Consider the following 41,060-nt stretch of genomic DNA (forward strand, 5'->3'; position numbering starts at 1 on the left):
TCGGGGGCGGTGTGCGCGTCGCCCCCCCCCCCCGCCACATTGGGTGCGTCTGACGCACCCAATGCCACATTGGGGCGCTGGGCACTCGCGCCGTCACCAGGCGATGCGCAGCAGCGAAGGTCCGCGCACGATCACGCCGTACTCCCACTTCACGCCCTCGCGCCCGTCCGCGAACCGCAGGTCCGGGAACCGCGCCAGGATCGCCTTCAACGCTTCCTGCAGCTCGAGCCGGGCCAGCTGCGCGCCGATGCAGTGGTGCGGGCCGTGGCCGAACGCGACGTGCGGGTTCGGCTTGCGCGTCAGATCGATGCGGTCCGGGTCGGCGAACACCTCCGGGTCGCGGTTGGCCGCGTGCAGCGCCGGGAGCACCGGGTCGCCCGCGCGCACCACGACGTCGCCGAAGCGGATGTCCTCGGTGGCGTACCGGGCGAACATCGCCGCGGTGTTGATCGGCACGTACCGCAGCAGCTCCTCGATCGCCGTCGGCATCAGGTCCGGGTCCGCGCGCAGCTGGGCCAGCAGCTCGGGCTGCGTCAGCAACGTGAAGACGAAGCTGGGCAACGCCGTCGACACCGTCTCGACACCGCCGGTCAGCAACCCCGCGCCGGCGATCGAGATCAGCTCGTTCTCGGTCAGCTTGTCCCCCGCGTCGCGGGCGTAGACCAACGCGCCGAGCAGGTCGTCGGTCGGCTCCTCGCGGCGCTGGGCCACCAGCCCGGCCACGTAGTCGTCGAGCTGGTCGCCGTAGACGTCCAGCACGTCACCCTTGGCCGTGGCGTCGCTGACCAGCGCCTGGGTCCACTCGCGGAAGATCTTGTGGTCCTCCTGCGGCACGCCGAGCAGGTCGCAGATCACGGTGACCGGCAACGGCCGCGCGAGCTCTTCGACGAGGTCCGCGCTGTCGCCGTGCGCCTGCATGTCGTCGAGCAGGCGGTTGACCAGCTCCTTGACGCCGTCGCGCATCTGCTCCAGACGGCGCGCGGTGAACGCCTTGCTCACCAGGCGGCGCAGCCGGGAGTGGTCGGGCGGGTCCATCCCCATGATGCCGTCGCCCATCTGCTGGCGGCGCATCCGCGGCTGGTCGAGGCCCTGCGCGAGCTCCCGGCTGAACCGCGGATCGGTCGTCACCAGCTTGACGTCGGCGTACTTCGTCGCCAGCCAGGCCGGTTCGCCGAAGGGCATCTGCACCCGGCTCATCGGCTCTTCGCGCTGCAGGACGTGGTACTGCTCGGAAACGGAGATCTCGTGCATGTCGAACGGATACGCACGGACTGTCCGGCGTGAACTCGTCACGACTCGCCCCCAATCGCTCTCATCGGTTGTTCCAGCGCCTCGGCGTCGTAGGCGTTCTGGACGTGGGAAAGCGCCGACATCAACGTCGACGAAGTGATCCGGTCGGCGTGGTGGCGCTCCACCACGCGGTGCAGCGGCAGCGACCCGAGCTCCGACCAGCCGAGCCGGCCCGTCGCGTCGAGGTAGCTGCGTGCCTGCCCGGCGTTGTCCGGGTGCAGGCAGTACGGGACGTCGAGCAGGCCGCGCTTGAACGCGACGACGATCGCGCGGCCGAGGTCGGCGTGGCTGTTCAGCACGGCGTCGACCAGCGCATACGCCTCGCGGTAGACCTGGTTGTCGTCCTCGACGACGACCCGTCCGGTGACCGACCGCGCCACCGCACCGGCGTGGTCCAGGGCCGCGACGTTCTCCGCCACGGTCGGGATCCGGTGCGCCTCGGCGGTGGTCTTGACGATCAGCCGTTCCGACCCGGTCGTCACGGCCAGCTCGGCCGCCGTCCCGAGCAGGCCCCGCGCGCCGTCGGACGTCCGCGGGAACAGGCCCATGTAGGCGTAGATGACGACGTGCCAGGTGGCCTCGGGCAGCAGCTCGGCGCACAGCCGGCGCAGCGCGGAGACCGCCTCCTGGTCCTGCGTCATGTTCGTCTGCTGGGCGTAGCTCACCGAAATGCTGCGCACGCCCTTCCGGTAGAAGAACAGCGCCTCCAGCACGGACAGCGCCACCAGCTCGCTCGGCGGGCAGAGCTGGCCCATCATGCAGCCGCCGAACGTCTCCAGGTGCGGCCGGCCGGCCGGGTGCTCGGCGTCGAGCAGCAGGTCGCAGCAGTGCGCCCAGTTCCGCACGGACTCGTCGAGTGGGGTGCGGCTGTAGGGCAGGCAGTAGGAGACCGGGCCGCCCTCGGTGGCGTGCAGGCCGGCGGCGATCATCGCGCGGAAGATGTCCGCGGGCCGCGCCGAACCGTGGCGCACCTGCACCGGGAAGTCCGGGCCTTCGAGGCCGTCGAGCATCCCGCGCGTGACCTCGGCCGGGTGGTTGACGATCGGGTAGCCGTTGAGGGCGATCCCGTTGCGCAGCGCGTGCGCCACGGACGCGGTGTCGCAGACGCGGGTGTAGCTGTCGAGCGTGACGGTGCCGACGGTCGCGGCGGCCGCGTTCCTGGTCGCGGCCAGCCCGGCGCGCATGGCCGCCGGGTCCGCGAACCCCATGCGGGGCTGCACGACGAGTTCGCCGGCGGCGTGTCGTCGCGCGACGAACTCTTCGAAGCTCATGCCGCCTCCGCGGGAAGAAGCACGTCGGCGGGGCTCACGCCTCCACCTGGCTCGCACCGGCCGACAGCGTCGCGGCGAACCGGCGGAACGAGGCCGCGCCCTGCTGGTCGTCGAACACCGCGTCGAACCCGGCGAGCAGCAGCTGCGCGGTCTCCTCCGCGGTCAGCGCGCCGCCGACGCCGAGCTTGCCGCCGATCACCACCGGCATGGTGCGCAGCCCGGGCAAGGCCCGCAGCCGCTGGATCACCCGCAGGCCGTCCTGGTGGCCGTGGCCGTTGACGCTGCTCAGCACGAGCATCGCCGGGCGGCGGCTCAGGCACTCCGACTCCAGCAGCTCGTCGGGCACGCACGCGCCGAGGTTCACCACCTCGAAGCCGAGCTCGCCGACGAGCAGCTCGAGGTAGACCAGGTTCCACGTGTGCGAGTCCGAGGCCATGCTGCTGACGATCACCGTCCGCCGGGAGGGCCCGGTGGCGACCCCGCCGCCGTAGGCGTGCAGTTCTTCCGTCATGGGGACACCTCATAGACGCGCTGGTAGTCCAATCGCGACACCGAGACGACCTCATCGCCGCGTACCACGACCTCTGTCGGCGCGGGCCGGCCGAGGAAGCTGATCAGGCTCGCGGTGACGCCGTAGGCGCCGACGTTCGGCACGGTGACGACGTCGCCGGGAGCCAGCTCGGGCAGCTTCGCCGCCTTGGCCAGCGAGTCGCCGGGAGTACACAGTGGACCGACGAGGCTGCCGGTCGCTTCGCCGGTTTCCTCGATCCCGACGGCCGCGGGAAGCAGCCGGCCGATCCCGGACAACCCGCCGACGACGTTGATCCCCGCGTCGAGCACGACGAACCGGCTGCCGCGGCTCTCCTTGACGTTCACCACGCCGGCCAGCAGCGATCCGCAGCTGCCGGACAGGTAGCGGCCCGACTCGCAGGCCAGCTCGATCCCGCCGTCGCGCCACTCGGGCAGGTGCAGGTCGAGCAGCGTCTCGAGGCCCGCACGCAGCTTCGGGTAGTCGGTGCGCGGGCCGGGGACGGCGTACGGCGAGGAGAACCCGCCGCCGATGTCCAGGACCTCGAGGGGCAGTCCGACCTCGTCACGCAGCCGCGCGGCCGTGGTGAGCACGAACTCGTACTCACCCAGCAGGGCGTCCTCGTCCTGGGCGTTGCTCATGGTGAAGAAGTGCGCGCCGACGACGCGGGCGCCGGGCACTGTCTTGAGGGCGGGCATGATCTCGGGCAGCGTCTCGGCGTCGATGCCGAACTGCGACGGGCGGCCCATCATCCGGATGCCGGTGCCGCCGCTGCTCGCGGCGGTGTTCACGCGCAGCAGCGCGGACGCGGTGACGCCGTGCTTCTCCGCGGCGGCCCCGACGTGCTGCAGGTCGGTCAGCGACTCGACGGAGAACAGCCGGACACCGGCCGCGATCGCGTGCTCCAGCTCGGTGTCCGTCTTGCCGGGTCCGGTGTAGAGGATCCCGGCCGGGGCGAACCCCGCCTGCAGCGCGTTGGCCAGCTCACCGGTGGAGCTGATCTCCGCGCGGCAGCCGCCACTGCGCAGCTCGCGGGCGATTTCGGGGTGGGGGTTGGACTTCAGCGCGTAGAAGAGCTGGAAGCCTTCGGGCAGCAGGCCGAAGAGCTGGTCGCGTGACTCGGCGACGACGTCGAGGTCGTAGACGTAGGTGGGCGTGCCGAACTTTCCGGCGAGATCACGGCTCATCGGCGAGCACCTTCCACGAGCAGGGCGAGTTCCTTCGTGGCGTTCTTGCCGTGCGCCGTGAGCGGGAACTCCTCGACGACGTGGCACAGGGACGGGACCTTCTGCGGCTCCAGCCGTTTGGCGAGTTCGCGCAGCACCGTCGTGGGCGCCAGGTCGGTCTCGACGCAGAGGGCCAGGTCCCGCGTGTCGCTCGGCGGGATCGCGCCCGCCGCGCGGACGCCGGGGATGTCCATCGCGGCGGCTTCGATCTCCAAAGTGGACATCCGGATGCCCTTGCGCTTGAACATGTCGTCGCGGCGGCCCTCGAAGTAGAGGTAGCCGTCGGCGTCGAGGCGGCCGTAGTCGCCGGTGTGCAGGCGCAGCTCGCCGGTGGTCTCGTCGCGGCGGAAGGCGTGGGCGGAGATCTCGGGGGCCCGCCAGTAGCCGGGCATGACGTGCGGCCCGGCGGCGACGATCTCGCCGATGTCCCCGGCCGGCAGCTCGGTCCCGTCGGCGGCGAGGATCAGCACGGACGTGCCCGGCAGCGGCAGCCCGGAGGAACCGGGGCGCTCGGTGTCCTCTTCCGGGGGCATGATCGTGATCCGCTTGCACTCGGTCTGGCCGAACTGGCGGACGACCTTCGCGCCGGGGAACGCTTCCCGCAGCTGGGCGATGGTGGCGTCGGGCAGGGCGGCGCCGGTGTTGGTGAACAGCCGCACCGGCGCGGCCGGCTCGGTGTCGCGCGCGGCGAGCGTGGCGATCATGGTGGCGAGCGACGGGACGATCGGCACGACGGTCGCGCCGACCTCGCGCATCCGCTGCAGCAGCCGCAGGTCCGACTCGGCGTCGGCGAGGACGATCTCGCTGCGGCCGAGCGTGGCCAGCAGTACCTTGTAGAGGCCGTAGTCCCAGGACATCGGGAACCGGCAGAACACGACGTCGTCCTGGCGGTAGCCGAGGACTTCCTGGATCGCGCCGGTGGCGAAGGTGACCTGGCGGTGCGGGCCGATCACGCCCTTCGGCGCGGCGGTGCTGCCGGAGGTGTAGACGAGGACGGCGATGTCGTCCTCGCTCACCTCGGCCGCTTCCGCGCGTTGTCCGTGGGCTTCCTCGACCTCGGTCCACAACGGACCGAACTCCTCGGGGGTGAGCACCAGCACGGGTTCGGCGTTGGCCACGACGGAGTCGAAGTGGAACCGCTTCATCGCCGGGTTGATCGGCACGAACACGGCCCCGCGGCGCGAAGTGCCGTAGAAGAGGGCGACGAGCGCGCGATCGGTGGGCAGCTGCACGACGACGCGGTCGCCGTGCCCCACCCCGCGGCGCGCGAGCACCACGGCGACGGCGTGGCTCCACGCGTCGAGTTCCGCGTAGGTCCAGGCACCGGCGCGGTCGCGGACCGCGGACGCCCCGGCCGCGTCGGCCACCGCGGCGTCGAGCAGAGAATGGACCAAGGAATCGTTCACGACTGCCACTCCGTAAGGACTCGAAGGATCACCGTGCCGGCGTGGAAGACACACACCTGGAGACGCTTCGAAAAGCTAGCCGTGCCGACCTGCGGATCCCCACCCCTAACGGCCCCTAAGCCCGGCCGGGCGGGGTGCGCGCGAAAGCCGTGAAGGCCTCCTTACCGGCTCTCATGGCCGATGAGGAGGCCTTCACGGCTTGGGGTTCAGGCGGGAACGGGAGCCAGGAAGTCGGCCGCGCGGGCGGCCAGGGTCTTGCGGTCGATCTTGCGGTTCGAGTTCAGCGGGAACTCCTCCACGTGCCGGTAGTGGCGCGGGATGACGCCCTCCGGCAGCACCTCCCGCAACGCGCGGACCAGCTCCAGCACCGGCCGTTCGCCGCCCGTGTAGAACACGAACAGCTCGGTCCCCGCGTCGCCCGCGACGCCCAGCACCACCGCGTCCTGGACACCGCAGTCGCGTAGCGCGTGCTCGACCTCCGTCAGCTCGACGCGCCAGCCCAGCACCTGCACCTGGGAATCCAGCCGGCCGAGATACGCCAGGCCGTCGGCAAGGCGGCGGCAGCGGTCGCCCGTGCGGTAGAAGCGCTTGCCGTCGCGGTCCAGGAACCGGCCCTGCTCGTCGGCCGGATCCAGGTAGCCCGGGGTCATCTGCGGCCCCGCGATGCACAGTTCGCCCTCGTCGGGGTCGTCACCCAGCAGCACGTAGTCGTGACCCGCGTGCACCTCGCCGATCGGCACCACACCGTTCACCGCGATCTCCGGGGTCGTGACGTCGTCCCAGCGGTACCCCGAAACCGTCACCGTCAGCTCGGTGGGGCCGTACAGGTTCTCCACGATCGACGACGACGCCGCGGCGCGCCAGTCGGCCGTGTCGCGGACCGTCAGGGCCTCGCCCGCGAAGAAGCTCCACCGCAGCCCGGGCAGCGCACCCGGGGTCAGCCCGCCGGTGCGGCGGACAAGGTCGATCGCGCTCGGCGTGGAGAACCACACCGTGAGGCCGCGCTCAGCCGCGAACCGCGGCAGGTTCCGGTACGCCCCGCCCGGCAGGACCACCGCCGGCGCGCCGGCGCCCCACGCGCAGAACAGGTCGAACATCGCGCAGTCGAAGTTCAGGTCGAACGTCTGTGAGAAGACGTCGTCCGGGGTGAAGTCGTAGCGGGCGTCCAGCAGGCCGAAGTAGTGGTCAAGCGCCGCCCGCCCGATCCGCACGCCCTTGGGACGCCCGGTCGAGCCCGAGGTAAACAGCACGTACGCGGTCTCCGACACCGGAGCCAGCGGCGCCGACAACGCCTGCGACGCCCGCGGCTCGCCGAGCACCGGGACTCCCTCGGGAGCCACCGCGCGGCCTCGCTCGTCCGCCACGATGACGTCGATCCCGGCGGCCTCGACCATCTGGGCGGTCCGCGCGGCCGGGAAGTCCGGGCGCAGCGGGACGATGGTCGCGCCGGCGTACAGCCCGGCCAGGATCCCCGCGTACGCCGTGACCCCCTTGCCGGCGAGGACCCCTACGGTGCGGGCGCCGGTCTCGGCCAGCGCGCCGCCCCAGAGCAGTGCCAGCTCGTGCAGCCGGTCGTAGGTGAGTGCCTGGTCACCGACGTGGACGGCCACGCCACCACCGGAGCGTTCGAGACCGCGCAGGAACCGTGCCTGCGGCCCGCCGGTAAGACTCGTTTCCATCGTCGTCCTCCACTTGATGACTGTGTCGTCGTTTGCCAATCCGGCCACAGTGACGGCCGAAGACTTTCGCGGCAACGGTCGCCTGCCGCTCAGGGGTCGGCCTGCTTTTTGGCCGGATTGGCAAATAGGGGTGCCGATGCGTCGATCCGGGAGGGTGACGCGCGGTAGAGTCCAAAACCGAACCGGGCGGTCGGTTTCCTCTCGGTAGATCCCAACCTAGCGATCCGGAGTAGCCATGTGGGACAGCACTTTCGACGAGACGCTGCGCTCGTACCTCCCCTTCCTGCCCGCCGAGGAGGCGTTGACCGCCGAGACGCCGCTGCGGGAGTACGGGCTGGACTCGCTCGCCACCGTGGAGCTGCTCTCCGTGCTGGAGCAGAGCTACAACGTGCGGTTCGAGGACGACGCCCTGAACCTGGAGACGTTCGAGAACCCCGGCCGGCTGTGGACCACGCTGGCCGCCCTGCAGCCCGCTAGCTGACGCGCGAGGGTCCTGCGCCCCGGCGGCGGGGCTGCAGGGCCATGCGCGGGTTGACCGTGACGACCTCGAAGCGGCTGGTGGTGACGCGGACGCGCCCGAACAGCGTGTCCGGTCCCGCGACCCACAGCTTGCGCACGCCGTTGTCCGCCAGCGTGTGCACGACGTCCGGCCAGCGCAGCGGTTTGACGATGCTGTCGAGCAGCATCGTGCGCACCTGCTCGCCACTGCGCAGGATCTCGCCGTCCTGGTCGGCGACGATCGGCAGCAGCGGGTCGTGGAAGTCGAGACCGCCGAGCACCTCGTCCTCCGCCTTGCGGCGCAGCGCGCCGAACGCACGCGAGTGCAACGGCGGCCGCATCGTGTAGAGGGAGAGCCCGCCCATGCTCCGGACCGTCTGCTTGAGCCAGTCGAGGTTCCGTTCGCGCAGCGAGACCATGTAGAAGTCATGGTCGATGTAGCACGAGATGTCGAACCACTCCCCCTTGTCCTCCAGCTGCGACAGGGCGTCCGTCAGCTTTTCCTCCGGGGTGCGGACGAACGAGTGCGTCACGACGTCGGTGTACTCGGTCGCGAAGAACTCGGTGAGGCAGCGGGCGAGCTCCGCCGTCATCCACACCGCGTCCGGGAAGGTCAGCGACCCGGCGTACACGCTGGCCGGTTTCTCCCCGAAGCTCGGGCCGGCGCAGTAGTCCGGGCTCATCCCCTGCTCCTCCTCGGCCCACTGGGCCAGAGCGACGCAGGTGAGCATGAACCCGACCTGGGCGTAGGCCGAGTAGTCGCCCTCGGTCTCGCGGAAGCGGTCGACCAGCGAATAGCCGAGCCGGTCGTTCGCCTGGGAGATCAGCTTGCGGGCGAAGGGGTTGATGAGCAGGAACTTGCCGAAGTCGGCGAAGCGGCACGGGCTCATCCCGGGGAAGACGACCGCCGATCCCGGCCGGGTGGCCTCATCCATGGCTGGCGACCTCTCGTTCGGCGACCCGGCTCGCGGGTGCGGTGGGGTGGATGTCCCGCAGGAAACCCAGCAGGACTTCGCGGAACCGTTCGGGCTCCTCGAGGTGCGGGACGTGGCTGGAGTCTTCGAAGACCTCCCAGCGCACGTCGTGGATCCGGTCGAAGAACGGCTGGACCGTGACAGGGGTGGCTTCGTCGTGCCGCCCGGACACGAGCAGCGTCGGCACCTCGATGTCGTCGAGGTACTCGATGACCGAGTAGTCCTTGAGCGTGCCGGTGACGGTGAACTCGCTCGGGCCGTTCATGGTGGCGTAGACGGTGTTGTCGTCGGCCATTTCCATGAACGACGCCAGGTAGTCGGCCGGCCACGGCAGCACGCGGCAGACGTGCCGGTCGTAGAACGCGCGCATCAGCTCGAAGTACTCCGGCGCGCCGGTGGTGCCGGCGGCTTCGTGCGCCCGCAGCTGGTCGTCGACACCCGGCGGGAGCTGGGCGCGCAGCACGTCCATCTCCTGGCGCCACAGCGGGTACGACGCCGGCGAGTCGGCGATCACCAGGCCGCGCAGGCCGTCCGGGCGCTGCGCGGCGTGCCGCGCGACGACCAGGCCGCCCCAGGACTGTCCGAAGAGGACGTAGTTGTCCTCGATGCCCAGGTGCTGCACCAGGTTGTCCAGCTCGTCACCGAACAGCTCCGGCGTCCAGAACTCCGGGTCCTGGCCCGGCAGCCGGGTCGAACCGCCGCTGCCCAGCTGGTCGTAGTGCACGATCGGGAACCCGTGCTCGGCGAGCGAGCAGAGGTTCAGCAGGTAGTCGTGCGTGCTCCCCGGCCCGCCGTGCACCACGACGACGGCGGGCAGCTCGCCCCCGGCGGTGCCGGTGACCCGGTACCAGGTGCGGTACCCGCCGAAGGGCACCCAGCCCTTCGCGATCGGTGCCACGGCCATGCTCATCACCTCTTCGTTTCCCTCACCCGGCGCACACGGCCGGACCCACGTTCATGTCTAGCCGTCGCGGCCCCGGCGGAACCAGCCCCTAAGGGGCGTCTAAAGCCGTTCTAAGTCTGCTCGACCTGCCTAGCGCACGACGGTCCGCCGTGGAAGGAATCCGCGCCGGAACAGGGGTTCGCGACCCCTACCGCCGCGTTGCCGGGTCGGCCCGGCGGCGCGCCGGCACTACCGTTTCCCTTGTAGCGGTGTTTCGCCCCCGAGCTCGGAGAGTGCGTCGATGCGCGTCATGATGATGGTGTTCCCGACGAGGACGCACGTCTACAGCATGGCCCCGGTGGGCTGGGCGCTCGCCGCGGCCGGGCACGAGGTGCGCTTCGTCGGCCAGTGCAACCCGCGCGAGGTGGCGTCGTTCGCCGAAACCGGCCTCGACGCGATGTGGTTCGGCGACGAGCTCGACATCGCCCGCCACCGGCAGCTGCAGATGGACGGCGACAACGCCATGCAGGGCGGCTTCCGCATCTCCGAGAGCCGGCCGGAGCGCTACACCGAGGAGTACGTCCGCACGGTTTACGAGCACTGGGTCGAGGTCTTCCGCTGGACCACCCCGGATTCGCTGCTCGACGAGCTGGTGCGCTTCGCGAAGGGCTGGCAGCCCGACCTCGTCGTCTGGGACCCGATGATCTACGCCGCTCCGATCGTCGCGCACGCCCTCGGCGTCCCGCACCTGCGGATGATGTACGCCGCCGACCAGACCGCGCGGATCGCCGCGCAGTACCGGGACCTGCGCGCGAACCACCCCGAGAACGCTGCAGTCACGACGCCGGATCCCTTCGTCGAATGGATGTCCGCCGCCGTGGGCCGGTTCGGCGCCTCCTACGACGAATCCCTGCGCCACGGTGTCAAGACCCTCGACTGCCACCCGTCCTACCTGCGCTACGACGGCGTCGACGTCGACTACGTGCCGGCGCGGTTCGTGCCGCAGAACAAGCCGATGGCCATCCCCCGGTGGGTGCTGGAAAAGCCGGAGCGCCGGCGGGTCATGCTGACGCTGGGCATCTCGAACCGGCAGGTGCTCGGCGTCGAGGAGACGTCGGTGGCCGACCTGCTCGACGGCCTCGCGGACCTCGACGTCGAGGTGATCGCGACGCTCAACGCGACCCAGCTCGCGTCGGTGAAAAAGATCCCGGACAACGTGCGCGCGGTGGACTTCGTGCCGATGAACGAGCTCCTCGCGAGCTGCTCGGCCATCATCCACCAGGGCGGCGGCGCGACGATCGGCAACGCGGTCGTCAACGGCGTCCCGCAGCTGGTCATCCCGGGCACCACCTGGAGCGAGCGGGTCTCGGCGGTCGCCCAGGAGAAACGCGGCAACGGCCTGGTGCTCGACCTCGAGGACGTCACGCCGCAGTCCGTCCGGAGTGGACTGAACCGGCTGCTGGAGGAACCGTCCTTCCGCGACTGCGCGCTCGAGGTCCGCGACGAGATGCTGGCCACGCCGACGCTGGACGACCTCGTACCGGAGCTGGAACGGATCGCGCGATGGCAGTGACATCTGGGGCTCCGCCCCAGGTCAGGGGCTCCGCCACCCGAACCCCCGAAAAGATGACAGTGACCGCCCGGCCGAAGGTGGTGCGCACCATCGGGTTCCTGATCGGGAGCCTGCCGCTGCGGATCGCCGCCTTCGTGGTCGTCCTGGTCACCATGCTGCTCGGCATCGCCACCACCATGCTGTGGGTCGGCATCCCGATCCTCATCACCGCCACCTCGCTCGTCCAGAGCTTCGCCCGCCTGGAACGCCGCTGGGTCCACACGATGCTCGGCGTCGACGTGCCGCCGCCGCGGCGCCGGGAACACGGGCCGGGGCTGCTGCAGACGTGGCAGGTCCGGCTGGTGGACCAGGCCACCTGGCGCGAGGTGAACTACGTGCTGCTCGCGTTCCCGCTGGGCATCGTGGAGTTCGTCGCCGGGATCGTGTCGGTCGCCGTGCCGCCGTTCGGGATCTTCGTCGCGCCGCGGATCGGCGCCCTGCACGCCGCGCTGACGGCGTCGATGCTCGGACCGGGCCGCACGGCGCAGCTGGAGGCCCGCACCCGGCAGCTGAGCGACTCGCGCGCCCGCGGCGTCGACGCCGTGGAAGCCGAGCGGCGGCGCATCGAACGCGACCTGCACGACGGCGCCCAGCAGCGGCTGGTGTCCGTCGCGATGAGCCTGGGCCGGGCCCAGCTGAAGCTGGACCTGGATGACCCGGCGGCCGTGCGCGAGCTGATCGGCGCCGCGCACGCGGACGCCAAGCTCGCGGTGTCCGAGCTGCGCGACCTCGCCCGCGGGATCTACCCGCCGGTGCTGCAGGACCGCGGCCTGGACGCGGCGCTGTCCTCGCTCACCGCGCGGATGCCGATCCCGGTCGACGTCGAGGTGACCGTCGACCCGCGCCCGCCCGCGCCGGTGGAGACCACGACGTACTTCATCGTCAGCGAGACGCTGACCAACATCGCCAAGCACGCCGGCGCCGACCGCGCGTCGGTGCGCGTGACCCGTGACGACGAGACCGTGGTCGTCGAGATCCTCGACAACGGTCACGGCGGCGCTTCCGTCCGTCCCGGCGGCGGCCTGGCCGGCCTCGCCGACCGGGCCGCGACCATCGACGGCGTGCTCACCGTGGTCAGCCCGGTGGGCGGGCCGACCGTGGTGCGCGCCGACCTGCCCGTCCGCTGGTGAACCCCCGGGAGTGCGCAATGCGTGTCGTCATCGCCGAAGACTCGGTCCTGCTGCGGGCCGGCGTGCAGAGCCTGCTCGCCGACGTCGGCATCGAGACGGTGGCCGCGGTGGACAACGGCGACGACCTGCTCGTCGCCGTCCGCGAACACCGGCCGGACCTGGTCATCGCCGACGTCCGGATGCCCCCGACGTTCACCGACGAGGGCCTGCGCGCCGCCATCGCGGCCCGTAAGGAGGTCCCCGGCCTGCCGGTGCTGGTGGTCTCGCAGTACGTCGAGGGCAGCTACGCGGTCGACCTGATCGCCGAGGGCACCGCCGGCGTCGGCTACCTGCTGAAGGAACGCGTCGCCGACGTCGCCGACTTCCTCGAGGCGGTCCGGCGCGTGGCCGGCGGCGGCTCGGCGATCGACCCCGACGTCGTCGCCCAGATGCTCTCGCGCAACCGCGACCCGCTCGAACGCCTGACGGCTCGCGAGATGGAGGTCCTCGGGCTGATGGCGCAGGGCCTGTCGAACGCGGCCATCGCGAAGGACCTGGTCGTGACCCAGGGGGCGGTGGAGAACCACATCAGCAACATCTTCGCGAAGCTCGGCCTGGAAGCCAGCCGCGACCAGAACCGCCGCATCCGCGCGGTCCTGACCTATTTGGACAGTACGACCGTCCGGAGCTGATCAGCGGCGCCAGCTCGTCGCCGGCTGGAAGCGCGGCAGGCGGCGCGGGCGCGGGGCCGGCGCTTCGGGTTCGGCCGGCTTCGGGGCGCCGACCGCGGCCAGGACCGCGACCAGCGCCGCCAGTTCGGTCTCGTCGGGCGCGCCGCGCAGGAACCGCACCACCGGTTCGCCCATCAGACCGGCGGGTTCCCGTGCTTGCGCGCCGGAAGGTCGGCGTGCTTGGTGCGGAGCATCGCGAGCGAACGGATCAGCAGCTCGCGCGTCTCCCCCGGCTCGATCACGTCGTCCACGAGACCGCGCTCGGCCGCGTAGTACGGGTGCATCAGCTCGGAGCGGTACTCCTTGATCTTCAGCGCCCGTACGGCGTCCGGGTCGTCGGCCGCCTTGATCTCGCGGCGGAAGATCACGTTCGCGGCGCCCTCGGCACCCATCACGGCGATCTCGTTCGTCGGCCACGCCAGCGAGACGTCGGTGCCGATCGACCGCGAGTCCATCACGATGTACGCCCCGCCGTACGCCTTGCGCAGGATCACCTGCACCCGCGGCACGGTGGCGTTGCAGTAGGCGTAGAGCAGCTTCGCGCCGTGCCGGATGATCCCGCCGTGTTCCTGGTCGACGCCGGGCAGGAACCCGGGGACGTCCACCAGCGTGACGAGCGGGATGTTGAACGCGTCGCAGGTCTGCACGAACCGGGCGGCCTTCTCGCTCGCCTCGATGTCGAGCACCCCGGCGAGGACGGCGGGCTGGTTCGCGACGATGCCGACGACGTGGCCGTCCAGCCGGGCGAGCGCGCACACGACGTTGGCCGCCCAGCCGGCGTGCACCTGCAGGAACTCGCCGTCGTCGACGATCTCCGCGATGACGTCGCAGATGTCGTAGGCGCGGGCCGGGTCGGTGGGCACGACGTCGAGCAGCCGGTCGGTGCGGCGATCGGGCGCGTCGGCGGCCGGCACGTGCGGCGGCGTCTCGTTGTTGTTGGCCGGCAGCAGGGAAAGCAGGTACCGGACGTCGGCGAGGCAGCTCACCTCGTCGTCGTAGGCGAACGCGGCGACGCCGGAGGTCTCGGCGTGCACGTCGGCGCCGCCGAGGCCGTTCTGCGTGATCTCCTCGCCGGTCACCGCCTGCACGACGTCGGGTCCGGTGATGAACATCTGCGAGGTCTCGCGGATCATGAACACGAAGTCGGTCAGCGCGGGCGAGTACGCCGCGCCGCCCGCGCAGGGGCCGAGCATCACGGAGATCTGCGGGATGACCCCGGAACAGCGGGTGTTGCGCCGGAAGATGCCGCCGTAGCCGGCGAGCGCCGTGACGCCCTCCTGGATCCGGGCGCCGGCGCCGTCGTTGAGCGACACCAGCGGCGCGCCCGCGGCCTCGGCGAGGTCCATCACCTTGTGGATCTTCTGCGCGTGCGCCTCGCCGAGCGCGCCGCCGAAGACGCGGAAGTCGTGGGCGTAGACGAAGACCGTCCGGCCGTCGACGGTGCCCCAGCCGCAGACGACGCCGTCGGAGTGCGGGCGGCGCTGCTCGAGGCCGAAGCCGGTGGCCCGGTGCCGGCGCAGGGCTTCGAGCTCGGTGAACGAGCCCGGGTCGAGGAGCAGCTCGATCCGTTCGTGCGCGGTCAGCTTGCCGCGCTCGTGCTGGCGGACGGTGGCGGCGTCGTCGGGCCCGCGGCGCGCCGCTTCCTTGATCTCGCGCAGTTCGTCGAGCCGGTTGGCGAACGTTGTCTCAGACACGGACGCCTCCCAGTTCGTCGGCCAGCCGCCGGAGGATGACGCCCTGGTGGCGGGTGAGGAAGAAGTGGCCACCGGACAGCTCGACCAGCTCGAAGCCGCCGGCGGTGTGGTCTGCCCAGGACGCGACCTCGTCGACGGTGGCCATCGGGTCGTCGGTACCGGTGAAGGCCACGATCGGCGCGGTCAGCGGGTCGCCCGGGGTGTACCGGTAGGTCTCGACGGCCCGGTAGTCGTTGCGCACGACCGGCAGGATCATGCGGACGACGTCGTCGTCGCCGAGCAGGTCCGCCTCGGTGCCGCTGAGCCGCCGCAGTTCGGCGATGACGCCGTCATCGGTCCGGGTGTGCACGCTCTCGTCGCGGGTTCGCGAGGGAGCACGCCGCCCGGAGACGAACAGCGCGGCGACGTCTTGGCCGGCCCGCTCGAGCCGCCGGGCGGTCTCGTAGGCGACCATGGCGCCCATGCTGTGCCCGAACAGCGCGAGCGGCCGGTCGGTGTGGTTCCGCAGCAGGTCCGCAACCCGCTCGGCCATGGCGTCGATGCTGGTCAGGAAGGGTTCGTGCCGCCGGTCCTGCCGCCCGGGATACTGGACGGCGAGCACCTCGACGTCCGGGGCGAGCGCCTTGGCGACGGGGAAGTAGAAAGGTGCCGACCCACCGGCGTGCGGCAGGCAGACGAGCCGCGCTTTCGCCTCGGGTGACGCGGCGAACCGGCGGAACCAGCTGTCCTCGGCGTGGCCGGCGTAGTCAACGGGGGCGACCATGTCGTCCACCGCCCTTCGGTGTCGGAGGCTCCTCCCGGCCAAGCTAGCCAGCGGAAGAGAAGGCCGACGACCCCTAAGTCCCCCTAACGCGACGGGTAGCGTCGGCCGATCCGGGTACCCGCCCGCGTATGCGGGTGAGCTGGAGCGGAGCCGACCGGGCGGGCTGGCAGGTGCTGGACGTCACCGGCACCGACCGGCCCGGCCTGACCGCGGCCCGCCGCTGGGCCGAGGTCAAGCTGGGCACGCTCCGCGAGACGGACCTGATCGACACGCTGATCATCGTCGGAGAGCTGCTGGAAAACGCTTACCTCCACAGCGGAGGACCGAAGCAGCTGCGCATCCACCACGCGCACGACCCGTGCGAGGTGACGGTGGCGGTGGCCGACACCGGGGGCGGCGAACCGAAGCTGCGAGTGCCTGATCACGGGGGCGGGCGGGGGTTGCTGCTGGTGGACCAGCTTTGCCTGGCCTGGGGGGTCAGCCTGCATGACGACGGGAAGCTGGTTTGGGCTCGGATGGAGTGCGCGGACGATTAGCCCGCTGTTGCCGCTTCGGAACCCTTTGGAGTCGCGCGAACCAGCCTCGACCCGGCCGGACGGGTCGGGCTTGCAGGCCGGACACCTGCCGGGCGCGGATGTCGTTGATTGACCAGACTGCCGGCGACTGGCTTTGTCGTCTCCGGGGCGTGGGTGTAGGCCCGTAGCCGGTTGGCTGCGGGCCTTTCCCGTTGTTCACGCCGCGAATGGCAGTGGTTGGTGGAGGTTGTTGCGCCGGGGTTTTCGGCGTTTGTCCAGGATGCCGGGGGCAGGAACTCCGGTAGACCGTCGGTGGCGATGCGGACTTGCCAACCCGAGCGGTGGAGGAGCCGGTGGTGGTGGGCGCACAGGAGGACCAGGTTGCCCAGCTCGGTCGGGCCGCCATCAGCCCAGTGCCGGACGTGGTGCCCCTGGCAGTGTCGGGGTGGGCGATGACAGCCCGGGAAGGCGCAGCCGCGGTCGCGCAGGTAGAGCGCGCGGCGGAGTGGGGTGGAGACAAGGCGGTGGCGGCGGCCCAGGTCGAGGGGCTCGCTCTTGGCGCCGAGGACTACGGGGATGAGTGTGCAGTCGCAGGCGTGGATTCGGGCTTCGGCCGCGGACATGGTGCCGAAGTCGCCGAGGGTGGCTCGGCCGACGCTGACCTTCGGTGTGGTGTCGAGGCTGGCTTGACCGGCGGCGGGCGTAAGGGCGGTTCCGGCGTCGCCGAGCATGGCCTGGCCGATGCTCGACTTCAGGTCCGCCAACGACACCGCCACCATCACGTGGGCTCGCTCACCGGCCTGCATCGGCAGGGCCGGGGAGTTGTAAGCCAGGTCGATCGCGTCGGAGAAGGCGTCGCCGTAGCGTTCCAACGGCGAGCGTAAGTCCGGGCCCTCGTCGGTGCTGTGGCGTTGCGCCAGAGAGTCGAACAGGGCGCTGGCTCGGGCGCCGGTCTCGTCGTCGAAACGGCCGTTCAGCTCCCAGAACCCGGTTCTCTTGCGACGCAACGACAACTCGCGACTCGGCGTGGCCGGTTCGGTCTCGTCGGGTGCAGCGCCATCAGGGTCGAGGTGGGCGAGGATGCGTGCGCCGAGGGCGGCGACTTGTTTGTGTCCGGCGTTGGAGGCGAACGTGAGCAGGTGCTGCTCGGCGCCGTCGCGGTGCTCGGGCGGGATCTGGGTCATCACCCCGACGATCGTGTCGATCATCGGGTTGCTCAACCGACCCTCCGACGCGGCAGCGCCGGTGGCGGGAGCGATAGCGGGAATGGAAGTGCCATCGAGGGTGCGGCTCGGGGTGAGGGCGCGAGCTCGCTTGACCACGGTCTCGGCAGCAGCCTTGGGAACGTCGGCGAGATGCTCGAAGAGCCGTGCAACAGAACGGTATCCGAAGAGTTCCATGACTCCGCGCGACTCGATTTCCGCGAGCAGAGTACCGATTTCGGCCTCGGCAGACCGCACGACGGTGAGCAGCGCGGAGACACGATCGGCCAAGGCCACCGCGTCCGCTTGCCACACCGTTTCCCGGTCCATACAACAAGATTACCGAAGATCGAACGCATGTCATCACTCGATCAGGTGCGAACAAAGACCTCGGCAGGGACACCACTGCGTGGGGAATCGGCGCTCCGGCACCGAGCACCAAGCAACCACACGAAGCGCCGATTTCCCACGCCCCGGCGAAGCCGCATCTTCGAAACTGCGGGCAAGAACCCCGATAACGCAAGTGAACAACCTCAAGACAACCGAGGCACCAAGTTCAACCAAGCCAAAGCTTCCTCGACACTCCAATGCACCGGAAGCAACGACGCCAACCCGAGCACAGCGATCGGCCGAAGCAAAGCCCGGCACCGGCCCGCCACGGCGAACGGCACCCCGGCCGACGCGGTGTCCAAAAGGATCGTCAGCACACGAGCACTGCAGAACGTCACCGCCGACGCGTCGAAAACCAGTGCGGGAGACGACCGCCGGACCTCGAGCAGGGCGGCCATCCGGCCCGTGACCGCGAGGTCGAGGTCGCCGGCCGCGGTGACGACGGTCGCTTCCGCCGTCGTGGTCACTTCGAAGGTCGGGCAGGTGCGGGGAGCGGGGATGAGCATCGCGAGGGCCTCCCTGGCGAAGACGCGTGAGACCGGTCCGGCCGCACAGCAGCCCGGGTGGGGCTGCGTAATCGAGGCACGACGGCTGCAGGTTGAACCGCTGACTCGCACCCTACAACCGATGCACAAACGATGCACGGCGGAACCGAGCCGGCGTCGTTCCCAGCTCGGCCCGGAACGCGCGGGTGAACGCCGATTCCGACTGGTAGCCGACCCGGTTGGCGACAAAAGCCACCGTCGCCTCGGACGTGGACAGGAGCTGGGCCGCCGTCATCATCCGGGCCCAGGTGAGGAACGCCCCCACCGTCATCCCCGTCTCCCGGACGAACCGTCGCAGGAACGTCGCGCGGGACATCGCCACCTGACGGCTGAGCCGCTCGATCGTCCAGTCCGCCCCGGGCTCCTCCAGGACACTGGACACCGCCGACGCGATCCCCGGGTCGGCCACCGCCGTCCACAGCGCGTCCGCCGTGGCCGCGCCCCGGGCCGTCCGCAGCACCATCGCCAGCAGCACCGTGCTCAGCGCCGAGAGGATCGCCGCCGTTCCGGAGCCCTCGCGAAGAGCCTCACCGCGCATCAGGAAACTCAGCCCACGCAGGACCTCGTCCGTCTCGGGGGACTGCCCGAACGACACGTGGATCGCGCCGGGCAGGCTCCGGAACAGCAGCGCGCCCGCCCCCGCGTTGACGGTGAAGTGGCCGCAGAACAGGTCGATGACCGGGTCACCGCCCCGCTCACTGCGCTTGGTGGCGAACGCCGCACCCTCGGTCTCGACAGTGCCGCGCGGCCGGCCCGGCCCGGCGGTGACGACCCGGTGCCCGGCGCCGCTCGGGATCAGCACGACGTCGCCGGGGCGCAGGTCGAACACCGCGCGGCCGACGTGCAGCCGGCACTCCCCCTCGAGCAGGACGTGGAACGGCACCGTCAGCGCCCGGGACCGCGGAACGTCCATCCGCGTACCCGCCCCAAGCAGGCAGTGCTTTTCGAGCACCGCCTCCAGGCCGGCCCCGCGAAGCAAGCGGCTGACAGTGTCCATGGTGATACTTTCGAGCAGAAAACTGATACTGGCAAGCCTGTTCGTATCACCAGCACGATCGCACACTCGACCGCATGGAAAAGCTCACCGCGGACGTCCTGGTCATCGGCTTCGGCAAGGGCGGGAAGACCGCCGCCCACGCGCTCAGCGACGCGGGCAAGCGCGTCGTCCTCGTCGAACAGTCCGAGAACATGTACGGCGGCACCTGCCCGAACGTCGGCTGCGTGCCGACCAAGATGCTCGTCCACTATTCGAACGGCCGCCGCCTCGAGGACGACGCGCAGGAGTTCTTCGCCCACTCCATCGCCGGTGTCCGCGCCCTCACCAGCGCCTTCCGCGCGGGCAACTTCGCCTCGCTCGACGGCAAGGACACCGCGACCGTCATCACCGGCACCGCCCGGTTCGCCGACCCGCACACCGTCACCGTCGGCGAAGGCGACGACCGCATCACCGTCACCGCGCCGACGATCATCCTCAGCACCGGCTCCGCGCCGGTCATCGCACCGATCCCGGGCCTGGCCACCAGCAAGCACCTGGTCAGCAGCACCGAGCTCACGCGGGCGGCGACCCTGCCGGAACGCCTGATCGTCGTCGGCGGCGGCTACCTCGGGCTCGAGTTCGCGTCGATCTACCGGCACTTCGGCACGCACGTCACCGTCCTCGAAGGCGCGGACCGGCTGCTGCCCCGCGAGGACGAGGACATCGCCGACACGGCGAGGGAAATCCTCGAGGGTGACGGCATCGAGATCATCACCGGCGCGAAGATCACGAAGGTCGAAGACAGCGGCGCCGTCGCGAAGGTCATTTATGAGAAGGGCGGCGAGACGCACGAGGTAGAAGCGAGCGCTGTCCTTCCGGCCACCGGCCGCCGTCCGGTCACCGACGGCCTGCGGCTCGACGCGGCCGGCGTCCGGACCACCCCGCACGGCGCCGTCGAGGTCGACGAGTACCTGCGCACGAGCCAGCCGCACATCTACGCCGTCGGCGACGTCAACGGCGGCCCGCAGTTCACCTACGTGGCCCTCGACGACGCCCGGATCGTGCTGGACCAGCTGCTCGGCGAGGGCAAGCGCACCACGGCCGACCGGGTCGCCGTGCCGCACACGCTCTTCATCACCCCGCCGCTCGCGACGGTCGGCCTGACCGAGCGCGAAGCCCGCGACCAGGGCCTGAACATCAAGGTGGCGCGCGAAAAGGTCGCCGACATCGTCGCCATGCCCCGCGCCTACACGGTCGAGGAGACGCGCGGAGTCATGAAGTTCCTCATCGACGCCGACACCGACCTGATCCTCGGCGCCGCGTTGCTCAGCATCGACGCGCAGGAGGTCATCAACACCGTCGCGCTGGCCATCCGCCAGCACGTCACCGCGACCGAGCTGCGCACCGCGATCTACACGCACCCGAGCTCGACCGAAGCCTTCAACGAGGTCCTCGGCAAGGTGGTCGGCGGGTAGAACCCACACCCGCGGCCGCGTCCGGTGGGGACTTTCCCCATGGCCAGACGGGCGCCGCGGCCCTAGCGTGGGAACCCGGTGACGAGGAGGTTCCCGCGGATGCTGATCGACGACCTGGCCGCCCGGCTGCCGGCGGACCGGCTGGTCCGTGACCCGGACGTCGTGGCGGGCTTCGCCCACGACGAGGCCGAGTGGGCCCCCTACGCGCAGCCCGCGGTGGTCGTCCGGCCGCACACCGCCGAAGAGGTCCAGGCCGTGGTCAAAGCCTGCCTGGAGCACCGGACCCCGCTCGTCGCGCGCGGGGCCGGCACCGGCCTCTCCGGCGGGGCGAACGCCGTCGGCGGGTGCGTCGTGCTCGTCACCGACCGGCTCACCGCCATCAAGGAGATCGATGAGCGGGAGCGGTACGCCGTCGTCGAGCCCGGGGTCGTCAACGACGACCTGCGCGCCGCCTGCGCCGAGCGCGGGCTCTGGTACCCGCCCGACCCGGCCAGCTCGCCGTGGTCGACCCTCGGCGGCAACGTCGCCACCAACGCCGGCGGCGTCTGCTGCGTCAAGTACGGCGTCACCCGCGACTACGTCCTGGGCCTGCAGGTCGTCACCGGCACCGGGGAGCTCGTCCGGCTCGGGCGCCGCACCGCCAAGGGCGTCGCCGGCTACGACCTGACCGGGCTGATGGTCGGGTCGGAGGGCACGCTCGGCGTGATCACCGAGGTCACCGTCCGCCTTCGGCCCGCGCGCGCCGCGGAGCGCACGGTCGCCGGGTACTTCGACACCACCGTGGCCGCCGGGCAGGCCGCCGCGGCGGTCGCGGCCCGGGGCGTGCTGCCCTCGGCGCTGGAGCTGGTCGACCGGCACTGCCTCGCCGCGGTCGACCAGTGGAAGAACATGGGCCTGAGCGCCGACGCGAACGTCGTGCTGCTCGCCCGCACCGACTCCCCCGGCGCCCTCGGCGAGCACGAGGCCGCGGAGATCCTGGACTGCTTCGAGCGGGCCGGGGCGACGTGGGCCGCGCAGTCGACCGACCAGGCCGAGGCCGACGCGCTGTTCGCCGCCCGCCGCCTCGCCTACCCCGCCCTGGAACGGCTCGGCCCGCTGCTCACCGAGGACGTCTGCGTCCCGACGCAGGCCGTGCCCGAGATGCTCGCGCGCATCGACGCGGCGGGGCAGCGGCACGGCGTCCACATCGCCAACATCGCGCACATCGGCGACGGCAACCTGCACCCGCTGCTGGTCACCCCGGCCGGCGACGAGACCGCCCGGAAGAACGCCCAGGCGGCCTTCGACGACATCATCTCCGACGCCCTCGACCTCGGCGGCACCGTCACCGGCGAACACGGCGTCGGCCTGCTCAAGCAGCCCGGCCTCGCGCGAGAACTCGGCGAGGGCGTCCTCGAAATGCACCGCGCGGTCAAGCACGCCCTCGACCCGCACCACATCCTCAACCCCGGCAAGGTCTTCCCCGAAGGGACACCCGCATGATCGTCCGCACCACCGCCGGTGAGGTCCGCGGCGAGCCGATCGCCACCGGCGTCCGGTTCCGCGGCATCCCCTACGCCGCCGCGCCCGTAGGCGAGCTGCGGTTCGCCGCGCCGGTTCCGGCCCCGTCGTGGGAGGGCGTGCGCGACGCCCGCGAGGCCGGGCCCACCGCGCCCCAACGGCGTCGGGAAATCCCGGGCCTCGACCTGTCCGCCCTGGTCGGCGCCGGCTGGCGGCCCGGCCCGGACTACCTGACGGCCGACGTCTGGACGCCGGACCCGGCCGCGGAAGCACTCCCGGTGCTGGTGTTCGTGCACGGCGGCGCGTTCGTCGGCGGCACCGGCTCCGCCCCGGTCTACGACGGCACGGCGTTCACCCGCGGCGGCGCCGTGCTGGTGACGCTGCAGTACCGGCTCGGCATCGACGGCTTCCTGCCGCTCGACGGCGGCGCGACCAACCTCGGCCTGCGCGACCAGCTCGCCGCGTTGCGCTGGGTGCGGGAGAACATCGCCGCGTTCGGCGGTGACCCCGCCAACATCACGCTCTTCGGCGAGTCCGCGGGCGCGATCAGCGTTGCCTGCCTGCTCGGTTCGCCGCTGTCGGCCGGGCTCTTCCGCCGTGCCATCGTCCAAAGTGGACACGCGAACATGGTCCGCGGCTGCGCTGAGCTGGCGCGGGTAACGCAGGTGGTCGCCGACCGGCTCGGCGTCGAACCCACCGCCGAAGCGTTCCGGAAGCTCTCGACCGAGCAGCTGCTCGACGCCCAGGACGCCCTTCTCAAGCCCGGCGGCGGGCCCGACCTGCGTGGCGCGGACGGCCTGGACCGCGGGTACGGCCTCAGCCCGTTCCTCCCGCTGGTCGGCGACGACGTCCTGCCGGAGCACCCGGGCAAAGCGATCCGCAACAGCGCGGGCGCCGACGTCGACCTCATCGCGGGCACCTGCCGCGAGGAGATGCTGCTCTACTTCGGCCCGAGCGGGCTGGCGGACGTGCTGACCGACGAGCAGGCCGTGGCCATGCTGTCGGCGTCGCACCCGGACGCGGCGGGCGTGCTCCGCGGCTACGGCCTGGGTGACGGCCGCAAGGCGGGCGAGGTGTTCGTCGAGGCCATGACCGACCTCGTCTTCCGCGACGGCGTCGAGGAACTCGTCGAGAACCACCAGGGCCGCTCGTTCCGCTACGAGTTCGAGTGGCGCGCCCCGGACCTGGGCGCGTGCCACGGCATGGAGCTGCCGTTCGTGTTCGACTCCCTGGACGCGTCCGCCGGCCTCGTCGGCGACCACCCGCCGGCGGAGCTGGCCCGCGACGTGAACGCGGCGTGGACCCGGTTCGCCGCCACCGGCGACCCCGGCTGGGCCGAGGGCACCACCACCCACCTGGGCTGATGGACGCCCACGGCCTGCGCGAGCTGTACGACCTCGCCCTGCGCCTGTCGGCGGTCCACGACCTCGACGCGCTGGTGCAGGAGGTCGTCGACCACGCGCGGCGCCTGCTCGGCGTCGACGTCGCCTACCTCGCGCTGGCGGAACCGGACGGCTCACTCGTCATCCGGGTCACCGACGGCTCGCTGGGCCCGCGGCTGCGCGGCGTCGTGCTGCCGCCGCACAGCGGGCTGGCCGGGCAGGTGGCGGACACGGGCGAACCGGTGCAGAGCGCCGACTACCTCGGCGACGCCCGGTTGACGCACCTCGGCGAGGTCGACCGCGTCGCCGAGGACGAGGGCCTGCGCACGATCCTCGGGGTGCCGTTGCGGCTGCGGGGCAAGGTGGCCGGCGTGCTGATGGTCTCGCAGCGGGCGGTGCGCCGGTTCACCGCGGCGGAGTCGTCGCTGCTGACGTCGCTCGGCTCGTTCGCCGCGATCGCCATCGAGAACGCCAAGCTGGTCACGGCGCTGGCGACGGCGAACGGCCGGCTCGAACGCGCCGTGCGGCTGCACGACCGGCTGTCCGGGGTGGCTCTGCACGGTGGCGCGCCCGAAGACGTCGTGGTCCCGCTGTCGGAGCTGGTACCCGGCCTGGTCGTGGTGGCCGGCGAGCACGACGAGGTCCGCGCCGCCGCCCGCGCCGGCTCGCTCGTCGAGGCGGCTCTCGACGGCACGCCGTCGGCGTGGTTCGCCGACCCGGCCGCGCGCCGCACGCACGCGGGCTTGCGGGCGGTGACCGTGCCGGTGGCGTCGGCGAACGCGTATTTCGGGGCCCTGCAAGTGGTTCTCGACGCGCCGCTCGACGAGGCGGACGTCCGGCTGCTGGAACGCTCGGCGATGACGGTCGCGCTGGTGGCGTCGGTCGCGCGGGCCGAACGCCGGACGGCGGAGGAACTGGTCGAGCACATCGTGACCGGCCGCGTCCGCGACGCCCCGGCGTACGCCCGGTCACTGGGCCTGGACCCGCGCCGTCCGCACCTGGTCGTAGTGGGCGAAAACCCGCGGCTGCGGGAGTTCACCGCCCGCCACGGCGGTCTGGCGGCCACAGTGGACGGTCGCCTGGTCGCCCTGGTCCGCGCGGACGAGGCGGCGGTCCGCGCGGAGGACTTCGGCACCACGGGGCTGGCGGGCCCGGCGACCGGCGTGACCGACCTGGCCGCCGCGTACGACGACGCGTCGGCGTGCGTCCGGGTACTGGAAGCCTTGGGCCGCACCGGTTCCACCGCGTCCCCGGCCGACCTCGGCCCGTACCGCTACCTGCTGAGTCAGGCCGGGCGCGAGGAGGCCGGCGTGTTCGTCACCCGCACGCTGGCACCGCTGCTGGCCCACGACGAAGACCGCGGCACCGACCTGGTCCGCACGGCGGAGGTCTTCCTCCGCCACGGCCGCCACAAGACCCCGGCGGCCGAGGAGCTGACGATCCACCCGAACACGCTCTACCAGCGCCTGGACCGCATCACGGCGTTGCTGGGCCCGGACTGGCAGGAGGGCGACCGCGCCCTCGACGTCCACCTGGCCCTGCGCGTCCACCGGCTGGGCCGGGAACTGGGGTAAGCGCGCGTCAACCCCTATTTCGCGCCATTCCGCGCGAAACCAGGAATATTGACACGGCGAACGTCCGTCAGGCATCGTCGAGAGACGAAGGCCACATTTCCAGCCTTTCCTCCGCGTAGACGACCCCACGGAGATGAATCATGACGAACATCAAGGTGACGCTTTCCGGCGGTCCGGCCGAACTGAGCGAACAGCACCGCGACTGGACGGTCGGGAGCATCGGCGAAGTCGCGAAGGTCAGCTTCGGCGCCGGCTACGAGCACTTCTCCCACGAGGGCGAGTTCACGACGACCAGCGGCGGCGACCAGGTGCCGGTGTTCGCCTGGTGCGGCCGCACCAGGGTCGCCGAGTGACCCGCGGCCGCGGCTCCACCCGGATCTCCACCCCGCGGAGGTCCCGCTCCACCCGGCACCGGCGCTAGTTTCCTTCCGGTCGGGTGCCGCGGAAAAAGCGGCGCCGCCGTCCGGAGAGGGAATCCACCATGGGTGAAGTACTCGGTTTCATGCTGCTCCGTTTCGCCATCATCGGCGGCGGGATCTTCCTGCTGATCCTGCTGCTCGGCGTGGTCGTGTACGCGCTCAAGAAAGCGGGCCGGTACGACCAGGCGAAACAAATCGGGAGCAAAGCGCTCGAGCACTTCGAAGAGCGCCGCAAGTCGTGACCGGTCAGTCGTGGTCGAGGCCGTGCCGCACCGCGTAGCGCATGGCCTCGATCCGGTTGCGAACCCGGATCTTGGCGAACGCGTTGTTGATGTGCGTCTTCACCGTCGTTTCGCCGATGACCAGCTCGGCCGCGATCTCGCCGTTGCTCAGCCCGGCGGCGATCCACCCGAGCACCTCGGCCTCGCGCGCGGTGAGCCCGTCCGGGAGGCTTTCCTTGCGCGGTGTGGGTTTCCCGGCTCCGGACAGTGCTCCGGCGACCTGGCGTGACACGTCCGCCCCGAAGGTGAGCTGCCCGGCGACCACGGCCCGCAGCGCGGCGCCGATCTCGTGCCGGCCCGCGTCCTTCGTCAGGTAGCCCTTCGCCCCCGCGGCGAGCGCACCGGCGATCGACTCGTCGTCCGAATACGTCGTGAGGACCAGGACGGCGACGTCCGGGTGGTCCCGCGTGAGCCGCCGGGTCGCCTCCGCGCCGGTCAGGACCGGCATGGTGAGGTCCATCAGCACGACGTCGAGCCGATCGAGCGTCCCGGCCAGTTCGAGCGCCTGCGCGCCGTTCGCCGCCGAGCCGACGACGTCGACGTCCTCGAGCAGGCCCAGCAGCGCGACCAGGCCTTCGCGCACGACCTGCTGGTCGTCCACCACCATCACCGCGATCGTCATGATCGGCAGTCTGCCGCATTCCGGGGGTCCGGGAAAATGGCCGGGTGGGCGTCAGGTGCGGTTCCGGCGGTCCTCGAAGCCACCGGTGACCACGCCCCCGGGGTGCTGCGCGCATACGGAGGTCCGCCGCTCGGGACAGGCGCGGTGCGGGTGGAGTGGTACGACGACTGAGGAAGGTGGCGCGGCGGGTTCGGGCCGCCGCGCCACCCGGAGGCCTCAGCCCGGGGCGACCGCCCGGCCCGTCTGAGGCGAAATCATTCCCGCACACAGCCCGCGGCTCGCCAGGGTCTGCGCGATCCGCGGGATCGCGGCGCGGGTGTTGGCCGGCCATTCGTGCATCAGGATGATCTGGCCGTTGCCGAGGCGGGCGTTGGCCGCGACGATCGCGTCCACGCTCGCGTTGTTCCAGTCCTGCGAATCGACGTCCCAGATGATCTGCCGGAGGCCGTACTTCGCTTCGACGGCCTGCAACGTCCCGTTCGTTTCGCCGTACGGCGGGCGGAACAGCTTCGGCGTGCCGCCGCCGGCCGCCGCGATCGCCTGCTGCGTCCGGGATACCTCGGAGTCCATCTGGGACTGGCTCTGCTGCGTGAGGTGCGGGTGGGTGTAGCTGTGGTTGCCGACCCACATGCCCGCGCTCACCTCGGCCCGCACCTGCGCCGGGTACGCGGCGGCGTACTGGCCCTCGTTGAACATCGTCGCCCGCAACCCGTTCTGCCGCAGGGCGTTCAACAGTGCCGGGGTGTTCCCATTGGACGGTCCGTCGTCGAAGGTCAGGCCCACGTACCCGTTGCAGGCGGCGGCGTGCGCGGGCGCCGGCCCGACGGCGGCCGCGCCGGTCACGGCCAGCAGCGCGGCCGCGAGGAGTGCCATGCGCATCGGTCAGCCCACCGAGATGTTCGAGTTGCCGCTGCTCTGGTAACCCTCGGTGGCGAGGATCATGTAGTAGTTGAAGCTGCCCATGCGCATGCCGTAGCGCGCCCAGGCGTCGAAGTGGTTGCCGGTGGTGATGGTGCCGCCGGTCTTCTTCTGCTGCCGCACGGACCAGTACTGGTTGAAGGTCTTGGTCCCCTCGACCGACGGCGCGTTGTACCGCGTGGTCTGGTAGATGTCGTAGGTGCCGCCGTCGCTGGTGACGGTGCCCTTGTAGGTCCCGGTCGGCCGGTAGTTGCCCCAGTTGTCGACGATGTAGTACTCGACGAGCGGGTTCGAGGTCCAGCCGTAGAGGGCGAGGTAGCCGTTGCCGGAGGGGTTGAAGCTGCCGGAGTAGTTCACGGTCCGCCGGCTCCCGTTGCTCCACCCCTTGCCGCCGACGAAGTTGCCGACGTTGCTCCAGTTCATCCGGTAGTTCCCCCCGGAGCCGAGGGTCATCTGGACCGAGCCACCGCCATCGGTCCAGAAGGAGTAGTAGTAGCCACCGTTGTTCCCGGTCTGGCTGGTGGTGATGACGGTGTCGGCCCGGGCGACCCCGGGCAGGAACGTGGCGATGAGCGCAAGGGCGGCCCCACCGGCGAACACCCTGAAGCGATTCTTGGTGAGCATGCTTCCTCCTCGTCGAGGCTGGGGATGGCGAAAGCATGCGTTCGGGGTGTTCGGTGGGGCAATAACTTTCGGAAAGTTTCGGGAGTACGGCAGGGTTTCCCGGTTATCCGAGCCGACGCCACCGGCCGAGGTCACGCCGCCGCCCGACAGGCCGGATCCACGCTCTCCCCCCCGGGGTTTCGACGGCCCGGTAGGTGCCGGCGGCGCTCCGCTCGCTGTGCCGGATCACTTCGTCGAACACCCAGTCCGACGCGATCACGGCGAGCACGGCCGTGGTTTGCGCCAGTGCGCGTTTCAGCTCGGGCGCGTCGATCAGCTGCTGAGCGTGGAGAATCGACGAGCCGGTGACACCGTGCTCGTCATAGGACACTTCCCCGGCGTGCAAAGCAAGTCTGAGCCGGATCTGTTCCGGTGCCGGGTGAACGGCGTTGTGAGCAAGGAGTTCGTCGGCGAGGGCTCCGAGGAGCAGGTCGACGAAAAGAGCCTTCGAGACGTGCGCGGGAGCGAGCACGAGCACGCCATCGCCCAGATCCTCGTGCCGGCAGCCGCCCCAGGGTATGCCCGCGGCGGCGAAGGCCCGCTCGACAGCTCGATACAGCCCGCCGCGGACCCGCACCTTGTTGGGATTGGTCCGGCTGTGCCGCCCGAACCCTTCGACGTCGACGACCATGATCGTGCAGTGCGCGGTGGTGAGCCCCAGGCTGCCCCGCCAGTCGAGCTCCTCGGCGAGCGGGCCCGCGGGGGCGATCCCGATCGCACCCGTCAGGACCGCTGACCGCCGACTCCTGCGGGTCCGTCCGCTGGGTCGCGCCTGAGGCTCCGGCATCTGAAAACTCATCCGTTCGGGGTATCCACCCGGCGGGTCGCGTACCCGATGAAAAAGCGTTACCACTAGGTTAGCTGAACCCGATGGTGTCAGGTATCCAAGACCGAATACTGTTTGGTTACCGTAACCAGCGGAGGCTGTCCGGAATGAGCGCGCCGTCGTCGCCCGTCGTCGCATCATGGGAACTCGCCCTGCGCTTGAAACGGCAGCGCGAACGGCTGGGCATCGACGTCAGGACCATCACGCAAGCCTTGAGCTTCACACGCAACTACTGGAGCGCCGTCGAGAACGAGCGCAAGATCCTCTCCCCGGAAGCGCTCGCCCGCGTCCTCGACCTCTTCGAGTTCGACGACGAAGAGAAGGCCGAGCTCCTGGCGCTGCGCACCGCCGCCAAGGAACGCGGCTGGTGGTCGAACTACTCAGCGCTCTTCGACGCCGACATCCAGCGCCTGTTCGGCCTGGAACAGGGCGCCCGGAGCATGCGCGACTACGAGAGCCTGCTCATTCCCGGGCTGCTCCAGACCGCGGACTACATCCGGGCGATCATGATGCCTGCCGTGACGCTGCCCCAAGTCGAGGTCGACCAGCGCGTCGAAGCCCGCTTGCGCCGGCAGAAGAGGCTCGCGGACCCGGATGACCCCTTCAAGCTGACCGCCGTCATCAGCGAAGCCGCCCTGCGGCAGCAGATCGGCGGACGAAAGGTGCTCAGGCAGCAGCTCGTGCATCTGGCCGAGCTGATCGAAAGTCACCCGCGAAAGCTCGACGTCCGCGTCATTCCGTTCACCGCCACCGCGTGCGGGCTCTTCGGCGCCGCGACCGTGCACCTCATCGAATTCGGGAACCCCCGGCTTCCCACCTTGGCCTGGCAAGAAACCGTGACCGCCTGGGGCGTCATCGACGACCCGGTGCAGGTCCGCAACATCACCACCACCTACGAGGACGCGTATGGGCGCGCGCAGTCCCGTGACCAGTCCCTGCAGGTCGTTCGTGACCACTTGAAAGAACTTTGAGGAACCAGAGTTGACTGAAGACTTGTCTCCCGCGCCCCGTCGTGGATGGTTCAAGAGCAGCTATTCCAACGCCGGCGGCAGCTGCGTCGAAACCCGGCTGACGGCGGACGCGGCCCTGGTCCGCGACACCAAGGACCGTCGGCCCGAGCAACCGGTCATCAAGTTTTCGGCCCCCGCCTGGACTTCCTTCCTAGGTCGCATTTCCCCGGAGGACGCTTGATGTCCGGCCGCTGAGCAGAGGTGAGGGGAAAGCCCCTGCAGGGCCCCTCACCCCGAAGCGCGGTAGTCCGGCTCGGCCGGCTCGACCAGCCGGATCCAGGCCCGGGCCGTGGTTTCCTTCTCCTGAACCACCACCGACTCATAGCACCCGCTCAACGGGCTGTGCCGGATGATCTCGTCGTGGTACCAAGCCGATGCGATCACCACGAGGTCGCTGTCCGACCAAGTCAAGCTCTTCCTCATCACCACGGAATTGAGCAGCCGGAAGGCGTGCACGATCGCGGAGCCCGTCGTGCCGTGCGCGTCGTAGCTGATTTCCCCGGCGTGGAGCACCATCCGCAGGCGAATGCGCTCCGGGGGCCGGTGGGAACCATTGTGCTCGGCCAGGGACCTCGTGAGCGCGTCGGGGACCAGTTCGCTGAACACCGCCTTCGGGTAGCCCGCGGGAGCCAGGACGAGCACGCCGTCACCGAGGTCCGCGTGGTGGCAGTGTCCCCACGTCACCCCGCTTTCGGCCAGGGCCAGCTGGAACGCGCGGTACAGCCCTTCCCGCAGCACCAGCCGCTGGAGGTTCGTGCGCTCGAAGGACGAAAACCCGTCGATCGCGACCGCGAGAATCGTGTGGTGCACCGGATCCGCCACCGGCTCGACGAGCAAGGGCGGCGAAGCGCCCCGAAGCCACTGCCACACATCCGTCCACGCCATGACGAGATCGTGAACTCACCCGGTGGACGGTTCGCTTGCCGCTTGCTGGACAAATTCTTGACAGCAGCTCGACCCGGGCTGAAACCCGCCGGTCCGCGGGTTACGGTGCTGGCAGGTAAGTCCTGCCGGGGTGGACGGGAAACCCGATGGAATTCCGGATCCTGGGGCCCGTGGAGCTGCTGCTCGGCGACCGGAAGGTCGCGCTGGGGCGGGCCAAGGAACGGTCCCTGCTGGGTGTGCTGATGCTCAACCACGGCAAGGTCGTCCCCGTCCGGACCGTCACCGAGGCACTCTGGGACGACAACCCGCCCGACCACGCCCGCAACGATCTGCAGACCTACGTCAGCCGGCTCCGGGCGCGGCTGCGGGGCTTCGGGGTCTCCGCGAAGATCGTCACCCAGCGCGCCGGCTACCAGTTCCTGCCCGGGTCCGACGACGTCGACTACGCACGCTTCAAGACCTTGATCCGCGACGGCGAACAAGCGCGGCAGACGGGACGGCTCGACGAGGCCGCGAACGCCCTGCGGGAAGCCATGGACCTCTGGCGGGGCCCCGTGGTCGAAGACCTCGGCAGCATGTGGATGGAGCAGAAACGGGAAGACCTCGACCGCTACGACCGGGTCGCCGCCTACCAGGCGTTGTGCGCGGTCGAGCTCGATCGCCACAACTACCGCGAAGTGCTGCGGATCCTCGACGAAGCCATGGTCGACCACGAGCTCGACACCCGGTACATCGCGCAACGGCTCACCGCGCTGAACGGGCTGGGGCACTACGAAGTCTTCGACACCTACTGGAAGCACGTGTACGACCGGTTCGCGCGGTCGTTCGGCACCGGGCCCGGCCAGGAGCTGCAGGAAGTGCACCAGCAGCTGCTGCAGTACCGGGACTCGCCCACCCCGGCCGACCTGCACCGCACCCAGGCGGCCCTCCGCGCGCTGCCGCCCGCCCAGCTCCCGTCGACGGTCAGCCAGTTCGTCGGCCGCGACGAAGACCTCGCCCGGCTGAACGCGCTCTTCCTGCGGTCCCGGGTCGGCGGCCCGCCCGCGACCCTCATCATCGCCGTCACCGGGCCGGCCGGGGCCGGCAAGACGGAGCTGGGACTGCACTGGGCGCACGCCGTCCGCGAGCGGTTCCCCCACGGCCAGCTGCACGCGGACCTCTCCGGGTACGCCGCCGGCCCGCCCCGCGACCCCGCCGAGGTGCTCGCCGAATTCCTCGACGCGCTCGGAGTCGCCGCCGGGGCCGTCCCCGCGAGCCCGGCCGCCCGGACCGGGATGCTGCGGACCCTGCTCGACGACCGCCGGGTGCTGCTCTTCCTCGACAACGCCCGGGATTCCGGGCAGATCGTGCCCCTGCTGCCGGGCAGCGCGCACGCCGTGGTCGTCGTGACCAGCCGGCACCGGCTGAGCGACCTCGTGACCCACCACGGCGCCTACCGGCTGGAAGTGGCCCCCTTCACCGAAGCCGAGATCGCTTCCCTGCTCGAAAGCCTGCTCCGCGACTCCCCGGCCGAGCCACCCGATCCGGCGGCGGTGCTCGCGCTGACCGGCGGCACCCCGCAGGCCGTCCGCACCCTCGCCGAGCTCCTGCCCGGCGCCGGCGGCCTGCCGAGCCCGGCCGAGCTCCTGCTGGCCGGCGAACTGGCGTCGGGGACGATCCTGACGTCGGTGCTGTGGTCCTACCGCGCGCTGGATCCGCCCGCCGCCCGGCTCTTCCGCTCGCTCGCGCCGCACATCGGCCCCGGTCTCTCCCTCGAAGCGATCCGCGCCCTCGACGGCACCGACGACGAGACCTGCCGCGGCGCGGTCACCGCGCTCGGCTCCCGGTACCTGATCAGCCGAGAAGAGGGCCGCTACCGGATGGACGCCCTCACCCGCGCGGCCGGCGAACGGCTCGCGCTCGCCCACGACTCCCCCGCCGACCGCCGGCGCGCGGAGGAACGGCTCCTCGACTGGTACATCGCCCGCGTCACGGACGCCGCCGAGGTCCTGGCGCCCGCTTTGCGGCGCACGGCCGAACTGCCCCAGGCCGGGCACCTGCCGGATTTCGCGGCGGCGCAGGCCTTCTTGGCCGACGAAGAGCCGAGCCTGTGCGCCGTGATCCGCCGTGCGGCGGACAGCGACCCGGCCCGGGTGGTGACGTTGCTCCGGCTGGCACGGCCCCACCTGACCATCGGCGACACCGCACCCGAATGGCGCGAAGCCGTCGAGGCGGTCCTGCTCGCCACCCGGGCCGACCACGACCTCGACGCCGAGGGGCAGGCGTGGACCGGTCTGGCGCGGATCCACCACGCCCTCGGCGACCCCGAGAAGACCGGGGAATCCCTCGAGCTGGCGAACGCGATCTTCGGCAACACCGGCAACAGCCGCGACCGGTCCGAAGTCCTCCTCCTGCTCGCCCGCCACGCGGAAGACGCCGGGGACCCGAGCCGAGCCGAATCCTGCCTGCGCCAGGCCCTCGACATCCAGCACAGCCTGAACGAACCCGCCCGGTGCGCCGCCGCCCGCGGCGCCCTCGGCACGCACCTGCGCCGTCAAGGCCGGCTCGAAGAAGCCGAGACGCACCTCTCCCACGCGAAAATGCTGTACGCCGAACTGGGCGACCACCGGCGCCACGCCGCGATGGCGCTGGAACTCGGCCTGCTGAACCGCCGGTCCGGCCGGACCACGGAGGCCGTCCGGCAGCTCACCGAAGCGGTCACGCTGCACGACCGGTACCCGGCCGGCCACGAGCCGGCGCTCGCCGCGCTGGTCGAGCTGAGCGAAGCCGCCTGCGACGCCGGAGAACACCACGACGTCCTGCTGTTCGCCCGGAAGGCGCTGGGGATTTCGCGGTCCCCCGCCGACCACGTGCGGATCGTCCGGGCGCTGGTGGCCCTGGTCCGGTCCCTGGCCGCGACCGGCCGGCAGGCCGAAGCGTGGAACGAGGCCCGCCAGACCGTCGCGCTCGTCGCCGACGCCGACGAACCGGTCCGCGACCACGTCCGCGAGCAGTTCACCCGGCTCGGGCTGTGGCGGCCGCCGCACGGTGAAGTGTAGGGAAATCCACACGAATACCCCGCTATCTTCGGTGCCGCATCGTTTCCGGCAAGCAGGGGGTCAATTCATGAAACGCATTTCCGCGGCGCTCGCGCTCGGGTTCGCCATAACCGCGCTGCCGCTGGCCGCCGGTACCGCTTCGGCGGAGACCGCCGCCGTCACCTGTGGCACGCAGTGGACTCAGGGTGCCTCGGGCCCGAACGCCCGGGACTACCAGTGGGGCAACTGCGGCTCCGCCGCCACGAAGATCAAGGTCTATTCGCTGACCTACGGCGGCGTCTTCAAGACCCTGATCGGCGAAAAGTGCGTCGCCGCCGGTGCGGTGGTGCCGCTCGGCGGGACCACCGACTGGCGCGTCCTTTCCTACACCGGCGAAGACACCGGCACGGGCTGCTGACCCGACGCAGTGAATGACTCATTCCTGGCGTCAGGCGCCGGGAATGAGTCATTCACTGCATCCGAAAAGCGGGACCTACTCCCGCAGGCCGATCGCGTCGATGGGCCGGGCCCGCAGCGCCACCCACGTCGACAGCCCCATCGCCACCAGCCCCAGCACCGCCGCGCCGCCGATGATTCCGAAGTAGACGGACAGCGGCCCCGACGGCACCGGGCTGCCTCGCAGTCCCAGGTTCAGCAACGCCAGCGGCACCAGCGCGACCACCGTCCCCACGACCACCGCGATCCCGACCGTGACCAGGGCCTCGAGCCGCATCATGTGGGTCACCTGGCGGCGGGTCGTGCCGACCAGCCGCAGCAGCGCGAACTCCCGCGACCGCTGCGCCGTCGTCAGCACCAGCGTGTTGGCCACCGAAATCGCCAGGTACCCGACGATGACGCCGACCGCGACCAGGTTCAGGTAGAACTGCGCCTGCCGGTCGCCGCCCTCGGGAGCCGGTGCCGGAGAATCGACTGTCAGCCCCGGGTACGGCAACGAGCGCAGCGCCGAAGAAACCGCGGCGGGGTCGGCGTTCACCGAACGCCGCACCAGCACCGCATCGTCCAGCCGGCCGCCGTTGTGCTCGCGGGCCAGCGCCACCGGCAGCACGAAGTCGCCGAACGCCAGGTCGTGCGTGTACGTCGCCACCAGCCGCAGCTTCGCCGGGACGCCGTCGCCGAAGTAGAACGTGACCTCGTCGCCGATCTTCTTGTCCAGCCAGTCGGCCTCCGAGCGGCTCAAGGCGACCGTGTCACCGGCCAGGTCCGCGAGTCGCCCGCCGTCGACGCCCAGCTCCAGGGCACCGCGCACCTGCTCGCCCGCCAAGCCCTGCGCGGACTTGCGCTGGACGTCCACGCTGTCGCCGACCGTCGAGACCGTGAGCACCGACGTCCGCACCACCGGCGTCGCCGTCGCGACCCCCGGCACCCGGGCGACGGCCGCGGCGACCTCCGGGGAGACCCCCGCCGGGCCGCTCAGCACGTAGTCGGCCGTCGTCGAACGGGCCGTCTCCTCCGCCGCGGCCGCCGTCGACGACGTCTGGCTGTAGAACGTCGCCAAGGCGAACGCGATCGACAGCATCAGCGGGGTCACCGCCGCGGCCAGCCGCCGCGTGTTGGCCTGGGCGTTCGCGCCGGCCAGGTATCCGCTGATCCGCCAGACCCGCCCCAGCGGCGGCGCCAGCACCCGCACCACCAGCGCGGTCACCTGCGGTCCGACGACGGCCAGCCCGATGACGACGACCAGCGTCGCCATCGTCGAAATCGCGGTTCCGATTTCGCCGCGCAGGAACAGCGGCACGAAAGCACCCGCGAAGCCCGCGAACACCAGGCTCCACCCGGTGATCGAGCGGCCGCGGCCGAGCTCACGGCGTTCGACCGCCGCCTCACCGAGCGCTTCGACCGGCCGGATCGTCGACGGCCGCCGCGCCGCCGCCCACGCCGCCAGCCGGGCCGCGCCGAGGCCGAGCAGCAGCGCCGCGACGGACGGCAGCGGGCTGATCGCCAGCCCGAAGTCGGCCGGGATCACGCCGATCGCGGCGAACGCGTCCCGCAGCCCGGACGCCACCGCCAGGCCCAGCGCGCCGCCGAGCACACCCGCGACGAGCGCGACCAACGTCGTTTCGGTGCCGATGAGCTGGCGGATCTGCTTCGGCGTCGCCGCGACCGCCCGCAGCAACGCGAACTCCCGGCGCCGCCGGTTGATCGTCAGGGCGAGCGTGCTCGCCACCACGAACACGGCCACGAGCAGGGCGAACCCGCCGAACGAGCCGGCGACCGCCAGCAGCAGCATCCGCGTCTGGCTGACGTCGAGGAACTCGATCGTGCTGCGCTCGATGCCGGTGGTGACCTCGGCGCCGCCGGTGACCGCGCCGATCCGCTCGGCGAGCGTCTCCGGCGGCACGCCCGGGTCGGCCAGGACACCAATCGCGTGCGCCTGGCCGGGCTGCGCGGTCAGCTCCGCCGCCCGTTGCGGCGTGAAGAACAACGCCGACTGCCGCGACAGGCTGTTCACGATGCCGCTGACCCGGAACGTCATCGGCACCGACCGCGTCGCGATCCGCACCTGCCCGCCGACGCCGACACCGGCGCGCTGGGCCAGGTCGGCGTCCAGGACGACGTCGCCGGGGGCCGCGGGCGCCGCACCTGTGCGGAGCGTGAACGGCGCCAGCACGGCCGCGTCCCAGTTGTGGCCCAGGGACTGCGGCCCGCCGAGCACCTCGCCGGACGCCGTCACGACCTGCGCCGGGAAGCTCTGCTCCGCGACCGCCGTCCGGACGCCGGGCACCGAAGCGATCCGGCCGGCCAACGCCGCCGGGACCGACGGCTGCTCGCCGACCTGCTCCAGCGTCAGCGCGTCGGCTCCCGGCGGGTGCACGCTCTGGGCCCCGCCGACGACGACGGCCGCGGCGGCGTAGCGCTGGGTGGGGACGCCGGCGCGCAGGCCGGACTCCATGAGGACCCCGCAGCCCGCCACCAGGGCGGTGCCGCACAGGATCGCGATGAACGCGCCGGCGAACCCGCCGAGCCGCGTCCGGATCGTCTGCCAAGCGAGGGACAGCACGGTCACCACTCCCCGAGGTGCGTCATCCGCTCCGCCACCCGCTCGGGGGTGGGGTGCGGGAGGTGCCCGGCCAGCCGGCCGTCGGCGAGGAAGAGCACGCCGTGCGCGGCCGAGGCGGCGACCGGGTCGTGGGTCACCATCAGCACGGTCTGTCCCATGCCGTCGACGACGGCGCGAAGCAGGTGGAGGACCTGCCGCGCGGTGCGGGTGTCGAGGGCGCCGGTCGGCTCGTCGGCCAGCACGACGTCGGGCCGGGCGATGAGCGCCCGGGCGATCGCGACGCGCTGCTGCTGCCCGCCGGACAGCTCCGCCGGGCGGTGTTCCAGCCGCTTCGCCATCCCGACGCCTTCGACGATTTCGCGCAGCCACTGCGGGTCCGGTTTGGTGCCGGCGAGCCGCAGGGGCAGCGTGATGTTCTGCAGCACGTTCAGCGACGGCATCAGGTTGTAGGCCTGGAAGACGAACCCGACGCGGGTCCGCCGCAGCCGGGTCAGCTCGTTCTCCTTCAGCCGCCCGATCTCGGTGCCGCCGAGCAGCACCTTCCCCGAGGTCGGCCGGTCCAGGCCGGCCGCGCAGTGCAGGAAGGTGCTCTTGCCCGAGCCCGACGGGCCCATCACGGCGGTGAACGTCCCCCGCGGCACGTTCGCCGTCACGCCGTCCAGCGCGGTGACGGCGCCGTCGCCGGAGCCGTACACCTTGCGCACCCCGGCCAGTTCCAGCGCGTTCGCTGTCGTCATCGGTGATCCCCTTTGTTCTGTCCCCACGAAAACTAGGGCGGCCGGGGCGGGACTTCGATCCTGTGCGGGGGTGGATCCGGGGTAGCGCCAGCACCACCACGGCGGTGGGGTGGGACACTGTCGCGGTGACGACCCGCCTGCGCGAGTGCTGGTCGGCGGCTCGTTACCTCGTGGTCGGCGCCGGCACGTCGCTGTTGTCGATCTTCGCCCTCGTGGGCCTCTTCGCCGTGCTTCTGCTGTGCCCGGTCGGCGTCGGCATCCCGTCGCTCGCGCCGGCGATCAAGCTGGCGCGGTGGCCGGTCGGGGTCGACCGCCGCCGGGCCGCGCGCCGGCTCGGCGAGGCCATCCCCGAGCCGTACCGGGACGGCTCGCCGCTGAAGGACCCGGCGACCCGCCGCGACCTCGCGTGGCTCGCGATCCACGCCGCGACCGGGCTGGTGCTCGGCAGCCTGGCGATCGGCCTGCCGATCGGCGCGGTCCAGCAGGTCGTCACGGTGATCATCTGGCCGGCGGTGCCCGGCGGGATCGAAGGCTCCCTCGGCATCGTGGTGAACTCGTGGCCGCGGGCGGGGCTCGACTTCCTGATCGCCGTCGCGATGGCCGCGGCGACGCTCCTGCTGCCCCGCGCCGCGCGCTGGCAGGCCCGCACCGCGCGGAAACTGCTCCGGCCGGCGCCCGGTGTCGTCCTGGCCGACCGGGTCGCCGAACTGACCGCGACGCGAGCGGCCGCACTGGAGGCGCACGGCGCCGAGCTGCGCCGCATCGAGCGTGACCTGCACGACGGCACCCAGGCGCGGATCGCCGCGGTCGTCCTGCAGCTGGGCATCGCCGGCCAGCTCTACGACCGCGACCCGGAGACGGTGCGCGACCTGCTGGTCAAGGCGCAGGACACCGCGACCGACGCGCTCGCGGAGCTGCGAACGGTCGTCCGGAGCATCTACCCGCCGCTGCTGAGCGAACGCGGTCTCGCGGGCGCGGTGCGGGCGCTCGCCGAGCGGACGCCGGTGCCGACCGCGGTCACCGTCGAGTACGAAACCGGCCGGCCGGCCGCCGTCGAGGCCGCCGCGTACTTCGTCGTCGCCGAGGTGCTGGCCAACGTCACCAAGCACGCCGACGCGTCCACTGTGGACATCAAGCTGGGTGGCACGCCTTCCCTGCTGACCCTGGAGATCCGCGACGACGGCCGCGGCGGCGCCGACGAAAGGCGCGGCAGCGGGCTCGCCGGGATCCGGCGCCGCGCCGAAGCCTTCGACGGAACCCTCACCCTGACCAGCCCACCCGGTGGGCCGACCGTGCTGCGAGTGGAGCTGCCATGCGGGTCGTGATCGCCGAGGACGACGCTTTGCTGCGCGAAGGCCTCTCGCTGCTGTTGAAGACGGCGGGCATCGAAGTCGCCGCCACGTTCGACAACGCCGAAGACTTCGTCACCTTCGTCGCCGACGACCGGCCGGACGCCGTCGTGATGGACGTCCGGATGCCGCCGACCCACCGCGACGAGGGCCTGCGCGCCGCCGTCCGCGCCCGTGAGATCCACCCGGGCCTGCCGGTGCTGGTGCTTTCCGCCCACGTGGAGACGAGCTACGCGGTTGAGCTGCTCGCCGACGGCGTCGGCGCGGTCGGCTACCTGCTCAAGGAGCGCGTCGGCAAGGTCGAGCGGTTCCTCGACGCGCTCGAGCGGGTCGCGAAGGGCGGCACGGCGATGGACCCGGAGGTCATCGGCCAGCTGATGGCGCGCCGGCGGGCGGCGGACCCCCTGGACGCGTTGACCGCGCGCGAGCGTGAGGTGCTGGCGCTGATGGCCGAGGGCTACAACAACAGCACGATCGCCGAACTGCTCGTCGTCAGCGACGGCGCGGTGCTCAAGCACATCCGCAACATCTTCGCGAAGCTCGGCCTGCCGTCGGACGAAGGCGGCGGGCACCGCCGGGTGCTGGCGGTGCTCGCCTACCTGGGCCGGGACGCGGGGTAGCGCAGGCACCACCCCGGATCCGGGTGCGCACGGCATCGTTTCGCGCCTCGGCCGGCTCTAGCGTTCGTGTCATGACCAACACCGATGTTCCCGCCCGCACCGCGGCGCCCCTCGTCCTCTGGCCGGTCCTGCTCGTCGCCGCCGCGGTGAACGCGGTCGGCTCCTTCACCGGACTGGCCGACCCGTTCCGGATCACCGCCGGCGTGATCGCGACGATCGCGCTCGTCCTGCTGGTCGTCCACTACGTCCGGCGACGGCGATAGCGGCCGCCACCAGCGCCGCGGCCACCCAGAACGGGTTCGCCGCTCCCGCGAGCACCGGGCCCGCCGTCGCCCCGATGTTGAGCGCGGCCGTCGCGTAGGAGCCCGCCATCGTGGGCGCGCCGGTGGCCAGGCGCAGGATCCGGGTGATCACCGTGCCGCCGACCGCGAAGGACAACGCACCCTGCGTGAAGGCGAGGGCTACGAGTGCCGTGGGGACCAGGGCCAGCACGATCCAGCCCCCAAGCAGCAGTGCGCCGCCGATCGCGAGGACGCGACCGGGCCACCGGTCGGCGAGCCGCCCGGCCGCCGTGACACCGGCGAAGCAGCCGAGGCCGAAGGCGGCGAGCACGACCGGCGCGGCGCTGCCCGCGACCGGCGCCAGGTAGGCGAAGACGCCGAAGGTGGCCGCGTTGACGAGCGCGCCGAGCAGGAGAACGCGGGGCAGCCGGCGGAGTTCCCGGAGTTCGCCCCGCAGGTCGGCCTCGCCACCGGCCGGGGTGTCGGCGATGCGCGCCACCCCGAAGAGGGCGGGCAGGCACAGCGCGGCGACGGTCCAGAAGGCCGAGCGCCAGCCGAAGGCGGCGTCGAGCAGTGCCCCACCGGGGATGCCGGCGACGCACGCCAAGGTCGTCCCACCGAGGAGGACGGCGACAGCGCGGCCTTGACGTTCGACGGTCAGGGCGACGGCGAGGAAACCGGCGTCGGCGACGGCGGCGACCACCCGCGTCCCGAGCAGGACGGCGAAGGACGTCGTCAGCCCGCCGACTACGTGCACGACGACGAAGAGGGCCAGGAAGCTCACCAGTGCGGTCCGAGGTCGCCAGGTCCGCGCGAGGGCGGCCATCAGCGGAGCCCCGGCGACCATCCCGGCGGCGAAGGCGGAGGTCAGGTAGCCGGCTTGCGCGAGCGAGACGTCGAGCGCGCCGGCGATGCCGGGCACGAGCCCGGCGAGCATGAATTCGGACGTACCCATGGCGAACACGCCCAGGGCGAGGAGGTACAGGGACACGCGAAGCTCCAGGGATCACGGAATCGGCGGACGATTCGTGGTCACCCGGGGGCCCGGGGAAGCGGAAGTTACCGGGCTGCCGGGAAGACCGACAGCCCGGCCCTGGACGCTTCGGGGCTCGCCATGATCCAAAGTCTAACGCAGGTCGCCTCCGATGCAGTGAATGACTCATTCCTGGCGTCCGGCGCCAGGAATGAG

39 protein-coding genes and 1 pseudogene are annotated in these 41,060 nt (G+C 71.4%); 18 read left to right on the forward strand and 22 right to left on the reverse strand.

What is annotated here, in order from left to right; translation table 11 throughout:
• Positions 1-93: 93 nt before the first annotated feature.
• From AB0M83_RS37615 to AB0M83_RS37640, 6 genes are all read right to left on the reverse strand, one after another.
• Entirely contained in the window at positions 94-1,251 is a 1,158-nt protein-coding gene (locus tag AB0M83_RS37615) for a cytochrome P450 (RefSeq protein WP_364524714.1), read from the reverse strand.
• A 38-nt stretch (positions 1,252-1,289) separates the two neighbouring features.
• A complete protein-coding gene (locus tag AB0M83_RS37620) occupies positions 1,290-2,561 on the reverse strand; it encodes a methylaspartate mutase (RefSeq protein ID WP_364524716.1) in 1,272 nt (423 codons plus the stop codon).
• Between the two features lie 34 nt (positions 2,562-2,595).
• The gene (locus tag AB0M83_RS37625; protein ID WP_364524718.1) at positions 2,596-3,072 is read right to left on the reverse strand and encodes a cobalamin-dependent protein; all 477 of its coding nucleotides are present in this window, start codon (positions 3,070-3,072) and stop codon (positions 2,596-2,598) included.
• A complete protein-coding gene (locus AB0M83_RS37630; RefSeq protein WP_364524720.1) occupies positions 3,069-4,277 on the reverse strand; it encodes a type III PLP-dependent enzyme in 1,209 nt (402 codons plus the stop codon). Before AB0M83_RS37630 ends, AB0M83_RS37625 begins: the two co-directional genes overlap by 4 nt.
• On the reverse strand, positions 4,274-5,722 hold the full coding sequence (locus AB0M83_RS37635; protein ID WP_364524722.1) for an AMP-binding protein: 1,449 nt from the start codon (positions 5,720-5,722) through the stop codon (positions 4,274-4,276). Before AB0M83_RS37635 ends, AB0M83_RS37630 begins: the two co-directional genes overlap by 4 nt.
• A 206-nt stretch (positions 5,723-5,928) precedes the next feature.
• A complete protein-coding gene (locus AB0M83_RS37640) occupies positions 5,929-7,401 on the reverse strand; it encodes an AMP-binding protein (RefSeq protein ID WP_364524724.1) in 1,473 nt (490 codons plus the stop codon).
• Positions 7,402-7,636: 235 nt separating this feature from the next.
• Here AB0M83_RS37640 and AB0M83_RS37645 point away from each other — a divergent pair, with 235 nt between their 5' ends.
• A complete protein-coding gene (locus tag AB0M83_RS37645) occupies positions 7,637-7,882 on the forward strand; it encodes a phosphopantetheine-binding protein (protein WP_284750721.1) in 246 nt (81 codons plus the stop codon).
• Here AB0M83_RS37645 and AB0M83_RS37650 read toward each other — a convergent pair.
• Both AB0M83_RS37650 and AB0M83_RS37655 read right to left on the reverse strand, forming a co-directional pair.
• Positions 7,875-8,834: an ACP S-malonyltransferase gene (locus AB0M83_RS37650; RefSeq protein ID WP_364524726.1), complete on the reverse strand. Its 960-nt coding sequence runs from the start codon at positions 8,832-8,834 to the stop codon at positions 7,875-7,877. The two genes, AB0M83_RS37645 and AB0M83_RS37650, sit on opposite strands and share 8 nt — an antisense overlap.
• Positions 8,827-9,777, reverse strand: coding sequence for a proline iminopeptidase-family hydrolase (locus tag AB0M83_RS37655; RefSeq protein WP_364524728.1), 951 nt, complete (start codon positions 9,775-9,777; stop codon positions 8,827-8,829). Before AB0M83_RS37655 ends, AB0M83_RS37650 begins: the two co-directional genes overlap by 8 nt.
• Before the next feature lie 280 nt (positions 9,778-10,057).
• On the opposite strand from AB0M83_RS37655, the gene AB0M83_RS37660 reads away from it, so the two are divergent.
• Genes AB0M83_RS37660 through AB0M83_RS37670 form a run of 3 tightly spaced genes read left to right on the forward strand, consistent with a single transcriptional unit; the run spans position 10,058 to position 13,169 of the window.
• Positions 10,058-11,329: a nucleotide disphospho-sugar-binding domain-containing protein gene (locus tag AB0M83_RS37660; RefSeq protein WP_364524730.1), complete on the forward strand. Its 1,272-nt coding sequence runs from the start codon at positions 10,058-10,060 to the stop codon at positions 11,327-11,329.
• Positions 11,330-11,382: 53 nt separating this feature from the next.
• Positions 11,383-12,498 carry a sensor domain-containing protein gene (locus AB0M83_RS37665; RefSeq protein WP_364524732.1) on the forward strand — a complete coding sequence of 372 codons (1,116 nt, stop codon included), beginning with the start codon at positions 11,383-11,385 and terminating at the stop codon, positions 12,496-12,498.
• Positions 12,499-12,515: 17 nt separating this feature from the next.
• Entirely contained in the window at positions 12,516-13,169 is a 654-nt protein-coding gene (locus AB0M83_RS37670; RefSeq protein ID WP_364524734.1) for a response regulator transcription factor, read from the forward strand.
• On the opposite strand, the gene AB0M83_RS37675 is transcribed toward AB0M83_RS37670, so the two are convergent.
• From AB0M83_RS37675 to AB0M83_RS37685, 3 genes are read right to left on the reverse strand one after another with little or no spacing between them, the layout of a single operon-like run.
• Entirely contained in the window at positions 13,170-13,343 is a 174-nt protein-coding gene (locus tag AB0M83_RS37675) for an acyl-CoA carboxylase epsilon subunit (RefSeq protein WP_364524736.1), read from the reverse strand.
• Positions 13,343-14,857: an acyl-CoA carboxylase subunit beta gene (locus tag AB0M83_RS37680; RefSeq protein ID WP_364524785.1), complete on the reverse strand. Its 1,515-nt coding sequence runs from the start codon at positions 14,855-14,857 to the stop codon at positions 13,343-13,345. The genes AB0M83_RS37675 and AB0M83_RS37680 overlap by 1 nt, the downstream gene beginning before the upstream one ends.
• A gap of 37 nt (positions 14,858-14,894) precedes the next feature.
• Positions 14,895-15,665 (reverse strand): alpha/beta fold hydrolase, encoded by a 771-nt coding sequence (locus tag AB0M83_RS37685; protein WP_364524738.1) that lies wholly within the window; start codon positions 15,663-15,665, stop codon positions 14,895-14,897.
• Positions 15,666-15,793: 128 nt separating this feature from the next.
• Here AB0M83_RS37685 and AB0M83_RS37690 point away from each other — a divergent pair, with 128 nt between their 5' ends.
• Positions 15,794-16,201: an ATP-binding protein gene (locus tag AB0M83_RS37690; protein WP_364524740.1), complete on the forward strand. Its 408-nt coding sequence runs from the start codon at positions 15,794-15,796 to the stop codon at positions 16,199-16,201.
• A 195-nt stretch (positions 16,202-16,396) separates the two neighbouring features.
• Here AB0M83_RS37690 and AB0M83_RS37695 read toward each other — a convergent pair.
• The 3 genes and pseudogenes from AB0M83_RS37695 to AB0M83_RS37705 form a co-directional block, all read right to left on the reverse strand.
• Positions 16,397-17,712, reverse strand: a pseudogene (locus tag AB0M83_RS37695) (DUF222 domain-containing protein).
• Between the two features lie 203 nt (positions 17,713-17,915).
• Positions 17,916-18,278 carry an anti-sigma factor antagonist gene (locus AB0M83_RS37700; RefSeq protein ID WP_364524742.1) on the reverse strand — a complete coding sequence of 121 codons (363 nt, stop codon included), beginning with the start codon at positions 18,276-18,278 and terminating at the stop codon, positions 17,916-17,918.
• Between the two features lie 112 nt (positions 18,279-18,390).
• The gene (locus AB0M83_RS37705; RefSeq protein ID WP_364524744.1) at positions 18,391-19,314 is read right to left on the reverse strand and encodes an AraC family transcriptional regulator; all 924 of its coding nucleotides are present in this window, start codon (positions 19,312-19,314) and stop codon (positions 18,391-18,393) included.
• Positions 19,315-19,388: 74 nt separating this feature from the next.
• On the opposite strand from AB0M83_RS37705, the gene AB0M83_RS37710 reads away from it, so the two are divergent.
• The 6 genes from AB0M83_RS37710 (at position 19,389) to AB0M83_RS37735 (ending at position 25,885) form a co-directional block, all read left to right on the forward strand.
• Positions 19,389-20,768, forward strand: a complete 1,380-nt coding sequence (locus tag AB0M83_RS37710) for an FAD-dependent oxidoreductase (RefSeq protein ID WP_364524746.1) — start codon at positions 19,389-19,391, stop codon at positions 20,766-20,768.
• Between the two features lie 99 nt (positions 20,769-20,867).
• Positions 20,868-22,250 (forward strand): FAD-linked oxidase C-terminal domain-containing protein, encoded by a 1,383-nt coding sequence (locus AB0M83_RS37715; protein ID WP_364524748.1) that lies wholly within the window; start codon positions 20,868-20,870, stop codon positions 22,248-22,250.
• A complete protein-coding gene (locus AB0M83_RS37720) occupies positions 22,247-23,632 on the forward strand; it encodes a carboxylesterase family protein (RefSeq protein WP_364524750.1) in 1,386 nt (461 codons plus the stop codon). The genes AB0M83_RS37715 and AB0M83_RS37720 overlap by 4 nt, the downstream gene beginning before the upstream one ends.
• Positions 23,632-25,224, forward strand: coding sequence for a GAF domain-containing protein (locus tag AB0M83_RS37725; RefSeq protein ID WP_364524752.1), 1,593 nt, complete (start codon positions 23,632-23,634; stop codon positions 25,222-25,224). The genes AB0M83_RS37720 and AB0M83_RS37725 overlap by 1 nt, the downstream gene beginning before the upstream one ends.
• A gap of 140 nt (positions 25,225-25,364) precedes the next feature.
• The gene (locus tag AB0M83_RS37730) at positions 25,365-25,577 is read left to right on the forward strand and encodes a DUF5988 family protein (RefSeq protein WP_364524754.1); all 213 of its coding nucleotides are present in this window, start codon (positions 25,365-25,367) and stop codon (positions 25,575-25,577) included.
• 128 nt (positions 25,578-25,705) lie between these two features.
• Entirely contained in the window at positions 25,706-25,885 is a 180-nt protein-coding gene (locus AB0M83_RS37735) for a hypothetical protein (protein WP_364524757.1), read from the forward strand.
• 4 nt (positions 25,886-25,889) lie between these two features.
• Here AB0M83_RS37735 and AB0M83_RS37740 read toward each other — a convergent pair whose 3' ends face one another.
• The 4 genes from AB0M83_RS37740 to AB0M83_RS37755 form a co-directional block, all read right to left on the reverse strand.
• Positions 25,890-26,546 (reverse strand): response regulator transcription factor, encoded by a 657-nt coding sequence (locus AB0M83_RS37740; protein ID WP_364524759.1) that lies wholly within the window; start codon positions 26,544-26,546, stop codon positions 25,890-25,892.
• 216 nt (positions 26,547-26,762) lie between these two features.
• Positions 26,763-27,425 (reverse strand): polysaccharide deacetylase family protein, encoded by a 663-nt coding sequence (locus tag AB0M83_RS37745; RefSeq protein ID WP_364524761.1) that lies wholly within the window; start codon positions 27,423-27,425, stop codon positions 26,763-26,765.
• Between the two features lie 3 nt (positions 27,426-27,428).
• Positions 27,429-28,088 carry a glycoside hydrolase family 11 protein gene (locus tag AB0M83_RS37750; RefSeq protein WP_364524763.1) on the reverse strand — a complete coding sequence of 220 codons (660 nt, stop codon included), beginning with the start codon at positions 28,086-28,088 and terminating at the stop codon, positions 27,429-27,431.
• Positions 28,089-28,191: 103 nt separating this feature from the next.
• Positions 28,192-28,926 carry a hypothetical protein gene (locus AB0M83_RS37755; RefSeq protein WP_364524765.1) on the reverse strand — a complete coding sequence of 245 codons (735 nt, stop codon included), beginning with the start codon at positions 28,924-28,926 and terminating at the stop codon, positions 28,192-28,194.
• A 134-nt stretch (positions 28,927-29,060) separates the two neighbouring features.
• Here AB0M83_RS37755 and AB0M83_RS37760 point away from each other — a divergent pair, with 134 nt between their 5' ends.
• On the forward strand, positions 29,061-29,924 hold the full coding sequence (locus AB0M83_RS37760) for a helix-turn-helix transcriptional regulator (protein ID WP_364524767.1): 864 nt from the start codon (positions 29,061-29,063) through the stop codon (positions 29,922-29,924).
• A gap of 22 nt (positions 29,925-29,946) precedes the next feature.
• A complete protein-coding gene (locus AB0M83_RS37765; RefSeq protein WP_364524787.1) occupies positions 29,947-30,144 on the forward strand; it encodes a DUF397 domain-containing protein in 198 nt (65 codons plus the stop codon).
• 47 nt (positions 30,145-30,191) lie between these two features.
• Here the strand turns inward: AB0M83_RS37765 and AB0M83_RS37770 are convergent, their stop codons facing one another.
• The gene (locus tag AB0M83_RS37770; RefSeq protein ID WP_364524769.1) at positions 30,192-30,848 is read right to left on the reverse strand and encodes a hypothetical protein; all 657 of its coding nucleotides are present in this window, start codon (positions 30,846-30,848) and stop codon (positions 30,192-30,194) included.
• Between the two features lie 146 nt (positions 30,849-30,994).
• Here AB0M83_RS37770 and AB0M83_RS37775 point away from each other — a divergent pair, with 146 nt between their 5' ends.
• Together AB0M83_RS37775 and AB0M83_RS37780 are read left to right on the forward strand one after the other, a co-directional pair.
• Positions 30,995-33,886, forward strand: coding sequence for a BTAD domain-containing putative transcriptional regulator (locus AB0M83_RS37775; RefSeq protein ID WP_364524771.1), 2,892 nt, complete (start codon positions 30,995-30,997; stop codon positions 33,884-33,886).
• 67 nt (positions 33,887-33,953) lie between these two features.
• Positions 33,954-34,283 (forward strand): hypothetical protein, encoded by a 330-nt coding sequence (locus AB0M83_RS37780; RefSeq protein ID WP_364524773.1) that lies wholly within the window; start codon positions 33,954-33,956, stop codon positions 34,281-34,283.
• A gap of 75 nt (positions 34,284-34,358) precedes the next feature.
• On the opposite strand, the gene AB0M83_RS37785 is transcribed toward AB0M83_RS37780, so the two are convergent.
• Both AB0M83_RS37785 and AB0M83_RS37790 read right to left on the reverse strand, forming a co-directional pair.
• Complete coding sequence (locus AB0M83_RS37785) at positions 34,359-36,884, reverse strand: FtsX-like permease family protein (protein ID WP_364524789.1); 2,526 nt, start codon at positions 36,882-36,884, stop codon at positions 34,359-34,361.
• Between the two features lie 2 nt (positions 36,885-36,886).
• Entirely contained in the window at positions 36,887-37,621 is a 735-nt protein-coding gene (locus AB0M83_RS37790; RefSeq protein WP_364524775.1) for an ABC transporter ATP-binding protein, read from the reverse strand.
• Positions 37,622-37,746: 125 nt separating this feature from the next.
• Between AB0M83_RS37790 and AB0M83_RS37795 the strand changes: the two genes are divergently transcribed.
• The 3 genes from AB0M83_RS37795 (at position 37,747) to AB0M83_RS37805 (ending at position 39,853) form a co-directional block, all read left to right on the forward strand.
• A complete protein-coding gene (locus AB0M83_RS37795; protein WP_364524777.1) occupies positions 37,747-38,946 on the forward strand; it encodes a sensor histidine kinase in 1,200 nt (399 codons plus the stop codon).
• Complete coding sequence (locus AB0M83_RS37800; RefSeq protein ID WP_364524779.1) at positions 38,934-39,590, forward strand: response regulator transcription factor; 657 nt, start codon at positions 38,934-38,936, stop codon at positions 39,588-39,590. Before AB0M83_RS37795 ends, AB0M83_RS37800 begins: the two co-directional genes overlap by 13 nt.
• 71 nt (positions 39,591-39,661) lie before the next feature.
• Positions 39,662-39,853 carry a hypothetical protein gene (locus tag AB0M83_RS37805; RefSeq protein ID WP_364524781.1) on the forward strand — a complete coding sequence of 64 codons (192 nt, stop codon included), beginning with the start codon at positions 39,662-39,664 and terminating at the stop codon, positions 39,851-39,853.
• Here the strand turns inward: AB0M83_RS37805 and AB0M83_RS37810 are convergent.
• Positions 39,783-40,862, reverse strand: a complete 1,080-nt coding sequence (locus AB0M83_RS37810; RefSeq protein ID WP_364524783.1) for an MFS transporter — start codon at positions 40,860-40,862, stop codon at positions 39,783-39,785. The genes AB0M83_RS37805 and AB0M83_RS37810 overlap by 71 nt on opposite strands.
• Positions 40,863-41,060 lie beyond the last annotated feature (198 nt).

The organism is Amycolatopsis sp. NPDC051106 (genome assembly GCF_040682775.1).
Taxonomy (GTDB): Bacteria; Actinomycetota; Actinomycetes; order Mycobacteriales; family Pseudonocardiaceae; genus Amycolatopsis.

Excerpts from the sequence above, each read along its gene's own strand:
- AB0M83_RS37615 (WP_364524714.1), bottom strand. The coding sequence starts at position 1,251 with ATGCACGAGATCTCCGTTTCCGAGCAGTACCACGTCCTGCAGCGCGAA.
- AB0M83_RS37620 (WP_364524716.1), bottom strand. The coding sequence starts at position 2,561 with ATGAGCTTCGAAGAGTTCGTCGCGCGACGACACGCCGCCGGCGAACTC.
- AB0M83_RS37625 (WP_364524718.1), bottom strand. The coding sequence starts at position 3,072 with ATGACGGAAGAACTGCACGCCTACGGCGGCGGGGTCGCCACCGGGCCC.
- AB0M83_RS37630 (WP_364524720.1), bottom strand. The coding sequence starts at position 4,277 with ATGAGCCGTGATCTCGCCGGAAAGTTCGGCACGCCCACCTACGTCTAC.
- AB0M83_RS37640 (WP_364524724.1), bottom strand. The coding sequence starts at position 7,401 with ATGGAAACGAGTCTTACCGGCGGGCCGCAGGCACGGTTCCTGCGCGGT.
- AB0M83_RS37645 (WP_284750721.1), top strand. The coding sequence starts at position 7,637 with ATGTGGGACAGCACTTTCGACGAGACGCTGCGCTCGTACCTCCCCTTC.
- AB0M83_RS37650 (WP_364524726.1), bottom strand. The coding sequence starts at position 8,834 with ATGGATGAGGCCACCCGGCCGGGATCGGCGGTCGTCTTCCCCGGGATG.
- AB0M83_RS37655 (WP_364524728.1), bottom strand. The coding sequence starts at position 9,777 with ATGGCCGTGGCACCGATCGCGAAGGGCTGGGTGCCCTTCGGCGGGTAC.
- AB0M83_RS37660 (WP_364524730.1), top strand. The coding sequence starts at position 10,058 with ATGCGCGTCATGATGATGGTGTTCCCGACGAGGACGCACGTCTACAGC.
- AB0M83_RS37665 (WP_364524732.1), top strand. The coding sequence starts at position 11,383 with ATGACAGTGACCGCCCGGCCGAAGGTGGTGCGCACCATCGGGTTCCTG.
- AB0M83_RS37670 (WP_364524734.1), top strand. The coding sequence starts at position 12,516 with ATGCGTGTCGTCATCGCCGAAGACTCGGTCCTGCTGCGGGCCGGCGTG.
- AB0M83_RS37675 (WP_364524736.1), bottom strand. The coding sequence starts at position 13,343 with ATGGGCGAACCGGTGGTGCGGTTCCTGCGCGGCGCGCCCGACGAGACC.
- AB0M83_RS37685 (WP_364524738.1), bottom strand. The coding sequence starts at position 15,665 with ATGGTCGCCCCCGTTGACTACGCCGGCCACGCCGAGGACAGCTGGTTC.
- AB0M83_RS37690 (WP_364524740.1), top strand. The coding sequence starts at position 15,794 with ATGCGGGTGAGCTGGAGCGGAGCCGACCGGGCGGGCTGGCAGGTGCTG.
- AB0M83_RS37700 (WP_364524742.1), bottom strand. The coding sequence starts at position 18,278 with ATGCTCATCCCCGCTCCCCGCACCTGCCCGACCTTCGAAGTGACCACG.
- AB0M83_RS37705 (WP_364524744.1), bottom strand. The coding sequence starts at position 19,314 with ATGGACACTGTCAGCCGCTTGCTTCGCGGGGCCGGCCTGGAGGCGGTG.
- AB0M83_RS37710 (WP_364524746.1), top strand. The coding sequence starts at position 19,389 with ATGGAAAAGCTCACCGCGGACGTCCTGGTCATCGGCTTCGGCAAGGGC.
- AB0M83_RS37715 (WP_364524748.1), top strand. The coding sequence starts at position 20,868 with ATGCTGATCGACGACCTGGCCGCCCGGCTGCCGGCGGACCGGCTGGTC.
- AB0M83_RS37720 (WP_364524750.1), top strand. The coding sequence starts at position 22,247 with ATGATCGTCCGCACCACCGCCGGTGAGGTCCGCGGCGAGCCGATCGCC.
- AB0M83_RS37725 (WP_364524752.1), top strand. The coding sequence starts at position 23,632 with ATGGACGCCCACGGCCTGCGCGAGCTGTACGACCTCGCCCTGCGCCTG.
- AB0M83_RS37730 (WP_364524754.1), top strand. The coding sequence starts at position 25,365 with ATGACGAACATCAAGGTGACGCTTTCCGGCGGTCCGGCCGAACTGAGC.
- AB0M83_RS37735 (WP_364524757.1), top strand. The coding sequence starts at position 25,706 with ATGGGTGAAGTACTCGGTTTCATGCTGCTCCGTTTCGCCATCATCGGC.
- AB0M83_RS37740 (WP_364524759.1), bottom strand. The coding sequence starts at position 26,546 with ATGACGATCGCGGTGATGGTGGTGGACGACCAGCAGGTCGTGCGCGAA.
- AB0M83_RS37745 (WP_364524761.1), bottom strand. The coding sequence starts at position 27,425 with ATGCGCATGGCACTCCTCGCGGCCGCGCTGCTGGCCGTGACCGGCGCG.
- AB0M83_RS37750 (WP_364524763.1), bottom strand. The coding sequence starts at position 28,088 with ATGCTCACCAAGAATCGCTTCAGGGTGTTCGCCGGTGGGGCCGCCCTT.
- AB0M83_RS37755 (WP_364524765.1), bottom strand. The coding sequence starts at position 28,926 with ATGAGTTTTCAGATGCCGGAGCCTCAGGCGCGACCCAGCGGACGGACC.
- AB0M83_RS37760 (WP_364524767.1), top strand. The coding sequence starts at position 29,061 with ATGAGCGCGCCGTCGTCGCCCGTCGTCGCATCATGGGAACTCGCCCTG.
- AB0M83_RS37770 (WP_364524769.1), bottom strand. The coding sequence starts at position 30,848 with ATGGCGTGGACGGATGTGTGGCAGTGGCTTCGGGGCGCTTCGCCGCCC.
- AB0M83_RS37775 (WP_364524771.1), top strand. The coding sequence starts at position 30,995 with ATGGAATTCCGGATCCTGGGGCCCGTGGAGCTGCTGCTCGGCGACCGG.
- AB0M83_RS37780 (WP_364524773.1), top strand. The coding sequence starts at position 33,954 with ATGAAACGCATTTCCGCGGCGCTCGCGCTCGGGTTCGCCATAACCGCG.
- AB0M83_RS37790 (WP_364524775.1), bottom strand. The coding sequence starts at position 37,621 with ATGACGACAGCGAACGCGCTGGAACTGGCCGGGGTGCGCAAGGTGTAC.
- AB0M83_RS37800 (WP_364524779.1), top strand. The coding sequence starts at position 38,934 with ATGCGGGTCGTGATCGCCGAGGACGACGCTTTGCTGCGCGAAGGCCTC.
- AB0M83_RS37805 (WP_364524781.1), top strand. The coding sequence starts at position 39,662 with ATGACCAACACCGATGTTCCCGCCCGCACCGCGGCGCCCCTCGTCCTC.